This is a genomic window from Kitasatospora sp. NPDC058063 (assembly GCF_042885395.1).
In the GTDB taxonomy this organism is placed as follows: Bacteria; Actinomycetota; Actinomycetes; order Streptomycetales; family Streptomycetaceae; genus Kitasatospora; species Kitasatospora lactacystinica.
Genome location: NZ_JBHVSD010000017.1, coordinates 115,343 through 170,463 on the forward strand (window position 1 = coordinate 115,343; position 55,121 = coordinate 170,463).

General features: G+C 71.9%; 52 protein-coding genes, 1 tRNA gene, 6 pseudogenes and 1 other annotated feature (2 of these 60 running past the window's edge). Of the genes and pseudogenes, 19 read left to right on the forward strand and 40 right to left on the reverse strand.

The genetic code is table 11. From position 1 onward, the window contains the following. The 11 genes in view from ACFVUY_RS27260 to ACFVUY_RS27310 are tightly spaced (at most 44 nt apart) and all read right to left on the reverse strand, a layout consistent with a single transcriptional unit that may run on beyond the window. On the reverse strand, positions 1–463 hold the 5' portion of the coding sequence (locus ACFVUY_RS27260) for an NTP transferase domain-containing protein (RefSeq protein ID WP_387734159.1). It extends 326 nt beyond the left edge of the window; the window shows 463 of its 789 coding nt (coding positions 1–463); it begins with the start codon at positions 461–463; the stop codon falls past the left edge of the window. After that, a complete protein-coding gene (locus tag ACFVUY_RS27265) occupies positions 451–1,062 on the reverse strand; it encodes a gamma-glutamyl-gamma-aminobutyrate hydrolase family protein (protein ID WP_387734162.1) in 612 nt (203 codons plus the stop codon). The genes ACFVUY_RS27260 and ACFVUY_RS27265 overlap by 13 nt, the downstream gene beginning before the upstream one ends. Then, positions 1,059–3,347 carry a PEP-utilizing enzyme gene (locus tag ACFVUY_RS27270; protein ID WP_387734165.1) on the reverse strand — a complete coding sequence of 763 codons (2,289 nt, stop codon included), beginning with the start codon at positions 3,345–3,347 and terminating at the stop codon, positions 1,059–1,061. Before ACFVUY_RS27270 ends, ACFVUY_RS27265 begins: the two co-directional genes overlap by 4 nt. Then, positions 3,344–4,114, reverse strand: coding sequence for a class I SAM-dependent methyltransferase (locus ACFVUY_RS27275; protein ID WP_387734168.1), 771 nt, complete (start codon positions 4,112–4,114; stop codon positions 3,344–3,346). Before ACFVUY_RS27275 ends, ACFVUY_RS27270 begins: the two co-directional genes overlap by 4 nt. Then, positions 4,111–4,632, reverse strand: a complete 522-nt coding sequence (locus ACFVUY_RS27280; protein WP_387734172.1) for an adenylyl-sulfate kinase — start codon at positions 4,630–4,632, stop codon at positions 4,111–4,113. Before ACFVUY_RS27280 ends, ACFVUY_RS27275 begins: the two co-directional genes overlap by 4 nt. Before the next feature lie 44 nt (positions 4,633–4,676). Continuing rightward, entirely contained in the window at positions 4,677–5,471 is a 795-nt protein-coding gene (locus tag ACFVUY_RS27285) for an ABC transporter permease (protein ID WP_387734175.1), read from the reverse strand. 7 nt (positions 5,472–5,478) lie between these two features. Then, the gene (locus tag ACFVUY_RS27290; RefSeq protein ID WP_387734178.1) at positions 5,479–6,252 is read right to left on the reverse strand and encodes an ABC transporter permease; all 774 of its coding nucleotides are present in this window, start codon (positions 6,250–6,252) and stop codon (positions 5,479–5,481) included. After that, positions 6,249–7,214 carry an ABC transporter ATP-binding protein gene (locus ACFVUY_RS27295; protein WP_387734180.1) on the reverse strand — a complete coding sequence of 322 codons (966 nt, stop codon included), beginning with the start codon at positions 7,212–7,214 and terminating at the stop codon, positions 6,249–6,251. Before ACFVUY_RS27295 ends, ACFVUY_RS27290 begins: the two co-directional genes overlap by 4 nt. Then, positions 7,211–8,233, reverse strand: a complete 1,023-nt coding sequence (locus tag ACFVUY_RS27300) for a hypothetical protein (protein ID WP_387734182.1) — start codon at positions 8,231–8,233, stop codon at positions 7,211–7,213. The genes ACFVUY_RS27295 and ACFVUY_RS27300 overlap by 4 nt, the downstream gene beginning before the upstream one ends. Continuing rightward, complete coding sequence (locus ACFVUY_RS27305) at positions 8,230–9,045, reverse strand: hypothetical protein (protein WP_387734185.1); 816 nt, start codon at positions 9,043–9,045, stop codon at positions 8,230–8,232. The genes ACFVUY_RS27300 and ACFVUY_RS27305 overlap by 4 nt, the downstream gene beginning before the upstream one ends. 1 nt (position 9,046) lies before the next feature. Next, complete coding sequence (locus ACFVUY_RS27310) at positions 9,047–10,264, reverse strand: M16 family metallopeptidase (RefSeq protein ID WP_387734188.1); 1,218 nt, start codon at positions 10,262–10,264, stop codon at positions 9,047–9,049. Between the two features lie 498 nt (positions 10,265–10,762). Here ACFVUY_RS27310 and ACFVUY_RS27315 point away from each other — a divergent pair. Beyond that, positions 10,763–11,887: pseudogene (locus tag ACFVUY_RS27315) on the forward strand (AMP-binding protein); the annotation flags it as partial. Between the two features lie 314 nt (positions 11,888–12,201). Here the strand turns inward: ACFVUY_RS27315 and ACFVUY_RS27320 are convergent. Continuing rightward, positions 12,202–12,489 (reverse strand): hypothetical protein, encoded by a 288-nt coding sequence (locus ACFVUY_RS27320; RefSeq protein ID WP_387734191.1) that lies wholly within the window; start codon positions 12,487–12,489, stop codon positions 12,202–12,204. Positions 12,490–12,497: 8 nt separating this feature from the next. Here ACFVUY_RS27320 and ACFVUY_RS27325 point away from each other — a divergent pair, with 8 nt between their 5' ends. Together ACFVUY_RS27325 and ACFVUY_RS27330 are read left to right on the forward strand one after the other, a co-directional pair. Then, entirely contained in the window at positions 12,498–14,363 is a 1,866-nt protein-coding gene (locus ACFVUY_RS27325; protein ID WP_387734316.1) for a beta-ketoacyl synthase N-terminal-like domain-containing protein, read from the forward strand. 126 nt (positions 14,364–14,489) lie between these two features. Next, positions 14,490–15,269: a phosphopantetheine-binding protein gene (locus ACFVUY_RS27330; RefSeq protein ID WP_387734194.1), complete on the forward strand. Its 780-nt coding sequence runs from the start codon at positions 14,490–14,492 to the stop codon at positions 15,267–15,269. Here the strand turns inward: ACFVUY_RS27330 and ACFVUY_RS27335 are convergent. The 6 genes from ACFVUY_RS27335 to ACFVUY_RS27360 all read right to left on the reverse strand — a co-directional run bounded on the left by ACFVUY_RS27335 (position 15,224) and on the right by ACFVUY_RS27360 (position 20,905). After that, positions 15,224–15,595, reverse strand: a complete 372-nt coding sequence (locus ACFVUY_RS27335; RefSeq protein WP_387734197.1) for a tyrosine-type recombinase/integrase — start codon at positions 15,593–15,595, stop codon at positions 15,224–15,226. The genes ACFVUY_RS27330 and ACFVUY_RS27335 overlap by 46 nt on opposite strands. 163 nt (positions 15,596–15,758) lie before the next feature. Next, positions 15,759–16,643, reverse strand: a complete 885-nt coding sequence (locus ACFVUY_RS27340) for a MurR/RpiR family transcriptional regulator (protein WP_387734200.1) — start codon at positions 16,641–16,643, stop codon at positions 15,759–15,761. Between the two features lie 304 nt (positions 16,644–16,947). Next, a complete protein-coding gene (locus ACFVUY_RS27345; protein WP_387734202.1) occupies positions 16,948–18,213 on the reverse strand; it encodes a M20 family metallopeptidase in 1,266 nt (421 codons plus the stop codon). Next, complete coding sequence (locus tag ACFVUY_RS27350; RefSeq protein ID WP_387734204.1) at positions 18,210–18,974, reverse strand: amino acid ABC transporter ATP-binding protein; 765 nt, start codon at positions 18,972–18,974, stop codon at positions 18,210–18,212. The genes ACFVUY_RS27345 and ACFVUY_RS27350 overlap by 4 nt, the downstream gene beginning before the upstream one ends. Before the next feature lie 4 nt (positions 18,975–18,978). Beyond that, the gene (locus ACFVUY_RS27355) at positions 18,979–19,941 is read right to left on the reverse strand and encodes an amino acid ABC transporter permease (protein ID WP_387734206.1); all 963 of its coding nucleotides are present in this window, start codon (positions 19,939–19,941) and stop codon (positions 18,979–18,981) included. 1 nt (position 19,942) lies between these two features. Continuing rightward, positions 19,943–20,905, reverse strand: coding sequence for an ABC transporter substrate-binding protein (locus ACFVUY_RS27360; RefSeq protein ID WP_387734209.1), 963 nt, complete (start codon positions 20,903–20,905; stop codon positions 19,943–19,945). Positions 20,906–21,307: 402 nt separating this feature from the next. Here ACFVUY_RS27360 and ACFVUY_RS27365 point away from each other — a divergent pair. Next, positions 21,308–22,444, forward strand: a pseudogene (locus tag ACFVUY_RS27365) (condensation domain-containing protein). A 100-nt stretch (positions 22,445–22,544) separates the two neighbouring features. On the opposite strand, the gene ACFVUY_RS27370 reads toward ACFVUY_RS27365, so the two are convergent. From ACFVUY_RS27370 to ACFVUY_RS27390, 5 genes are all read right to left on the reverse strand, one after another. Continuing rightward, positions 22,545–23,363 (reverse strand): nucleoside-diphosphate kinase, encoded by an 819-nt coding sequence (locus ACFVUY_RS27370; RefSeq protein ID WP_387734211.1) that lies wholly within the window; start codon positions 23,361–23,363, stop codon positions 22,545–22,547. Between the two features lie 29 nt (positions 23,364–23,392). After that, positions 23,393–24,586: a hypothetical protein gene (locus tag ACFVUY_RS27375; protein ID WP_387734214.1), complete on the reverse strand. Its 1,194-nt coding sequence runs from the start codon at positions 24,584–24,586 to the stop codon at positions 23,393–23,395. Continuing rightward, on the reverse strand, positions 24,583–24,864 hold the full coding sequence (locus tag ACFVUY_RS27380) for an IS3 family transposase (RefSeq protein WP_387734216.1): 282 nt from the start codon (positions 24,862–24,864) through the stop codon (positions 24,583–24,585). The genes ACFVUY_RS27375 and ACFVUY_RS27380 overlap by 4 nt, the downstream gene beginning before the upstream one ends. 63 nt (positions 24,865–24,927) lie before the next feature. Then, positions 24,928–25,042: a sequence feature (AL1L pseudoknot), on the reverse strand. Next, positions 24,999–25,193 (reverse strand): hypothetical protein, encoded by a 195-nt coding sequence (locus ACFVUY_RS27385; protein WP_387734219.1) that lies wholly within the window; start codon positions 25,191–25,193, stop codon positions 24,999–25,001. Its footprint overlaps the feature before it by 44 nt. Positions 25,194–25,978: 785 nt before the next feature. Further along, the gene (locus tag ACFVUY_RS27390; protein WP_387734221.1) at positions 25,979–26,392 is read right to left on the reverse strand and encodes a DUF1761 domain-containing protein; all 414 of its coding nucleotides are present in this window, start codon (positions 26,390–26,392) and stop codon (positions 25,979–25,981) included. A 157-nt stretch (positions 26,393–26,549) separates the two neighbouring features. Here ACFVUY_RS27390 and ACFVUY_RS27395 point away from each other — a divergent pair, with 157 nt between their 5' ends. The 3 genes and pseudogenes from ACFVUY_RS27395 (at position 26,550) to ACFVUY_RS27405 (ending at position 28,100) form a co-directional block, all read left to right on the forward strand. Then, the gene (locus tag ACFVUY_RS27395) at positions 26,550–27,548 is read left to right on the forward strand and encodes a helix-turn-helix transcriptional regulator (RefSeq protein WP_387734223.1); all 999 of its coding nucleotides are present in this window, start codon (positions 26,550–26,552) and stop codon (positions 27,546–27,548) included. Then, positions 27,536–27,704: pseudogene (locus ACFVUY_RS27400) on the forward strand (ISAzo13 family transposase); the annotation flags it as partial. The gene ACFVUY_RS27395 and the pseudogene ACFVUY_RS27400, both read left to right, overlap by 13 nt. A 39-nt stretch (positions 27,705–27,743) precedes the next feature. Continuing rightward, positions 27,744–28,100 (forward strand): hypothetical protein, encoded by a 357-nt coding sequence (locus tag ACFVUY_RS27405; RefSeq protein WP_387734332.1) that lies wholly within the window; start codon positions 27,744–27,746, stop codon positions 28,098–28,100. 106 nt (positions 28,101–28,206) lie between these two features. Here the strand turns inward: ACFVUY_RS27405 and ACFVUY_RS27410 are convergent. From ACFVUY_RS27410 to ACFVUY_RS27430, 5 genes and pseudogenes are all read right to left on the reverse strand, one after another. After that, positions 28,207–28,323, reverse strand: a pseudogene (locus ACFVUY_RS27410) (winged helix-turn-helix transcriptional regulator); the annotation flags it as partial. Between the two features lie 33 nt (positions 28,324–28,356). Continuing rightward, positions 28,357–29,340 carry an MsnO8 family LLM class oxidoreductase gene (locus tag ACFVUY_RS27415; protein WP_387734226.1) on the reverse strand — a complete coding sequence of 328 codons (984 nt, stop codon included), beginning with the start codon at positions 29,338–29,340 and terminating at the stop codon, positions 28,357–28,359. A gap of 337 nt (positions 29,341–29,677) precedes the next feature. Further along, positions 29,678–30,772, reverse strand: coding sequence for a winged helix DNA-binding domain-containing protein (locus tag ACFVUY_RS27420; protein ID WP_387734229.1), 1,095 nt, complete (start codon positions 30,770–30,772; stop codon positions 29,678–29,680). Positions 30,773–30,777: 5 nt separating this feature from the next. Further along, positions 30,778–31,809 (reverse strand): aldo/keto reductase, encoded by a 1,032-nt coding sequence (locus ACFVUY_RS27425; RefSeq protein WP_387734232.1) that lies wholly within the window; start codon positions 31,807–31,809, stop codon positions 30,778–30,780. Between the two features lie 96 nt (positions 31,810–31,905). Then, a complete protein-coding gene (locus tag ACFVUY_RS27430) occupies positions 31,906–32,196 on the reverse strand; it encodes a VOC family protein (RefSeq protein WP_387734234.1) in 291 nt (96 codons plus the stop codon). A gap of 136 nt (positions 32,197–32,332) precedes the next feature. On the opposite strand from ACFVUY_RS27430, the gene ACFVUY_RS27435 reads away from it, so the two are divergent. Next, on the forward strand, positions 32,333–33,343 hold the full coding sequence (locus tag ACFVUY_RS27435) for a helix-turn-helix transcriptional regulator (protein WP_387734236.1): 1,011 nt from the start codon (positions 32,333–32,335) through the stop codon (positions 33,341–33,343). Positions 33,344–33,419: 76 nt separating this feature from the next. Here the strand turns inward: ACFVUY_RS27435 and ACFVUY_RS27440 are convergent, their stop codons facing one another. Further along, positions 33,420–34,670 carry an FAD-dependent monooxygenase gene (locus ACFVUY_RS27440; RefSeq protein WP_387734238.1) on the reverse strand — a complete coding sequence of 417 codons (1,251 nt, stop codon included), beginning with the start codon at positions 34,668–34,670 and terminating at the stop codon, positions 33,420–33,422. On the opposite strand from ACFVUY_RS27440, the gene ACFVUY_RS27445 reads away from it, so the two are divergent. Continuing rightward, the gene (locus ACFVUY_RS27445; RefSeq protein ID WP_387734240.1) at positions 34,669–35,382 is read left to right on the forward strand and encodes a TetR/AcrR family transcriptional regulator C-terminal domain-containing protein; all 714 of its coding nucleotides are present in this window, start codon (positions 34,669–34,671) and stop codon (positions 35,380–35,382) included. The genes ACFVUY_RS27440 and ACFVUY_RS27445 overlap by 2 nt on opposite strands. A gap of 1 nt (position 35,383) precedes the next feature. Here the strand turns inward: ACFVUY_RS27445 and ACFVUY_RS27450 are convergent. Together ACFVUY_RS27450 and ACFVUY_RS27455 are read right to left on the reverse strand one after the other, a co-directional pair. Next, positions 35,384–35,962 (reverse strand): annotated as a pseudogene (locus ACFVUY_RS27450) (FAD-dependent oxidoreductase); the annotation flags it as partial. 104 nt (positions 35,963–36,066) lie between these two features. Next, positions 36,067–37,023 (reverse strand): LysR family transcriptional regulator, encoded by a 957-nt coding sequence (locus tag ACFVUY_RS27455; protein ID WP_387734242.1) that lies wholly within the window; start codon positions 37,021–37,023, stop codon positions 36,067–36,069. A gap of 126 nt (positions 37,024–37,149) precedes the next feature. On the opposite strand from ACFVUY_RS27455, the gene ACFVUY_RS27460 reads away from it, so the two are divergent. The 3 genes from ACFVUY_RS27460 to ACFVUY_RS27470 all read left to right on the forward strand — a co-directional run bounded on the left by ACFVUY_RS27460 (position 37,150) and on the right by ACFVUY_RS27470 (position 40,309). Next, on the forward strand, positions 37,150–38,358 hold the full coding sequence (locus ACFVUY_RS27460; protein ID WP_387734244.1) for a YbfB/YjiJ family MFS transporter: 1,209 nt from the start codon (positions 37,150–37,152) through the stop codon (positions 38,356–38,358). Between the two features lie 488 nt (positions 38,359–38,846). After that, positions 38,847–39,695: an oxidoreductase gene (locus ACFVUY_RS27465; RefSeq protein WP_387734247.1), complete on the forward strand. Its 849-nt coding sequence runs from the start codon at positions 38,847–38,849 to the stop codon at positions 39,693–39,695. After that, entirely contained in the window at positions 39,692–40,309 is a 618-nt protein-coding gene (locus tag ACFVUY_RS27470) for a TetR/AcrR family transcriptional regulator (protein ID WP_387734249.1), read from the forward strand. Before ACFVUY_RS27465 ends, ACFVUY_RS27470 begins: the two co-directional genes overlap by 4 nt. Before the next feature lie 29 nt (positions 40,310–40,338). On the opposite strand, the gene ACFVUY_RS27475 is transcribed toward ACFVUY_RS27470, so the two are convergent. Then, a complete protein-coding gene (locus ACFVUY_RS27475) occupies positions 40,339–40,725 on the reverse strand; it encodes a winged helix-turn-helix transcriptional regulator (RefSeq protein ID WP_387734251.1) in 387 nt (128 codons plus the stop codon). Positions 40,726–40,860: 135 nt separating this feature from the next. Between ACFVUY_RS27475 and ACFVUY_RS27480 the strand changes: the two genes are divergently transcribed. Next, positions 40,861–41,271: a RidA family protein gene (locus ACFVUY_RS27480; RefSeq protein WP_387734254.1), complete on the forward strand. Its 411-nt coding sequence runs from the start codon at positions 40,861–40,863 to the stop codon at positions 41,269–41,271. Positions 41,272–41,380: 109 nt separating this feature from the next. Here the strand turns inward: ACFVUY_RS27480 and ACFVUY_RS27485 are convergent, their stop codons facing one another. Beyond that, positions 41,381–42,109, reverse strand: coding sequence for a TetR/AcrR family transcriptional regulator (locus tag ACFVUY_RS27485; protein ID WP_387734257.1), 729 nt, complete (start codon positions 42,107–42,109; stop codon positions 41,381–41,383). Positions 42,110–42,238: 129 nt separating this feature from the next. Here ACFVUY_RS27485 and ACFVUY_RS27490 point away from each other — a divergent pair, with 129 nt between their 5' ends. Beyond that, complete coding sequence (locus tag ACFVUY_RS27490) at positions 42,239–43,276, forward strand: amidohydrolase family protein (RefSeq protein ID WP_387734260.1); 1,038 nt, start codon at positions 42,239–42,241, stop codon at positions 43,274–43,276. Between the two features lie 18 nt (positions 43,277–43,294). On the opposite strand, the gene ACFVUY_RS27495 is transcribed toward ACFVUY_RS27490, so the two are convergent. Beyond that, complete coding sequence (locus tag ACFVUY_RS27495; RefSeq protein WP_387734262.1) at positions 43,295–44,191, reverse strand: DUF2255 family protein; 897 nt, start codon at positions 44,189–44,191, stop codon at positions 43,295–43,297. A 626-nt stretch (positions 44,192–44,817) separates the two neighbouring features. Next, positions 44,818–45,732, reverse strand: coding sequence for an alpha/beta hydrolase family protein (locus ACFVUY_RS27500; protein WP_387734264.1), 915 nt, complete (start codon positions 45,730–45,732; stop codon positions 44,818–44,820). A gap of 99 nt (positions 45,733–45,831) precedes the next feature. On the opposite strand from ACFVUY_RS27500, the gene ACFVUY_RS27505 reads away from it, so the two are divergent. Both ACFVUY_RS27505 and ACFVUY_RS27510 read left to right on the forward strand, forming a co-directional pair. Further along, positions 45,832–46,422 carry a TetR/AcrR family transcriptional regulator gene (locus ACFVUY_RS27505; protein ID WP_387734266.1) on the forward strand — a complete coding sequence of 197 codons (591 nt, stop codon included), beginning with the start codon at positions 45,832–45,834 and terminating at the stop codon, positions 46,420–46,422. After that, positions 46,401–46,493 (forward strand): annotated as a pseudogene (locus ACFVUY_RS27510) (IS5/IS1182 family transposase); the annotation flags it as partial. The gene ACFVUY_RS27505 and the pseudogene ACFVUY_RS27510, both read left to right, overlap by 22 nt. 546 nt (positions 46,494–47,039) lie before the next feature. Here ACFVUY_RS27510 and ACFVUY_RS27515 read toward each other — a convergent pair. Next, the gene (locus ACFVUY_RS27515; RefSeq protein ID WP_387734267.1) at positions 47,040–48,068 is read right to left on the reverse strand and encodes a zinc-binding dehydrogenase; all 1,029 of its coding nucleotides are present in this window, start codon (positions 48,066–48,068) and stop codon (positions 47,040–47,042) included. A 61-nt stretch (positions 48,069–48,129) separates the two neighbouring features. Here ACFVUY_RS27515 and ACFVUY_RS27520 point away from each other — a divergent pair, with 61 nt between their 5' ends. The 3 genes from ACFVUY_RS27520 to ACFVUY_RS27530 all read left to right on the forward strand — a co-directional run bounded on the left by ACFVUY_RS27520 (position 48,130) and on the right by ACFVUY_RS27530 (position 51,901). Further along, a complete protein-coding gene (locus ACFVUY_RS27520) occupies positions 48,130–48,438 on the forward strand; it encodes an ArsR/SmtB family transcription factor (protein ID WP_387734271.1) in 309 nt (102 codons plus the stop codon). Positions 48,439–49,232: 794 nt separating this feature from the next. Beyond that, the gene (locus ACFVUY_RS27525) at positions 49,233–50,378 is read left to right on the forward strand and encodes a hypothetical protein (RefSeq protein ID WP_387734273.1); all 1,146 of its coding nucleotides are present in this window, start codon (positions 49,233–49,235) and stop codon (positions 50,376–50,378) included. Between the two features lie 272 nt (positions 50,379–50,650). Beyond that, positions 50,651–51,901: a tyrosine-type recombinase/integrase gene (locus ACFVUY_RS27530; RefSeq protein WP_387734276.1), complete on the forward strand. Its 1,251-nt coding sequence runs from the start codon at positions 50,651–50,653 to the stop codon at positions 51,899–51,901. A gap of 341 nt (positions 51,902–52,242) precedes the next feature. Here the strand turns inward: ACFVUY_RS27530 and ACFVUY_RS27535 are convergent. The 4 genes from ACFVUY_RS27535 to ACFVUY_RS27550 all read right to left on the reverse strand — a co-directional run. Continuing rightward, positions 52,243–52,319: transfer RNA gene (locus ACFVUY_RS27535), tRNA-Pro, on the reverse strand. Between the two features lie 136 nt (positions 52,320–52,455). Beyond that, complete coding sequence (locus tag ACFVUY_RS27540) at positions 52,456–53,865, reverse strand: MFS transporter (protein WP_387734278.1); 1,410 nt, start codon at positions 53,863–53,865, stop codon at positions 52,456–52,458. A 158-nt stretch (positions 53,866–54,023) separates the two neighbouring features. Then, entirely contained in the window at positions 54,024–54,815 is a 792-nt protein-coding gene (locus tag ACFVUY_RS27545; RefSeq protein WP_387734280.1) for a DUF1684 domain-containing protein, read from the reverse strand. Between the two features lie 194 nt (positions 54,816–55,009). Then, positions 55,010–55,121 carry the 3' portion of an acyl-CoA thioesterase gene (locus tag ACFVUY_RS27550; protein ID WP_387693596.1) on the reverse strand. It continues 758 nt past the right edge of the window, so the window shows 112 of its 870 coding nt (coding positions 759–870); its start codon lies beyond the right edge, outside the window; its stop codon occupies positions 55,010–55,012.

Consider the following 55,121-nt stretch of genomic DNA (forward strand, 5'->3'; position numbering starts at 1 on the left):
GGCCGGCCGGGTCGACGGCGAAGGTCTCCGCGTCGGCGAGCGGGTCGGCGAAGCGGCGCTCCCACAGCGCGCGCCAGTTGCGGTCGTAGCTGACCGCCAGCGGCGCCTCGGTGGCGGCCAGGTCGGCCGCGGTGGCGGCCGAGTACACGATGTCGCCGTAGCTGACCAGGGTGGGCCCCTCGGTCAGCCAGTCCTCGGCCACCGCCAGGGTCTCCACCATGGTGGTCTCGGCCCACCGCGGGTTGACCAGCAGGCTGAAGCCCAGTCGGGCGGCCGGGCCGGTGAAAGCCTGGTGGCACCAGCCGGTCACCACCACGATCCGCTCGGCGCCGGCCGCCCGCAGCGCGCCGACCTGGCGCTCCAGCAGGCTTCGCCCGCCCACCTCCACCAGGCACTTGGGGCGGTCCGAGGTGTACGGGCCCAGTCGGGATCCGCGCCCGGCGGCCAGGATCACCGCGCGCACAGCGCGCCTGCGAACAGCGAGCGGAACAGGTCGACGTCGGCCTGCTGTGGCTGCTCGTCGCGCTCGGGGTGCCACATGATCCCCTGCACATTGCCGCCCTTGAGCCGGACCGCCTCCACCACCGGGCCGCGCCGGCCGGTGACCTCCAGGGGCTCGGGGACCCGGTCGGCGGCCCAGCGGTGGAAGCAGCCGACCGTACGGACGGACCCGTCGAAGACGACCTCGTGGCGAACCGCCACGTGCCCGTCCACCGGGTGCAGCCCGGCACCGTAGTAGTCGGCGATCAGCTGCATGCCACGGCAGACCCCCAGGACCGGGCGCCCGTCCCGCAGCGCCCACTCCAGCAGCCGGCGCTCGGTCTCGTCGCGCTCGCGCACCCCGCCGCCGTAGCGGGCGAGGTCCTCGCCGCCGGAGAGCACCAGGCCGCCGAGCGCGAGCGCGTCGGCCGTCTCGACGGCCAGCGCGGGGTCGTTGGGCAGCGGCACCGCGGCCAGCCCGCAGCGGGCCAGGAAGGCGGGCCAGCGCACGTCGAGCGCGGTGCGCCGCTCCGCGGTCCCGGCGGCCGTCATCATCCGCTGGGTGATGCCGACGCCGATCACGGCAGCTCCCGGACCAGTCGGTTGGCGCAGTCGACCTCCAGGGCCGCCGCGCGCCGCCACCGGGCGAACCGTCCTTCACCCACCCCGGTCACCGTGGGGATGCCCAACTCCTGGGCCCGGATGGCCATGTGCGAGTTGGTGCCGCCGTAGGCGGTGACGAGCCCGGTGATGCCGCGGGCGAACAGCCAGTCGTAGCCGGGGTCGGCGCTGGCCACGAAGGCGATGGCGCCCTCCGGCCGGTCGCCGCGTTCGATGTCGGCGACCGGGCCGCGGACCCGTAGCTGGGTGACGAAGTTCGGTACCAGGGAGGGAAGTTCGAAGCTCAGCGCGTCGCCGGGCGAGGTCAGCAGCGGGGGCAGCAGCACCGAGCGGGTGGCGGTGTGCGCGGCGCGGCCGGCCGCGGCCGCCCGGGCGAGCGTCGCCGCGTCCAGGTCGGGGCGGCAGAGCACCTCGATGTCGACGTAGGAGACGTCCTCCGTGCCGTGTCCGTGCCGACGGCCCATCTCCCCGGCGGCCACCAGGATGTCGCTGAGCACCCGGGTGAACTCGAACTTGGCCTGCTCGCGGGCCCTGATGGAGGTACGGATGAAGTCCAGCAGCTGCTCCGGTCCGTGCCGGAACCCGGCCTCCTCCAGGAGGGCACCGATTCTGGCCCGGCGGCCGGCGGTGAGCCGGAACGGCGCGGTCCGCGGGCTGTCGGCGGTGTCGCGGGCCCAGTCGAAGTAGCGCTCCGGGTCCTCGTCGTAGCGGGGCGAGAGGATGTCGTAGGTGCCGGGGCGCAGGTGGCCGTAGCGGGCCAGGAAGGCCACCCGGTCGAGGGTGCGGAAGTCGCGGGTGATCGTCCCGGCCACCGTGCCCAGGCCGCCCAGCAGCCGCGCGCGGTCCTCGGTCGACAGCGCTCCGCGGGCGACCAGGCCGTCCAGCAGCTGCACCCCTACGAACCCGGCGCGGGCCAGGCCCGCGAAGGGCAACGCGCCGTACTCGACGCAGGCGTGCAGCAGCCCGGGCAGGTCGGCGTCCGGGATGCGCGGCAGCCGGGCCAGGCGCTCGACGTCGGTGCGCCACTGGCCGTCGGGGGCGACCATGTCGTTGGTCAGGTCGGTCAGTTCCCGGGCCAGCAGCTCGCACTCGGCGGCACTGAAGCCGTGCTCGGCGAGGCGGGCGAGCCGCTCGGACAGCTCGAATCCGTTGCAGGACAGCACGATGTCGAACTCGACCTTGTCGTGCAGGTGCGGGTGGGCCGCGAGCTGGTCCAGGTAGTGGTCGACGAGCCGGCCGGCCAGCGGGTCTGGGACGGCAGCCGGCACGAAGGAGGTGAAGCTGGCCCGCACGTCGACGTACGGGATGCCGGCGAAGTCGGTGAGCAGCTCGGTCGCCGCCAGGTCCCGGTAGCCGTAGGCGGTGCGGGCCCGGGCCCAGGTGCGGTCGGTGATCAGCCGGCGGTAGAGCGACAGGGCCAGCGGGCGCGGGCGCAGCCCGATGATCTCCGCGGGGTTCCAGTCCGGCATCACCCCGAACAGCGGTCGGGTGCCCAGCACCTGGGGCGACCGCCGGGCCCGCTCCCGCCACCGGGGGGCGACCCGGTCCAGCACGCTCCGGTGCTCGGCGAGCGCGAGCTCGCTCGGCTGCACCACCAACGGACGGGCCTGGAAGAGCACCACGTCTCCGACCGCGGTGACCGCGAACTCGACCTCCACCCTGTCGTGGCCGGTGAGCACGACCACCTCGTCCAGCAGGTCCAGCACCCCGTCCAGGGCGGCCACCGGCGGACGCGCCGAGCGTTCGCCGGCCACCCCGTACCAGGTCCGCACGCCCTCGCCATGGCCGCTGGTCACCGCGTCGGTGCCGGCCCGGTCGGCCCAGCTGATCACCCGGTAGGGCGCGCCGCTGCTCGGGTCGCAGGAGCAGGCCACTCCGCTGACCACCGGATCCAGCAGCTCGGGCTGGAGCAGGACCTGGTCTCCGTCGGCAGCCGGCCCGTAGGAGGCGATGACCTCCTCGATCGCCGCGCGCACCGCGTGCGGGCCGCGGACGCCAAGCACGGTGTGGAAGCGGCCCGCCTGGGAGCCGGCCAGGGTGTCCTCGCACAGCGCGCTGCTGCGCACCACCAGCGGGCCGGCCGCCCAGGGGCGGGCCGCCAATCGGTCCAGCAGCGCCTGCGGCTCGGCCCGCCACTGGGCCACCGTCCAACGCAGCTGCGGCAGCACCCGGGCGCTGCGCAACAGCGGGCCGAGCGCCCGGAGAGTGTCCGCCTTGGTGCCGAAGCGGACCATCGTCGCGGTCACGGCCGCGCTGCCGCGGGCAGCAGCTGCGCCACCCAGCCGCGGGTGGTGTACGGCACCTCCAGGACCGGGCCGGCGCTTGCCCGGACCAGATCGCCGATCTCCGCCACGATCCGCTCGAAGCGGTCCCCGGCCTGCCGGGCCAGGGTGGCGTGCGAGTGCCAGGCCGCGCACCAGGTCTCGGTGTCCACCCGGTGCAGCACGGTGCCGGTGATGGTCTGCACCGGCCCGAACAGGCCGGATCCGGCGATGGTCGCGCTCTGGTCGGCTCGCCGCGCGCCGTAGGAGTACTCGGGCAGATGACGGTGGATCACCTCCTCGATGCCCGCCTGCAGCGGGTCGGTGAGGTCGCGGTGGTTCCACAGGCAGGCGAACCAGGCGTCCTCGGCCAGGATCCGGGCGGTCTCCGGCAGGGTCAGCGCCGGGTCGGCGACGTTGAAGGAGGAGCCGAAGGTGGCCAGGCGGTAGCGCCCGTCTGCCCGCCCGGTCCGCTCGGCGGTGCCGTCGAACCAGTGGACCCCGGCCCGCTCCGCGGTCCGCCGGGAGCCGACCGCGCGCATCTCGTCGTTGGGCTCCACCGCGTCCACCAGCAGGCCGCGGTCGAGCAGCGGGAGGGTGAGGTGTCCGGAGCCGGCGCCGATGTCGCAGGCCAGGTCGCCGGGGCGGGCGTCGGCCAGCTCCAGCACGGTGTCCACGGCGCCGGCCGCGTAGTCGGGACGGTCGGCGTAGCTGTGCGCCAGTCTGGTGTAGTCCCACGTCACCTCGGTCACGGCAGTTCCCTTCGTTGCAGAGCGTGCAGAATGCGTTCGGCGGCCGAATCCACCGTGGTGCCAGCGGAGTTGTCGATGACCAGGTCCGGTGCGGTGGGGAACTCCGCGGCCAGGTCCACGCCGGTCACCTGTACGGCGCGGCCCGCCGGGCTGTACAGGCCCTTGGAGTTGCGCGCCGCCAGCTCCTCCTCCGGGACCCGGAGCAGGACTTCGAGGTAGCCGGGCAGGTGGCTTCGGTTCCACTGCTGGACGTCGTGAAACAGCGAGATGGTGGCGCAGAGCACCAGGTGGCCCTGGTGGGCGAAGTCCAGCGCGAACCGGCCGTAGCTGGCCGCGAGCGCGCGGCGCTCGGCCGCCGAGTAGCCGGTCGGGGCGGGCAGCGCGGCACGTATCCGGTCCCCGTCCAACAGCACCGGACGGGTGCCCTCGGCCGTCAGCAGCTCGGCCAGCCTGGTGGCGACGGTGGTCTTGCCGGCGCCGGACAGACCGGTCAACCAGACGACGCGGCCGTCTGTCATGGAAACTCCCTTCCGGGCGGAGGTGTCGCGGGGTTCGGGCAGGGTCAGGCGAAGTGGATGGTCCCGGCGCGCCGCCCGCGGGTCTCCTGGCCCTGGAAGACCAGGTAGGCGGCCGCGAACCAGCCCAGCGCGATCACCGCGGCCAGGGCGGCCTGGCCAAGGACGGTGCCGGTGTCGCCGGGGCCGGCCAGTTCGCGGATGGCGGCCAGCGAGTGGGTCAGCGGCAGGCAGCCGGCGGCGTCCTGCACCCAGTGCGGCCAGAAGCCGACCGGGACCTGCACCCCGCAGACCGCCATCATCAACAGGTAGGCGGTGTTGGAGACGATGTTGCGGATGCCCGGCGCGTTGAGCACCAGACCGGCCAGGAAGAGGCCGAAGCAGTAGGTGCCCAGCGCGGTGAGCAGGACCAGCAGCACCACGGCGGGCACCCGAGCGGCCTGCCAGTGCACGCCGAAGGCCGGGCCGAGGGTGAACAGCGCGACCAGCGAGGTGCCGGCTCCGCTCAACGGCCACTGGAGGCTGCGTCCGAAGAAGACCCAGACCAGCCGGGCGGGCGCGGCCGACAGCAGCGGCAGGGTGCCCAGGAAGCGCTCCCAGATCGAGGAGGCGATGACCATCATCGACTCCATGGCACAGGTCATCACCGCGTTGCCCACCACCAGGTAGGGCAGTTGGTCCGGCCGGTCGAGCAGCCTGCCGACCAGGACGAAGAAGGTGGTCTGGGCGAGCATCCGGCCCAGCCAACCGAAGGTCCAGGTCTTCCAGGTGTAGATGGCCTTGAGGTCCGCGAAGGCGTTGGCGGCACTGTGCTTGACGACGTGCAGGGGTTGGATTCGCATGATGTCCTCAGGTCTCGCTCAACGTGCCCAGCCGGCGCACCCGCAGCAGCACCCGGTGCAGCAGCAGGGAGCCGATCGCGAAGCCGGCCGCGCCCAGCACGGTCAGCACCAGCAGCCGGCCCAGCGGGGCGGCCGGCGGCGCGCTCAGCAGGCTGTCCCGCAGCAGGTCACCGGCCCAGGACAGGAAGACCAGGTCGGAGGCCGGACGCAGCCAGTCGGGCAGGAAGGCGACCGGCACCATCACGCCGCCGAGCAGGTAGAGCGGATAGGTCAGGGTGTTCTGGATGGTGCGCGCAGTGGGCACCAGGACGAACAGCGAGGAGAGGATGCTCGCGGTGCCGGCGGCCGCCAGGCCGGCCAGCACCACCGCGGCCACGAACAGCAGCAGGTGCTCTGGGACGATCCAGTGACCGAAGCCGAGCCCGGCCACCAGCCAGGCCTCCAGGTAGGCCACCAGCCCCACCATGGTGACCGCCGCCAGCCGTCCGATCACCAGCACCGACAGCGGCGCGGGCGAGGCCACCAGCCCCTCCAGGGTGCCCAGGATCCGCTCCTCGGTGATGATCTGCCCGGCGAGGTCCAGGGACATCGCCCACAGCGCCATCAGAGTGGGGGCCACCACGCCGTAGGCCGCCAGGTCACCGCGGCCGCTGTACTCGGTGATGGCCAGCAGCACCAGTGTGTACAGCGGGGCGTTGACGCACACCTGCGCGGTGTCCGGAGAGCGCCAGATCTGGCGCAGCTGGAAACCGAAGCCCACCGCGAGCAGTCGCGCACTCATCGGCTCACCGACATTCCCCGCCCGCCCATCAGGTGCAGGTAGACCTCTTCCAACCCGGGCCTGTCGGTGCGGATCCGGGTGACTCCGGCGGCCACCAGCGCGGTGAGCACCGCGGTGGTGGCGGCCTGCTCCCGAGTCTCAATCCGCAGCGCCCCCTCGTCAGTGACGATGGTGGTCACCACGCCGTCCAGCAGCGGCAGTTGCTCGTGGAGGTGGCCGGGGACGGCGAACGCGTCGATCCGGTCGTACCGGGAGACCAGCGAACCGACCGACTCGGGCGTGTCGGTGACCAGCAGCCGCCCCCGGTCGATCATGCTGACCCGGTCGCAGACCGCAGTGGCCTCGGCCATGTCGTGGGTGGTGAGCAGGATGGTGCGGCCGTCCTCGCGCAGCTGGTGGACCAGCTCGCGGAAGTCGTGCGCCGCCACCGGGTCCATGCCGGCGGTCGGCTCGTCGAGGATCAGCACCGGCGAGTCGGCGATCAGGCCGCGGGTCAGGTGCAAGCGCTGCTTCATACCGCGGGAGAAGGTGTCGACCCGCTCCCCGGCCCGGTCGGCCAGGCCGCAGCGCTCCAGCAGCCCATCCACCCGGGTGCGCAGCCGCGCCCCGTGCAGACCGTACAACGCGGCCCAAAAGGCCAGATTCTGATAGGCCGTCAGGCGACCGTAGAGTCCCTTGTCCCCGCCGAATACGACGCCCACCGCGTGCTTGACCGCCGCCGACTCGGCCACCACGTCGTGGCCGCACACCCGGGCGGTCCCGGAGGTGGGCAGCAGCACGGTGGACAGGATCCGGCACAGCGTCGTCTTGCCGGCGCCGTTGGGGCCGAGCAGGCCGTGCACCTCACCGACCTCGACGGTCAGGTCCAGCCGGTCCAGAGCGTGGACCTGTCGGGCGCCGGCCCCCTTGCCGACCCGGTAGGAGCGGGTCAGCCCGCACAGTTCGACGCCGGCGACGCTCATCGCGCACCGTCCCAGGCGTGCAGCGCGGCCAGGGCGAAGTCGTACTGCTCCCGGCCGACCGTCTCCCGGTCGGTGAGCAAATAGTCCGCCACCGGGGTGAGCAGCAGGTCGCCCTGCTCGAAGCGGACGATCCGGACGGTGTCCCAGTCGGTGCGCGGCTCGGTGCGGCGCAGCAGCAGGCCGTGCCGGGGCACGATCACCGGCTCGGGGCCGGCCAGTTCACGGCGGGCCAGCTCGACGGCGACCGCCTCCGCCAGGGCCGTCCGCACCTCGGCCAGCGAGCCGAGTCCGACGTACGCGTCGGCGAAGTCCAGCAGCTGGACGGCCTCCGGCGCGAGCCGGTACTCCGCCACGACCGCCGCGGTGGCCGCCGGGTCGAAGTCCAGGCCGGACAGCACCTGCACGTCCACCACGTCGCGGGCCCGGAAGGAGCGCTGCAGCCCCTCCTCTGCCAGCGCGATCAGGCACTCCACGTGCCGCGGCGCGCTCAGTACCGGGCGCACCGGCACCGCCGCCAGGTCGCCGACGAGCGCGGCGGTGCACAGTTCGACCTTGTACCAGGGGTCGGACAGCGGGTCCTCAGCCGGCCAGAACATGGTGACCATCGTGTGCCGGGGCTCCCCGAACACGGTGACGTCGATGTTCTCCACCGGGAATTCGGCGGCCAGTTCGAGCACCGTCCGCCACAGGCGGGCCTCGGTCGGCGCGATCAGGTCCAGGTCCCCCTGCGGGCGCAGCAGGTCCTTCGGGTAGTAGGAGGCGAGGTGCAGCCCCTTGATCGGTTCGACCCCGGTGGACCCGCGCAACCGGTCGGCCAGTTCGGCGTACCACTCGGCACGGGCCTCGGCCCGGCGCAGCTCGGCCCGGGACGGTTCGCCCATCCTGACCCCCTCGCGGGCGAGCGCGGAGAGCACCAGGTAGGGCAGTTGGTAGTGGATGCCGCGGGCGCGGAAGAGAAGCTCACCAGGCCCGGCCTCCGGGTCCACGTCGAGCAGCCGGTACAGCAGGTCGGTCGTCACGGCCGCCGCCTCCAGAAGGTGTGGTCGATGGTCCAGCCCCGGTCGAGCAGGGTGGTCAGTACGGACGGGCGGTAGCCAGGTGCGGCCGTCTCCTCGGGGTGCTGCACCTGGCCGAGCAGCGGGTCGCCAGTGCTCCGCGCGAACGCCGTGGCCGCGGCCAGCAGCGCGGTCTGCGCCGGGCCGCGCAGCTCGGGCGGTTCCACCAGGACGTCGCAGAGCTCGACGTGGCGGCGTCCTGTGACCTCGTCGAGCTGGTCCGGACAGAGCGTCAGGTGGCCGATCGGCAGGCCGCCGGCCAACGCCAGGTACGAGCGGCGCCCCGGGTGGGCCAGCACCTCGCCGGCCAGCTCGTCCAGAACCCGCGGGTCGGTGCTACGGCCACGGTCGGTGGCAGCGTCGGCGATCGCCCAGGCCAGCCAGCCGCGCACCAGGTCGTCGGCCTCCGGGCCGGCTTGGGCGACCTCGATGCCGCCGGGCGCGGGGGCCAGGTCGACGGCCGCGTCGGTAGGGCGGATGTAGGTCTGGTGCCGGACCCAAGGCGCGGGCAGGGTCAGCTCGCCGGGGGCGCGCAGGACCAGCAGGTCGGCGTCGGCGTGCTCGGCCGCGGTGTGCGCGACCAGCCAGCCGAGCCGCGGGTCGCCGGTCAGCAGTGCCGAGTCGCAGTACTCCACCAGGCACTGACGCTCGCCGGTGGCCGGATCGGTGAAGGCACCCAGCACGTACGGGAGTCCGTCGTGGGTGTGGAGTAGGCCGTGCTCCCGGGCGGACTCCAGGTAGTCCGGGTCGACGGCGGGGGCGGCGTGGGTAGTCATCTCAGGCCTCCGGCCAGACCACGGCAACCAGCTCGGCCGACACCGCGGCGGCGGCCCGTCGGACGTCCTCGGCGGTCACGGCGTCCAGGGCGGCCAGCTCGTCCTGCGCCGACCAGGCGAGGGTGCCGGCCGCGGTCTGCTGCGCGATCATCCGGACGAATTCCAGCGGCTCCTCGCAGGAGACGATCAGTCCCATCCGGGCCTGTCGGCGCGCGGCCGCCAGGTCGTCCTCCGTCGGTCCGGTCGCGGCCAGTTCGGCCAGCACCTCGCGGACCGTCTCCAGCACTGCCGGGCCGCTGCCCTCGTCCACGCCGACCAGCACCCGCCAGGCTCCGGTCTCCCGGTAGCAGCGGTTCCAGGACTGGAACATGTAAGCCAGTCCGCGGTCGTTGCGCAGCCGCCGGTAGAGCAGCGAGGAGGCGGCGCCGCCCATCAACTGGCCCAGTAGGTCGTAGGCATGCCGGGCGGGGTCCTCTGTCGGCACCGACCGGGCGCCGATCGCGGCCCAGGCGTACTGGGCGGGCCACCGGGGTGCCCCACGGTACGCCTCGACGGGCGCCGGCGACTGGGCCGGACGGGGCACGGCGCCGGCCGCCGCGGGCAGCCGGGGCTCGTGGCCCGGCACCCGCACCGCGTGGGCCGCCAGTCGCTCGGGCACCCGCGGGCCGACCACGAAGAGGGTCATCGGGGACGCCAGGAAGACGGAGCGATGGCCTTCCTCGACGGCGGGCAGCTCGAACGCCTCCAGGGCGCCGCGCTCGCCGCCCACGGGCAGGCCGAGCGGGTGGCCGGCGAACAGGCGGGCCAGGAAGCGGTCCTGGACCACGTCCGCGTGGTCGGCTTCGACCGCCGCCAACTCGCTGAGCACCACGCCGCGTTCGGCCCACAGGCCGTCGACCGTCCAGTGCGGGGTCAGCACCGCGTGCAGCAGGTCCCCGGCGATCTCGTCGGCGTCGTCCGCGTGCACCCGGGCGTAGAAGAGCATCAGCTCCATGCCGGTCTCGGCGTTGGCGTGTCCGCCCAGCCGCTCGACCCGCTCGGTGAACGAAGCAGCGCCGTCCACCGATGCCGACATCAGCGCGTGCTCCAGCAGGTGGGCGAGTCCACCCAGCCCCGACGGGTCGTGCCGGGCGCCGTAGCCGACTGCCAGGCACAGGCTCGTGGTGGTCAACCGCTCGTCGACGACGGCGAGCACGGGCGGCATGCTTCGGACATTCATTCGTGTTCCCGTCATCGGTGAGCGGCGCACCGGGGCCGCTTTCCGCGAACGGAATGTCGCGGTGAACGGCCCCGGTCACCGTCTATCTACTACTTACGTCACTTCTTGCCCGACGCCTTCTCCAGACGCGGACGCATACCGACCTTGTGGTTGCGCATCTCCATTCACCTCCATTCCGCTTTCCGGCCGGTCGGTTTCTGTCCCGTTCCGGCGATGACGCAATTCAAGGCCAGCCGCACAGGCGGGTCAACCCTCCGAAGCATCCGCCCCGGGAAATCCGTAGAGCGCCCCGGAAAAATTGGAAAACTGCCCCGAATTTCTCGTACTGGCAGCTCCGGCACGGCTCGGAAATACTCGGAGCGAGTATCCGGCCGAAATTCGGCCGACCAATTGGAACGGAGGGGATCCGTGTTCACGAAAGTCCTGGCACCGGCCCTGAGCAAGAGGCCGCTCCCGCAGCCGACCGAGCACGACGCGGGCGACGCTGTCACCGCCCTCATGCGGGCCGTGCGAAACGCTCCCGGGGCGGGCGTGGTCACCGTGGACCACGGCGGGCGGGCCACCGCCCTGCGCTATCCCGAGCTCGCGGACCGGGCCCGCCGCATCCTGACCGGGCTGCGCGCCGCCGGGGTCCGGCCCGGCGAGCCGGTGATCCTGCAGGGCCTGACGGCGGCCGAGTTCTTCCCCGCATTCTGGGCCTGTCTGCTGGGCGGGCTGCAGCCGGCGGCGATCACCGGGGAGGCGACCGGCCCGGTGCTGGAGCGACTGCGGCAGACCTGGCAGCGCCTCGGGCAGCCGCCGGTGCTGACCGACGCGGCCGGTGCCCGGACGCTGGCCGCGCAGGGGTGGCCGACCGGCCGGGTACACACCGCGGCGGCGCTCGCCGCCCAGCCGCCCGCGACCGACCTCCACCAGCCCGACCTGGACGAGGTGGCGTTGCTGATGCTCTCCTCCGGCAGCACCGGGGCCCCCAAGGCGGCGGAGCTCACCCACCGGGCACTGGCCGAGTTCGCCTACGGCGCCAGCCGCACCCTGGACCTGCGCCCGGGCGACACCACGCTGAACTGGCTGCCGGTCGACCACAGCGGGGCGTTCCTGCTGCACCACCTCCTGCCGGTCTTCGTGGGCTGCACCAACGTCCACGCCCCCACCGACCTGATCCTCGGCGAGCCGTTGCGCTGGCTCGACATGCTGGCCGAGCACCGGGCCAGCCACAGCTGGGCCCCGATGTTCGGCTACCGCTTGGTCACCCGGGCGCTGGCCGAGCGCCCCGGCGGCTCCTGGGACCTGCGCGCGGTGCGCTCGCTGGTCTGCGGCGGCGAGCAGATCCCGCCCGCCGCGGTCGGCGAATTCCTGGCCGCCACCGCCCCGTTCGGGGTGTCGGGCAACGCCTTCCGGCCGGCCTGGGGCATGGCCGAGACGGTCACCGGGATCACCTTCGGGCGGATCGGCGCGGACGGCGCCGGCACCCTGCTGGTCCGCCGGGACAGCATGGCCGGTGAGCTGGTGCTGCTGCCCGGCCGTCCGGACGGCCTGGGGGATCCCGAGCTGCTCCCCCTGGTGTCGGTCGGCCCGCCCGAGCCCGGCGCCGAGCTGCGGATCGTCGACGACTACGGCGCCGGGCTGCCGGAGCGGCGGATCGGCCGCCTCCAGGTCCGCTCGGCCCGGGTCTGCGCCGGCTACCGCAACGACCCGGAGGCCTCCGCCCGGGCCCATATGCCCGACGGCTGGCTGGAGACCGGCGATCTCGGCTTCCTGACCGGCGGCGAGCTGGTGATCACCGGCCGGGCCAAGGACATGCTGATCCTCAACGGACAGAACCACTCGTGCCAGGAGATCGAGCAGGCCGCCACCACCGTGGCCGGGGTCACCGCCGGCCGGCTCGCCGCCTGCGGCCTGCCCAACCCGGCGACCGGCAGCGAGGACCTGGTCCTGCTCTACGCCACCGACGAGACCGGGGCCACCGACGGGACCGGGTCCGCCGCCGCACGCACCGCCGCCGGGGTGCGCGCGGCGCTGTTCGAGCGGCTGTGGCTGACACCGGCCCGGGTCCTGGCGGTGCCCACCGCGCGGTTCCCGGTCACCGGCAGCGGCAAGGTCCGCCGGACCGAGCTGCGCGAGGCGCTGCTGGCCGGGGAGTTCGACCCGGCCGAGGCCTGCACGTCGGAGCCGGCAGGGTCGGCGGGGTCGGCGGACCCGACCGGCCCGGCGGGCCGACCCGGCACCGCTGGTCCTGGCCGCCGTCGCCGAGGTGCTGGGCCGCCCGGTGGACCCGCTCACGCCCTTCTACGAACTCGGCCTGACCACGGTCACGCTGGCCCGGGTGCGCACGCTCCTGGAGCGCACGCTGGGTGCGCCGGTCCCCGCGTCCGCCCTCTACGAGCACCCGACGGCCGCCGCGCTCGCCACCCACCTGGCCGGAGAGGGGGCCACCCACCTATCCGGGGACGCGGGCGCGCCGACCGCCGAGCCGGCCGTGCCCGACCAGCGGATCGCCGTCATCGGGATGGCCGCCCACTTCCCCGGCGCCGAGGACCTGGACGCCTTCTGGGCCAATCTGCGGGCCGGCCGGGACAGCACGCGCCGCTTCTCCGCCGCGGAACTAGACCGGGCCGGAGTGCCGCGCGCCCGTCATCAGGACCCGGCCTTCCGCTCGGCAGCCGGCGTGCTGACCGGCCTGGACGAGGCGGCCCCGGAGTTCTTCGGGATCAGTCCCATGGAAGCCGAACTCACCGCTCCAGCCAACCTGTTGTTCCTGGAGACCTGTTACCGGGCGCTGGAGCACGGCGGCCACGCCGGCCCCGAACGGGACGGCCGGATCGGCGTCTACGCGGGCTCGGGCATGCAGCTCTACGGCCACCAGGACGGTCCCGCGCCCCGCCAGGGCGACTTCCTGGCCGCCAAGGTCGCCTACCGCCTGGGCCTGACCGGCCCGGCGGTCAACGTGCAGACCGCCTGCTCCACCTCACTGGTGGCCGTGCACCTGGCCGTCCAGGCCCTGCTGACCGGCGACGCGGACCTCGCCTTGGCCGGCGCCGCCGCCGTGCGCACCCCGCAGGAGGCGGGCTACCTGCACTTCCCCGGCTCGATCCTGTCCGAGCAGGGCCGCTGCCGCCCGTTCGACGCGGCCGCGGACGGCACCGTGGGCGGCAACGGGGTCGCGGCCGTCCTGCTCAAGCGGCTGGACCGCGCGCTGGCCGACGGCGACACCGTGCACGCCATCATCCTGGGCAGCGCGGTCAACAACGACGGCCGCGGCAAGGCCGGTTTCGCCGCGCCGAGCGCGGCCGGGCAAGCCGAGGTGGTCCGCCAGGCGCTGCGGCGCGCCGCGGTGGCGCCGGACACGATCTCCTACCTGGAGGCCCACGGCACCGGCACCCCGGTCGGCGACCCGATCGAACTGCGCGCCCTGGCCCAGGTGTTCGGGACGGAGCGGCGGGAAAGCGTTCCGCTCGCCGTCGGCTCGGTCAAGGGCAACGTCGGCCACCTGGACACCTGCGCCGGGATGGCCGGCCTGCTGAAGACCGTCCTGATGCTCAAGCACGGCACGCTGGTGCCGACCGCCAACCTGGCCGTCCCCAGCCCCGAACTCGGCCTGGCCGACGGCCCGTTCCACTTCCCCGACGGCACCACGGCCTGGCCCGCCGGCCCCGGCCCGCGCCGCGCTGGCGTCAGCGCCCTGGGCGTCGGCGGCACCAACGCCCACGTGGTGCTGGAGGAACCGCCCGCGCCAACCACGGACCCGCAGGCCGCCCGTACGGTGGCCCTGCCGGTCTCGGCCGGCGACCCCGACGCGCTGCGGGAGCTGTGCGACGCGCTCGCCGACCGGCTGACCGCCGACCCGGCCGTCCGCCCGGTCGACGCGGCCGCCACGCTGGCGCTGGGCCGCCCGCGGCTGCCCTTCCGGCGGACGGTGACCGGCCGGACCGCCGAAGACCTGGCCGCCGCCCTGCGCGGCCGCGTCGGCGAGGAGCAGGCCAGCGAACCGCCCACGCCGGCCTTCGTCGCTGACCGGACCGCTGGACCAGGAGGCGCTGCGGACCGGGCGAGGTGCAGCGGCAGTTGGCCGCGCTGGACGGCGTGCTGGACGCGGCCGTAGTGGCCGTGCCGGACGCCCGCGACGAGCACCACCTGGTCGGCTACCTGGTGCTCGCCGACCGGGCGGCGCTCGACCCGGTGGTCCGGCGAGCGGCTGCCCGGCTACCTGCTGCCCCAGCGCTGGACGATGCTGGAGGAGTTGCCGATCAGCGCCAACGGCAAGCTGGACCGCCGGCGCCTGCCCGCGCCGCAGGAGCGCTCAGCCGCGGCGGACCGGCCGCTCGGCCCGGTGGAGGAGGCCGTCCACGCGCTCTGGTGCGAGGTGCTGGAACTCCCCGAGGTCGGGGCCACCCGCTCGTTCTTCGACCTCGGGGGCCACTCGCTGATCGCCGTCCGGCTGCTCAACGAGGTCCGGGAGCGGCTGGAGCTCCAGCTGCCGCTGGCCACCTTCTTCCGGACGCCGACCATCCGCGGCCTGGCGCGGGGAGCCACCCCGGTCGGCCGGGCCGTCCACGGTTCCGGACCGGACCCGGCAACGGCCTTCGAGCCGACGGCAGTTGAGGCATTGAGGGTCGAGGCGGCACCGGTCCCCGAGCAGGCGGCGGTGGAAACGGCACCGGCCACCTCCGCGCAACGACGGCTGTGGCGCCGCCACCGGGAACACGGCGTGCCGGCCGTGCACAACATGTGCCTGCGGGTCGACCTGACCGGACGGCCGATGGGGGTCAAGGGGTCGCAGGTTCAAATCCTGTCGTCCCGACAGGAATGTCGGAGCCCCGCTGACTGGACGGAAGTCCAGGCCAGCGGGGCTTTTGCCGTTTCTGCGGCAGGCTCAGCGAACGAGCCGCAGGTGGCGACCGGGGGAGTCCGGCGGGGCCACTTCGGGACCAGGGGCCCTGCGGGGGCCGCTCAGATGCGCACTCAGCGCCTCGCCTGCCAGCTCGATTGCGCGCCTATCCGGGTGTAGTGGTGGCGCTGGGTCGTTGTCAGCGATCCGTGCCCCGCGATCTTCCGCAGGACGTGCAAGGGCACGCCGGCGTCCGCCATCCACGTCAGCCCGGTGCGGCGGAGGTCGTGGCGGCGCAAGTGTTCGTACCCCAGCTCCACCACCACCTCGTCCCAGTGGGTCGCGTCCCGCAGGACCGCGGTCGTGATCCGGCCGTTCCTGGGCCCGCTGAACAGCCGGGCCATCGGGTCGGGACCGATCACGTCGAGCCGCCGGGCGACCAGATCCCGGATCTCCGGGATCAGCGGCACCGTCCGCCGGCGCTTGCCCTTGGTGCCCTTGCCCACCAGGCCGCCGGGCGCGATGGTGGTCTGCCGGTACAGGTCTCGACGTGGCGGACGGCGCGGCGCTTGCCGGCTTTGCGCGCGACATCGTCGCCCCGCTCCTCGCGGGCCGACGGCGGCCTGACGGCGGGCCGAGCGGGACGGCAGCGGCTCGCCCGACGAGCCGTCAGGTGAGCCCGAGGCGGCGGGAGGTCTCCTCCCCCTCCTGCAGGCGGCCGTGGGCCTTGTCCCCGAGCTCGGCGATGATTCCGGCGATCACGGTCTCCACCACGGCGACGGTGGGCGTGAGGCTGTCGTAGGGCGAGGGGGCGCCGACCTGGCTGGAGAGCACCACCTCGGCCTGGGTGCTGACGGGCGACAGCCAGGTGTCCGTGAAGAGTATGACCCGCCCGCCGGCCTCGCGGACCAGCTCGGCGATGGTCACCTTGTCGTCCTCGTACCGGCGGTAGTCGAAGACGACGAGCACGTCCCGCCGACCGAGGGAGGACAGCAGCGCGGCGCGTTCGACGGGCCGGTCCGGCAGCACCCGCACTTCGTCGCGCAGCTGCATCAGGTGCAGGGCGAGGTAGTGGGCGCACAGGTGGCTGAAGCGGCCTCCGACGAGGGTGAGCCGGCGCTTGGGGTCGGTCAGCAGCTGCACCGCCCGCTCCAGGTCGTGGGGTGTGACCTCGGCCAGGGTGCGGCCGACGGCTGCGGTGAAGACCTCCCGGCTGTGGGCGAGCAGGCCCGCCGGTCCGGTCCGGTCGGTGGTGCCGTCCTCGGCGCGGCTGCCGTAGCCGCCCGCGGTGTAGAGGGTGATCGGGGACGCCTGGCGCTCGTCCAGTTCGGCGCGCAGGGCGGCCTGGAAGTCGGGGAAGCCGCGGTAGCCGAGCCGGTTGACGAAGCGGATGACCGTGGGTGCGCTGACTTCGGCGCGTTCGGCCAGGGTGGCGACGGTCTCGAATCCGGCGGACGGCCAGTGGGCGAGCAGGACCCGGCCGACCTTGCGCTCGGCGGGGCTGCATTCGCCGAGTCGCTGGCGAATGTCCTCGGCGAGGGTGACGGGGGTCATGGCGGGGTCCTTTTCCGGTCTGCAGCTCGGTACGGTCGGGCTCGGAGTGGTCGGGCTCGGAGCGGTCCGGCTGGGAGGGGCGGGCAGGGGACGGGTCGCATCGTACGGAAACGGGACCGGTGTGGGCGGACGGGCGCGGCGGCGATCACTGCAGCCTAGTGCCCTGTCCGCCGACCCGTGCCGTGGCGCGACGCCCTGGGCTTCGATGCGCGCCGGGATGCGCGTGCCCTCCCGGGCCGTAGCGGGCCGGGGAGGGCGAGCAGCCGCTGCGGGGGTGTGAGCGGGCTGAGGTGGCGTGCCTCGGTCACGTCCGCCGCAGGCGGATCACAAGTGCGGCGAGCAGGGCGATCCGGCCGGGCACGCTGTCCACGTCGAGCCACTCCTCGGGTGAGTGGTCGGCGCCGCCGACGGGGCCCAGGCCGTCCAGGGTGGGGACGCCCAGGCCGGAGATGAGGTTGGCGTCGCCGACGCCGCCCGTGGAGGCGCCGTCGATCTCGATGCCGAGGCCGGCGGCGACCTCTTGGGCGGTGGCCAGTACGGCCTGCGCTGCCGGGGTGTTCTCCATCGGCGGGCAGAAGTCGAGTTGGTCGACGCGGGCGGTGGTGCCCGCTACGGCGGTCCGGGCGGCGGTCTCACGGACCGCGCCGAGCGCGGTGTGCAGGCCCGCGACAGTGGTGGCGCGGACTTCGACGAGCAGCTCGGCCTGCGGGCAGACGATGTTGATCCGGCTGCCTGCCCGGACGATGCCGACGTTGAGGGTGACGCCGGGCCAGCGGCCGTTGAGGCCCTGCAGGGCGATCACGAGGTGCGCCGCGGCGAGGGCGGCGTTGGCGCCGCGTTCCGGTTCGATTCCGGCGTGCGCGGCCCGGCCGGTGACCGTGACCCGCACGTCGGCGAAGCCCTTGCGTTCGACGACCAGATCACCGTTCTCACGGGCGCACTCCAGGGCGAGGGCGAAGTCGGCGCCAGCCGCGATCCGCTCGGTCTCCGCCCTGCTCGCCGGGGATCCGATCTCCTCGTCCGGGGTGGCCAGCACGACCAGTTCGGCGAAGTCGGTGAAGCCGTGCCGGACCAGCAGGTCGGCGGCGACGACGCCGGCGAGCAGGCCGCCCTTGTCGTCGCTCACGCCGGGACCGTGGGCGCGCGCGCCCACGGTACGGAAGGGACGCTCGGCGGCGGCGCCGTCCTCGAAGACGGTGTCCATGTGTCCGGCGAGGACGATCCGCGCCCCGCCGTCGGAGGCGGGCAGCGTCCCGGCGAGCCGCCCGACGAGGAGGTCGCCGCAGGCGCGGCCGTCGGTCGGCGCGAGGATGATGCGTTCGGTGGTGAACCCGATGTCGGTGAGGCGTCGGTCCAGCCAGTCGGCGACCCGGTTCACGCCCTCGGGGCTGTAGGAGCCGGAGTCGACGGCCACGAGCTCGGCGAGGTCGGCGAGGTAGCGGGGCAGCTCGCCCTCGGCAGCGGCCAGGAGCATGCTTGCGGCACCGTCAGCGGCGCGGTCGGCGGTGCCCTCGGCGCGGTCGGCAGCGCGGTCGGCGACGGCGGGCTCCTGGCCCGCGGCGGCGCTCACAGGACCTTGGACAGGAACGCCTTGGTGCGCTCCTGCTCCGGGTCGACCAGCACGGTGCGCGGATCGCCCGCCTCGATGACGACACCGTTGTCCATGAAGACCGCGGTGTCGCCGACCTCACGGGCGAAGCCGATCTCGTGGGTGACGACGACCATGGTCATCCCGTCGGCGGCCAGGTCGCGCATGACGTCGAGGACGTCGCCGACCAGTTCGGGGTCGAGGGCCGAGGTGGGCTCGTCGAAGAGCATGAGCTTGGGCTTCATGGCGAGCGCGCGGGCGATGGCGACGCGCTGCTGCTGGCCGCCGGACAGCTGGGCCGGGTAGTGGTCGCCCCGGTCGCCGAGGCCCACCCGGTCGAGCAGCCGCTGTGCGTCCGCCCGGGCGTCGGTCCGGTTGACCCCGGCGACCCGGACGGGCGCCTCGGTGATGTTCTCCAGGGCGGTCAGGTGCGGGAAGAGGTTGAACCGTTGGAAGACCATGCCGATCTCGCGGCGGCGCTCGGCGACCTCCGTCTCGCGGAGCTCGTGCAGCCGGTTGCCGGACTGGCGGTAGCCGACCAGGTCGCCGTCGACGGTGAGGCGTCCGCCGTCGACCTTCTCCAGGTGGTTGATGCAACGCAGGAAGGTCGACTTGCCGGAGCCGGAGGGCCCGAGGAGGCAGCAGACCTGGCCGCGTTCGACGGTGAGGTCGATGCCCTTGAGGACTTCGAGCCTGCCGTAGTGCTTGCGCACGCCCTCGGCGTGCACCATGGGCTGGGCCATGGGTTCAGCCCTTCCGGTCGCGGGTGATCGGGAGCAGGCCGCCGGCGCCGACGAACAGGCGGCGCAGCGGGGACGCCTGGGCGTCGCGGGCGGTGCCGCGGCCGTACCGGCGCTCGAGCCAGGTCTGCGGGACCGACAGGACGGTGGTCAGCGCGAGGTACCAGAGGGCGGCGACCACGAGCATCGGGATGACCTGGTAGTTCTGGGCGTAGACGTCCTGGATGTTGGACATCAGGTCGTGGGCGGCGATCACCGAGACGTAGGCGGTGGTCTTGAGCATGTTGATGGTCTCGTTGCCCATCGGGGGGACGATGACCTTCATGGCCTGCGGCAGGACGATGCGGCGCATCGCCAGGGCGGGCTTCATGCCGAGGGAGTGGGCGGCCTCGGTCTGTCCGGGGTCGACGGACTGGATGCCGGCGCGGACGATCTCGGCGGCGTAGGCGGCCTCGTTGAGGCCGAGGGCGAGCAGCGCCGCGATCGACGGCGTGAGCAGGCTGTTAGTGTCGAACTGCACGAAGGTGATCGTCGTGAACGGGATGCCGATCATGACGTGCTTGTAGAGGGCGGCCGCGTACGCCCAGAAGATGATCTGGACGAGCAGCGGGGTTCCGCGGAACAGCCAGACGAACAGCGAGGACAGGCCGTACAGCACCGGATTGGCCGACAGGCGCATGACGGCGACGAGGGTGCCGAGCGCGAGGCCGACGGCCATGGCGGCCACGGTCAACCACAGGGTGGTGACCAGTCCGTCGAAGATGAGGTCGGCGAACAGGTAGTGGCCGACGACGTCCCAGTGCAGGTTGGGGTTCTTGGCGAGCGAGCCGATCAGGCCGACCAGGGAGAGCAGTGCGAGGAGGGCGGCGATCCAGCGCCCCCAGTGCCGTACCGGGACTGCTGTCAGCTCGCCGACCGGCACCGGGGCGTCCGTGCGGATGTCGGACGCGGGACGGGAGAGGGCGGTCATGTCAGTCCACTGCTCCGTTCCTGGTGGCCTGCTTCACGGCGAGGGACTCGGCACCGTACTTGCCGAAGATCTTGGCCACGGTGCCGTCGTCGATGAGCTGCTGGAGCGCCTTCTGGACGGCGTCGGTCAGCTGGGTCAGGTTCTTGGAGATCGCGATGCCATTCGGGGAGGCGTTGTAGCCGGCGAGTGCGGCTGGGTCGTCGACGACCTCGAAGGCGGTGCCGCCGTCGGCGTTCTTGGCGGTCCAGCCGGCGGCCGGCTTGGTCAGGACGTCAGCGACGGCCTTGCCGGAGCGCAGGGCGAGCTGGGCGTCGGAGTCCTTCGGGAAGGTCAGCAACTGCACGGGGTTCTTGCCGGCGGTCCGGCAGACGTCCTGGTGCTTCTCGAGGAGCTTCTGCTGGTTGGCGCCGCTCTGCACGGCGACCGGGTGGCCGCACAGGTCGTCGAGGGTCGCGATTTTCTGCGGGTTGCCCTTGGAGACCATGATGCCGGTGCCGGAAGCGGAGTAGTCGACGAGGTCGACGATCTGCTCGCGTTCCTTGCTGTCGGTGATGGCAGTCATCGCCGCGTCGTACTTGCCGGCCTGGACGGCGGGCACGATGCCGTCGAACTTCTGGGCCTGGAAGTCGAAGACCACTCCGAGCTTCGCGCCGATCGCCTGGCCGAGGTCGTAGTCGAGGCCCGTCATCTCCTTGCTGCCCTCGGCGACGTACATCTCGAACGGCGGGTAGGGGATGTCGGTGGCGACGCGGACCTTTCCCGCCTTCTTGATCGCGTCGGGGAGCGCGTCGTGGAGGGCGGCGTCACGGGTGATCGGCACGCCGGCCACGGTGACGGGGCCGCCGGCGGCGGGGGCGGCCCCGTCGCCGGCGGTGCCGCTGCTGCCGCACGCGGCGAGCGAAAGCGTGCCGCATAGCGCGAGGGAGGACAGGAGAGCTGCTCTGCGGGAGACGGGCCGGTTCACGTCGCAACCTTTCGGAACAAGTGGCGGCGCCCGTGGGGGTCGCGCCGCATGGCGAGGACGTTACATCCATGACCTATTGATCGCTAGATGTAACAACAGATACAATGTGATAACGGTGACAGAGTGAGACTTTGTGCCAGGCTGGGCGTTACAAACCCAGAATTCTTTGGTCAGTCCGTAACGTCTGATTCAGGCGCTGGTGGCGCGCCGCCGCTCACGCGCCGAACGTGATCTGCCGCGCCAGGTCGTTCAGGCAGGGGTGGCTGGCACGAGGCCCGAGGGGGCTGATCGGCGCTGCCATGGCGAGCGAGGCAGCTCGCCCTCCAGCGCTCTCTCGCTCGCCGCCTCTCACGTGCTTCTCACGGACTGGGTGTCATGGGGTGACATCGGGCGCTGGCCGCGCTGCGGACCCGTCTCGTCGAGCACCCGGACGGACTTCGGCAGGAGGTGCTGCCGCCGTTCGCGGTGGAACTGCCGGTCGACGAGGTGCCAGTGGTCGAGGCGGCGGACGCCGAGGCGGCGCTGCGGGGCTGGTGCGAACGGCTGGCCGGCGAGCCGTTCGACCTGGCGCAGGCCCCGTTGTTCCGGCTCCGGCTGGCCCGGAGCGGTGCCGAGCGCTGGACGCTCTTCCTGGCGGTCCACCACGTCATCGGTGACGGTTGGTCTCTGCGGGTGCTCTGACAGGAGGTCTCGGACCGCTACCGCGCCCGGGTGGCCGGCGAGCCCGGCCCGGTGGGCACGCCCGCCGCGCAGTTCCCCCACCACGCCCGGCGGGAGGCCCAGGCGGTGGGCGGACCCGAGTGGCGCGAGCTGGAGCGGTTCTGGCGCACCGAGCTGGCCGGCGCCCCGCTGGCGCCCCGGCTGCCGTACGACCGTCCGCGCCCCGAGCGGCTGTCCGGGCGCGGCGCGGTGCACCGGTTCGCCCTGGGCGCCGAGGAGACCGGGCGGCTGCGCGATCTGGCCGCGGCCACCGATACCACGCTGACGGCGGTGCTCGCCGCGGCCGGTGCCCGCTGGCTCTGCGAGCTGTGCGACGAACCGGAGGCGGTGCTGGCAGTCTCCAGCGCCAAGCGCCCGCTGCCGGAGCACGAGCGGCTGATCGGCTACCTGGGCGAGGCCGTCCCGGTACGGATCGCCGCCGGCCCGGCACGGGAGTTCACCGACGTGGTCCGGCACGCCGGCGAGCGACTGTACGCGGCTCTGGAACACGAGGCGCTGCCGCTCGCCGAGACGTACGCGCTGGCGGCGCCGGGGCGGTCGGCGCTGCGCACCCCGCCGGTGATGTTCACGGTGGTCACCGGTGAGGCGACCGAGCCGCGGCTGACCGGGCTGACCGCACGGCTCACCCCGGTGTTGGTCCCCGGCGCGGCGCGGACCGAGCTCTACCTGGTGCTCGTGCCGGGCGAGCGGGAACTGGAGGTGGCGATCGAGTACTCCAGTGACCTGTTCGACCCGGCCGCGGTGGCCGGCTTCGCCGAGCGGCTGGCCGGGCTGCTGGGCACGGTGACCACCGACCCGGCGCCGGCCCAGCGGGGCTGACCCGAACGCACAAAGGCCCGAACGCGAGGCTGGAGCCGCCCTCGGTGACGAGGGCGGCTCCAGCCTTACTCCGCTCTTCTCTTCCCGGCGCGGGCCGGGGTCAGCCGACGCCGACCGGCCGCAGCGCCGGCGGCTCGACCCGCACGGTCATGCCGAGGCCGGCCAGTTCCCGCGCCAGCCCCGCCACCTCCGGCTCTCCGCCGGCGAACACCGCGGCCCCGCCGTCCAGGTCGACCTTGAGCACCGCCTCCAGCGCGAGCTCGGCCGACCAGCCCGGATGCGCCTGGAGGAGCGCCGAGACCGCGTAGTCCAGGGAGTTCCGGTCGTCGGAGACCAGCCAGGTGCTCCACTGCTCCGGCGCCACCGGGTATCCGCGCAGCCCGGCCCAGCCCCGGTCCCGGACGCCGGCCCACACCGCACGGCCCAGCTGCTCCAGATCGGCCCCCGCCAGCCTGCCGGAGATGCCCGGCACCAGCTCCACGGCCGGGGCGGGCGGGGTGTCGCCGACCGCCCGGGACCACCTGGCCGGGACGCCCAGCTCCGTCTCCAGCCAGGCCAGCTGGCGCGCCGCCTCGGCCGAATCGGCCGCGGCGTGCAGGCAGTTGGCCAGGTTGCCGACCGCGAACTCGGACCGAATCGCCCGCCGAACCGCCTTCCCGTCGGCCAGCGCCCGCTCACCGGACAGCACCATGAAGCGCACCGGCCCACTGGTCAGGTAGCTGAGCAGCAGGACCCGGGTGAGCGGGTAGCACGCCTCGTCGAACGAGGGGAACAGCACGCGGGCCTGATCGCGGGTCAGAGTGACGTCGTGGACGCACCAACCGGTCAGCCCGGCCGCCGCGATCTCCGATTCCACTGCGGCGAGCACTTCGGGCCGGCCCATCGCGTCGGGCTTGACCATCAGCAGGGTGTACGTCATCGGCGAGTTTCTCCTCGAAGTCGACGGGGTCACACCGGCACCGCCGTCCCCGCTGCGGCGGGGACGGCGGTGGCCCGGTCGAGCAGCCGGCGGGCCGCGGAGACGGCCTCGTCGACATCGGTCACGTCGGCGAGCACCCGCCCGCCGCGCTCGATCAGCCGCACCCGGCCCCGGGACGGCTCCAGCCGGGCGGCGGCCCCGACGTAGTCGGCGAACCGGTGCCGCAACGCGACCGGCCGGTTTTGCCGGTCGTCCAGTGCGGTGCGGACGCCGTCTGCACCAAGCCGGGTATACAACGCCTCGGCGGCGGCCACGGACTCGCTGTCCGTGGGTACCACCACCAAGTCGAACGGGCGCAGGTGGGCGGGCAGGGCGAAGCCCAGCGCGTCGCGGTGCCGGTCGAACACGGCGTACAGCACCCGATTGGTGCACAGCGCATAGGTGGTGACCGCCGCCCCGTTCAGGGTGTTGGCGGCAGTCCGGTAGTTCACCACCGGAGGCATGTCGGCCGCGTAGTGGTAGCCGACTGCCAGACTCAGGGCCTTGGAACGCCCGGTGAGCGACTCGGCGTCGTCCACCGTGGTGCTGCCCTCGGCGCACGCGTAGAACTGCTCGATGTGCACCGGGTCCTGCTTCCAGCGGTCGAACACCGCCACCCCGAAATCGGCCAGCGCGTCACTCACGACCCCGGCCAGCGCGGCCAGACTGCGGCCGACCTGCCCGGGGCCGCGCTCCAGCGTCAGACCGCCGAACACCCGGAACTGATGGCAGCGCAGGATCGACCTGGTGTTCCGCATCTGCCGAAAGATGTCCGTCAAGTAGCTGACCCGAACCGGTAGTTCACGATGCGAGAGGACGGTCGAGCCGAGCGCTCCGGTCAGCAGCATCTCCGGACTGGTCAACAGGTGGTACCCGTCCAGCATGTCGGACAGGAACAGCACCTTGCTGTGGAACTGCTCGCCGACCGGCTCACCGGCGGTCAGGTCCGCGTCCTTCATGATCGAGGGTAGCTGGACCCGGGAGAACCCGGCCCGGTTCGCCGCCGCGATCAGTTCGGTCTCGATCCGGCTCAGCACCTCGATGCCGATCGGCGTGTACGTGGGGATGCCGGGATAGCCATTGTGGGCCAGCAGGCCACGGCTGACCAGCTGCGAGGTGCGCTGATGCGCGAAACCGGGCGGGGCTTCGAGACCGGCCTTGTACAGCTGCGTGGAGAATTTCACCGGACTCCCCTGGTCTCTGAGTTTGCGAACTGGATTCGGTCGGCAACCCGCGCTGCCATCCGGTCGTGGGCGTAGGCCGGCCGGTCGGGCCTGTCGGGACCGTCCGCTTCGGCCCGCAGGCCCGGCGCCCCGCTGGCCCCGGCGAGTCCGGCCTGCCGCATCAGGCGCTCGACGGTGCAGCGCGCGATGTCGATTCCCTGGCCGCGCAGTTGATCCCAGACCCGGCGGGCCCCGAAGGTGCCTTCGCTCTGCTCGTAGACCCGCAGGATCTGCACCATCAGCTCACCGTCACGCCGAGCCCGGGCGGACGCCGGACGGGAACGGGCCGCGTAATAGGTCGACGGGGGGACTTGCAGGATGCGGCAAATCCGCTCGACCCCGTGCGACTCCTTGTGTAACTCGATGAATCGGATCAGCGTCCGCATCGCGGGTCGAGCTCCCGCGTGAAGAAATGCGAGGCCGCGCGGAGAATCTCGTTCTCGTGCTGCAGCTCGCGGATCCGGCGCTGCATCGCGGCCATATCGCCGCTGTCCTGATCCCTCGCCAGTTGGCTGGCTGAGTGATTCAATTTCGTGCGGTTCACCAACTGCTCCCTGGGGTTGGTCATGTGGGATCGGTCACCAGAAGTCGGCTGACGGGCAGGACGACTCCGCGCGCCCCTCGGCGGACGGCACGAGGTCCCGCGGGCACAGCGCAACTGCTCGGCCCGGCGCAGGCGACGGGCCTTGGCGAATCGGCGCGGGAGTGACGCCCACTGCGATCAGCGCGACGGCCACCGAGCCGGGTTCGGCGACCGCCGACGTGGTCCCGGCGGCCACCGCACCCACGGGCACTCCCAACACCACCGCCGTAGTCACGGTGACGAGCAACGTCCGAACGAGTTCAGCACGCGTGCCGGTCCCACTGCTCCGGTCGTCTCCTGCGGGCGCTGCCGCCTCGTAGGACCTCTTGCGTGACAACGAGACTGCCAGCGCGGGTAGGTGCCGTCCACGAACGGAAGGGTGCATCAAGCTGCACCGCACCAACATCCACGCGCCACCGCCGGGCTCGATGTGACTGCCGCGGCCCGGCCCTGACCTGGTCCTAGTCGCCGAGTCCATCTCGTGATGTGGCATGCACTCCCGACGAGACACCTTTCAGCGGGCGGTGTACTCAGCGGCCACGTCGAGGATCCACGTAACACCGAACTGGTCGGTCAGCATCCCGAAGGCCGGTGCCCACTGCGGGGCCGGAAGTCCTCGACAACAGTCGCGCCCACGGACAGCTTCTTCCACAGCTCGCCGGCTTCATCCGCTCTCTCCGCGGGAGGACATGAAGAACGGTTCGCGGGTGAGCGTCGGGCAGTTCCCGAGGCGGTGTCCGAGTCGGCCGTCGCCGATCTCCTCCGTACTGTCAGAAGGCCAGCAGGATGGCGCTGACGATCAGACTGCCGATGAGGTTGTAGCTGCCGGAGATCGCCGCGTAGAACAGCGGTCGGGGGAAGTTTGGGTTGATGGCGATGTTGACGGTGTTGGCGGTGAGGTAGCCGAAGCCGACGATGAAACCGAACAGCATCGCGTTGCCCAGGGTGTCGATTTTTAGCGCAGCCATCAGGACCGCGCTGGTGAGTGTGATGACCAGAGCAGTCAGCGCCGGTCCGGCGAAGAACAGCGGCGATCCTTCCGGCTTGGCCTGAGGATCACGGCCCAGCGACCGGTTGTACGCCCTGGGGAACACCACTGCGAACCAGACACCGCCGAACAGGGTAAACGCAAGGAATCCGATCAGGATCCCGACCCAATTCAGGTCGCCAAGAACATCGAACATACCGCTGACTCCATACATGAGGGGGCGAGAGGGCCCCTGGGAAGGAGGGCCCAGCACCGGCGAAATCCCTGCCCGTTCATGGGCCGGCCGGTTCGAGAACGACGCTCTCAAAGGTAGGTGCCAGGTTGTGGCACCTACTCCGGGCAGAATCGACTGCATGCCGAAAACCTCTGCCCGCCTGCTGGCTCTGCTGTCACTGCTACAGACACGCCGCGACTGGCCCGGCACGCTGCTGGCCGACCGTCTCGGCATCAGCCTGCGCACCGTGCGCCGTGATGTCGACCGCCTCCGCGGCCTCGGCTACTCGGTCGACGCAGTAAAGGGACCCGACGGCGGCTACCGACTCAGCACCGGCACCGAACTGCCACCGCTGCTGTTCGATAACGAACAAGCCCTCGCGCTCGCCGTCGCCCTGCAGATCACCGCGAGCCGGCCGGACGACACCCTCGCTGAACCTGCCGCGCGGGCGCTGAGCACCATCAGCCACGTCATGCCCGCTCGGCTGCGCCACCGCATCAACGCCTTGCAGGTCACCGCGGTCGAACCTCCTGACACCCGGCCGCCCGCCACGGTCGACAGCAATACGCTATTCACGATCAGCGCCGCCGTCCACGCCCGCGAGATCCTGCGTTTCGACTACACCAGCGACAGCGACCAGATGACCGCAAAGCCGCCGCGCCGCGTCGAGCCACACGGCGTCATCACCTGGGACGGGCGCTGGTACCTCATCGGCTTCGACCTCGACCTGCAGGACTGGCATACCTTCCGCGCCGACCGGATCACCCCGCGTCCCCCCACCGGACCCCGATTCACCCGCCGCGAAGTTCCCGGCGGCGATGTCGCCACATACGCCACCAGCGTTTTCCGCGGCTCCACCGACCACTCCGGGAACTGGCCGTGCCAGGGCACCGTCATTCTCGATCTGGACGCCGACACAGCGGCGCTCTACACCCGCGAGGGCCTCGTCGAGGAACTTGAGAATGGTCGCTGCCGCCTCACCCTCGGATCATGGTCCTGGCCCAGCCTCGCCTCGGCTCTTGCCAAGTACGACGCCGAGATCGAAGTCGTCGGTCCCCCGGAACTCGCCGACGCCTTCACTCAGCTCGGCAACCGATTCCTACGCACTGCAGCAGGGTTCACTGAACACGAGACCTGATCGCCCAACTCTTCGGTCAACGGCGGCACCATCACCAGGGCCGTTCACCAGATCCAGCCCCTCCTCGCTGACCACGGATACACCGTTCGACCCTCGCCAGCCAGGTTCCGCACACCAGCCGAGGCCACCTTGTCCGGCGTCACTGCCGTCCCGACCCTGGACGTGCGCGGTGCGCGGTCTGGCACGATCGACGAGATGCTCAGCATGACGTACGGGCTCCTCGGCATGACCGTGATCATCGGCGTGCTCGGTGTCGTCAACACCCTTGCCACGTCGGTCTTCAAGCGGCGCCGGGAGATCGGCCTGCTTCGCGCGTTCAGCCTCGGCGCCAGGGGTGTCATGCGAAATGGTGTGCCTGGAATCGGTGTTGGTCTCGCTGTTCGGCACCGACTCGGGTATCGCCACCAGAGTCTTCCTGGCCTGGACTTGCGGCAAAGTCTCGCCAGATCTTCGCTCCCGACGTACGAGACGGAGCTGCCCTGGGCTCGGCTCGGCCTCTATCTGCTGCTCGCTCTGGTGGTCGGAGTCCTGGCAGCGGTCTGGCCCCGCTGAGGGAGGCTCGCAGCCTTCGCCTCCACACGGCAATCGTGTCCGCAATCGGTCTGATCCGTAAAGCGTCGAAGTGGCGGCGTGCGACGTTGATGTGGCCGAGGTGGCGGTGGGTCCAGTCGCACAGCCCGTCGATTGTGACCCGCAGGGCTCGACCCGGCTCGGTGAGGGTGTCATCAACCCACAGCGGCACGACTGGGTACACCGTCTGTTCGACCAGGAGCATGCGCAGGGACGGGGTGAGTGGCTCCTCCACTCTCTATTCGACGGCTTTCGCGGCCAGCTCGTAGCAGCGGATCCGTGCGTCGGCGTCGTACACGGAGGCGTAGAGCATCAGTTCGTCCGCGCCGGTCTGCTGCACGATCTCCGTGAACCGGCGTCGTACCGTCTCCACCGAGCCGCGCGCCTGCGCCGCGCCGATCGCCTCCACAGTGCCGCGCACCTCCTCCGGGATCTCGTACACGGCTGCCTCTTCCGGGGAGAGCAGCGCCGCCGAAGACAGCTCGGCCCTCGCGACGTCGGTCGGGCGCGCCAGGCGGGCGGCCTCCTCGTCCGTGTCGGCTATGAGCGTCTCGACCGCGACCATCACGTAGGGCTGGTCCGTCCATCGCGACGATGTGAACAGTTCTCGGTAGCGCTCCGCTGTAGCGACGCTCTGGTCCGGCCGGATGTGGTGCGCCAACGCGATCGGCAGTCCCAGGCGGGCCGCCAGCTCCGCGCTGGCCGGGCTGGACGCCAGCAGCCACGGGCGGGCGCCTCCCGCGTCCGGTTGCCAGCCGGCCAGCAACTGCACTCCGCTTTCGCCGGAAAGGTGGCGCAAGATCGCCGCCACGTCTTCGGCGTACTCCTCGACCGTGGTCGGCTCGCCACCCCGACGCAATGCCCGCACGATCGACTGGTCGAACGTACCCGGCCCGCGGCCGATGCCCATGTCTATGCGGTCCGGATGCAGCGTCGCCAGGGTGCCGAACTGCTCCGCGACCGCCAGCGGCGCGTGGTTGGGCGCCAGGACGCCACCGGAGCCGAGCCGGATACGCCGTGTCAGCGCCGCGAAGTGCGCCATCAGAACCGCCGGTACCACGCTCGCCGACAGTCCGGTTCCGTGGTGTTCGGCGAACCAGACCCGCCGGTAGCCGAGTTCGTCCAACCGGAGCACGGTTCGGCTGGTCGCGTCGAGCGAATCGGCGGCTGTCCGGTTCGACTCCGCGATCACAAGATCCAGCGCGGATAGTGGGATGGTCATGATCGAAATCTCCCTGGGGCGAGCTGCGAAATGAAGGTGCGGGCGAGCCGCTGGACACTGTCTGCAACAGCAATCTTGAAGTCCGGCTGACGGCGAACGAGTCACGCTGGAGGACGACCGTGTTCGCCCTTGCCCAGTCGAGCGCCTCACGGAGGAGGGCTCTCGAACCGGCGAGCACCTGTACAGCCGCTACTTCTGCTGCTGCGACGGCCTCATCGTCAGTGTCGAACTGCGGATTCGTGACTGTCACGGGGGTGTCACGGAAGTCTCGCAACTGGTCAGTGATGAGGATCATGCAGCGTCCAACTGCGTCGCCCTGCGTGCAGGGTGCCGCGGTTCAGGTGGGTTCGGCGATGTGGATCGTGTCGATGCCCTGGTCCAGGAAGGTGGCCAGGTTCTGGCCCTCCGCCTCCAGTTCCCGTTCCTCGGTCCGGGTGAGGCTGCGCAGGGGGCTGATCGTGAGGCGGCGGTCGCCGGTGGTCCAGGTGGCGGCGACGCGGCCGTCGACGAGGACGGCGCGTTGTCCGGCGACGGAGAGGCCGAGGTACGGGTCGTCGATGATGCGGCTGCGGTCCTGGTAGCCGAGGATCGCGTTGTCGAAGGCGGGCAGGAAGCGGACGGGTGCGGGGGTGTCGGGGTGCGGGCGGGGCGCGTCGGGCAGGTCGAGGAGCAGACGGCCGCGTTCGTCGCGGTGGGTGACGAGGTCGCCGCGAAGGGCCTTGACTGCGGCGGGCAGTCCGGTCAGGCCGCTCCACGCGCGGATGTCCGCGGTGCTGGCGGGGCCGTAGGCGGCCAGATAGCGCAGGACGAGCCGCTGCCCGACCGGATCGTCCGGGTCCGCGGGCAGCTCGGCGACGGGCTGGCGCAGCCAGGTCGACAGGGGCAGGTTGTGGACGCCCGCGGTGCTCTTCCACAGTCCCCTGGGGGGCAGTTGGGCCATGGGAACGAGCGCGGCGACGAGAAGTTCGCCCAGCACCCGGCCGGGCGGCGTGGGCCAGCGGTCGCGGAGTGCCCCGACGAGTTCACCCATGGCGCGCGGCTGGTCGTCGGCCATCACGGCCCGGCCCGCTGCGCTCAGTTCGTCCAGGTCGATTCCGTCGAGTTCACTGCGGTAGGTGGACAGGACGCGCTGGCGCAGCATGGCGTCGTGGCGGGCGCGCCAGGTGAGCGCGTCTGTGGCGGTGACGAGGTGGACGGTGCGGCGCATGAGGTGGGTGCGCACGACCCGGCGGCCGCTGACCAGGTCGTCCAGGTCAGCAGGGGTGAATGCCCTGACGCGCGACCACAGGCCGGTGAACGGTTCCTGCGGGGCCTGGGCTTGCAGTCCGGCCAGGTGGGACACGGCGTCGAGGGCGGTGCGGTCCTCGCGTTCGAGGAGGTACTGGCGGGCGAGGGTGGCCCGGTTGAGGTCGCGCTGGGTCAGGACGTTCATGGGTGTCAGGCTGCCGCGCGCTCGGAGCCGGGGCGACGGCGCCGGCCGGTGTCGGTGAGGGAGGGGGGCTGGTAGGCCACGTCGAGCGGGCCGATGTCGGTGCCCGGCGGGACGATGTCGTCGATCCGGTCCAGGACGGCGTCGTCGAGCACGGTTGCGGCGCCTGCCAGCAGGTCTTCGAGCTGGTCGAGGGTGCGGGGGCCGATGATGGCCGAGGTGACGTCGGGGTGGGCGGTGGCGAAGGCCATGGCCAGGTGGGTGAGCGGCAGGCCGGCCTGTTCGGCGAGGGGGATCAGCTGCTCGACGGCGTCGAGCTTGCGGGGGTCGGTCAGGTGCCCGGGGACCCAGTGCATGCGGGCGTTGCCGCTCGGGGCGTCGTTCTTGCGGTAGCGACCGGTGAGCAGGCCCATGGCCAGCGGGCTCCACACGAGTACGCCCATGCCGAAGCGACGGGCGACGGGGAGGATCTCACGCTCGATCGCCCGGTTGAGGATGGAGTAGGTGGGCTGCTCGGTGCGCAGCCGGTGCAGGCCCCGGCGTTCGCTGACCCAGTGGGCCTGCACGATGTCGCTCGCGGGGAGGTTGGAGGAGCCGATGGCGCGGACCTTGCCGGATCGGACCAGATCGGTGAGGGCGGACAGTGTCTCCTCGATGTCGGTGTGGGGGTCGGGGTGGTGGATCTGGTAGAGGTCGATGTAGTCGGTGTTCAGGCGGCGCAGTGAGCCCTCGACCGCCTTCATGATCCAGCGGCGTGAGCTGCCGCGGTGGAGGGGGCTCTCGCCCATGGGGCCGTTGAACTTGGTCGCCAGGACCACGTCCTCGCGGCGGCCCTTGAGGGCGCGGCCGAGGATCTGCTCGGTCTCGCTGTATCCGTAGACGTCGGCCGTGTCGATGAAGTTGATGCCGGCGTCCAGGGCCCTGTGCACGATGCGGGTGCATGCGTCGTGGTCCGGGTTGCCGTTCGGGCCGAACATCATGGTGCCCAGGCAGTAGGTGCTGACTTTGATGCCGGTCCGGCCGAGTTGACGCGCGCGCATGACGGGGTCCGCTTCCGTGGGGCCGACTGCCGTCGGCGGGCTGATGGCGAGGACGAGCGGGGCGGGCAACGCTGCGGTTGCCCGCCCCGGAGTGGGTCAGCCGTTGTAGGGGGCGGTGACGTCCAGGACCCAGGTCACGCCGAAGAACGGGTTGATGCCCTGCTCGTACGGCATCGCCGAGGGCACGTCGTAGGCCATGACGTGGAAGCCGTTGTCGTTGGCGACCTGGCCCCACATCACCCAGTCCGCCTCGTTCTCGTTCTGGACGTTGCCGGCGTCCTTGTAGGTCACCGCGACGGTGTGCCCGCCGAAGACGGACTGGTAGAAGTCCAGCGCCTCGCGGGCCGAGCCCCGGAAGTTCAGGTGCGTGGTGGTGGTGACGGACATGGTCTGCTCCTACCTTGCGATGCGCCGGGTGGGGCGCATGTGGATGACGGGCGAGATGACCCTCTCTGGGATCCGTGAGGGAGCATGGCACCCGTACAGGACAGGTTGTGTCCTGTATTTGCCGCATGATGGAGGCATGCAGAAGACGTCCTCGCGGCTGCTGGCCCTGCTCTCCCTGCTCCAGGTGCGACCGGAGTGGAGCGGCGACGACCTGGCCGAGCGGCTGGAGGTCACCGTGCGCACCGTGCGCCGGGACATCGACCGTCTTCGCGCGCTGGGCTACCCGGTCGCCACGGACAAGGGCCCGGGCGGCGGATACCGTCTGCGTCCCGGATCGCAGATGCCACCGCTGCTCTTCGACGACGAGCAGGTCGTCGCCCTGGCCGTCGCGCTGCAGAGCACCGCCCACCCCGCGATCGCGGAGGACGCAGACCGGGCGCTCGCGACGATCCGCAACCTCCTCCCTCCGCGCCTGCGCCAGCGCGTGGACGCGCTCCACGTCACCACCGTGCGCCCACCCGGCCCCGGCACCCCACCGGCCGCCCCGGCCCCGGATCTGCTCACCACCGTGAGCACCGCGATCCAGCGCCGCGAGGTCCTGCGCCTGGACTACACCCCGTACCAGGAGGCCGCACCACAGCGACGCAGTGTCGAGCCCCATCACCTCGTGGCCTGGCGCACCCACTGGTACCTGCTGGCCTGGGACACCGACCGCGACGACTGGCGCACCTTCCGCACCGACCGCATCACCCCGCGCACGCCGACCGGTCCGCGCTTCACCGCACGTCAGGTGCCCGGCGGGGACGTCTCCACGTTCGTCACCGGCAACTTCCGGGGCTCCGACGGAACCGGGCCCGCCTGGCCCTGCCAGGGCGAGGCCGTCCTGGACCTGCCCGCCTCGGAAGTCGCACCCCACACCCCCGACGGCATCGTGGAACCGCTCGGACCCGCACGATGCCGCGTGATCACAGGCTCCTGGTCCTGGACCGCCCTCGCCGCCGCCCTCGGCCGCTTCGACGCGAACCTCCACGTCATCGGCCCGCCGGCCCTCAACGAAGCCTGCGCCACCCTCGCCCGCCGCTACGCCGCCGCCACGACCACCACGACCGCGGGCAGCGGCGAGAGTCAGGAGTCGACAGGGCGCTGACCACCCTGCGGGCCGGCGCCTTCGTTCCTGCCGTGCTTCTCGCGACGGTTATCGGTCCCCGATTGGCCGGCCGCTTTCAGACGGCGCTGATCGGCACCGGGTCATCGGGGAGCCGCCAGCTGCCGCCGCGGTCCTCCTTCGAGAAGCGCGCGACGAGGTCGGGAACGTGCAGGAAGCAGGCCAGTGCGGTGGCGGTCTGGAAGGCGTCGATCGCACGCTGTGTGACCGGCATGCACAGGCGCAGGAGACGCGGATTGACGCCACCCTGGATCTCGTCGACGAAGGGCCGCAGCACGCGGTCGTAGTTCGCCAGTGCGGTCGGCAGGTCGCCCGGGTTCCGGTTGATCTCGCCGGCCAGGACGTGGGCGCCCACCAGGCCGCCGGAGATGCCCATACCGCTGTACGGGGAGGCGCAGTGGGCGGCGTCGCCGGCGAGGACCACGCGTCCCTTGGACCAGGTGTCGGTTCGGACCTGGACGACCTCCTGGGAGTAGAAGAAGGGGCTGGTCCGCATGCCGTCGATGAAGCGCTCGGTCTGCCATCCCGCGTCGCGGAACCTGCTCGCCCAGAACTCCCGCTGGCGCGCGACGGGTTCCCGGTGGATCGCCGTTGCCTCCTCGGACTCCTCCCGCATCACGAAGTACACCTGGGTCTCGGTCGGGTTGTGGCTGCGGCGCATGATCTGACGGCCGCCCGGGACCATGCAGGTGTCCCGGATGTTGCTGTCGGACGCGATGCGCGGGACGAACCAGTAGGCCATGTGGATACCGAGCCGCCGGTACGGGTCGGAGCCCGCCGGGAGGAGCGCCCGGCGGATGCGCGATCCCTGCCCGTCCGCGCCGACCAGGAGGTCGAACTCGCCGGTGGACCCGTCGGAGAAGTGCGCGACGACCTTCTGTTCGTCCTGCTCGAAGCCGTCCACGCTCAGGCCGAAGACGTACTCGGTGCCGTCCTTCGACGCGTCGTGCAGGATGCGTACCAGGTCACCACGCATGATCTCGTACTCGGACGTGAGGCTCTGCCGGCCGCGGCCGGAGGTGTTGGCCATGATCGTCGCCCTGGCCCTGCCGCGCGCGTCGACGAAGGCCACACCCGCCTCGTCCACGAGCCTGGCGCGGACGGCGTCCAGGAGCCCCATCCGTTCGACGGCCTCGATGCCCTGCCCCCGCAGGTCGACCTGCGCCCCGGTGGCCCGCAGGGCCGGGAAGCGTTCGACAACGGTCACCTTGTGGCCGCCTCGCGTGAGCCAGAAGGCCAGCGCCTGGCCTGCGATCCCGCCGCCGGCGACAAGGACCCGCAGGGGGCGCGCTCCCGAAGTGTCAGGCATGCTCATCACTCCCAAAAATCTATCGGTGAATGGTTCCTTTTCAGAGTCGGCTATCACTGATAGATTTGTCAATGTGACCAAGGTGAACCGTGAGCTCGTCGTCTCCGAAGCGCTGGACCTGCTCGACGAGGTCGGGCTGGATACGGTCAGTACGCGGCGGTTGGCGAAGCGGCTCGGCGTCGAACAACCCTCGCTCTACTGGTACTTCCGCACCAAGAAGGACCTCCTCGCCGCGATGGCGGAGGCGGCGATGGCACCGCATGCGACCGCTCCGCTTCCGATGCCCGGCGACGACTGGCGCGACTGGTTCCCGGACAACATGCGAAGCTTCCGTCGCACCCTGCTGATGCGCCGGGACGGCGCACGCCTCCACGCAGGCAGCACCCCCGTCAACGACCTCGACCGGATCCGCCACAAGACGGACTTCCTGGTCGCCTCCGGAGTGTCTGAGCAGGACGCGCAGATGGCGATGCTGGCCGCCGGCCGTTTCACGGTCGGCAGCGTCCTGGAGGAACAGGCGGACGCCGACTCCGGCGACGGCTCCGGCGCCCCGGCGGACCTGCCCGTGATCGACCACGAGTTGGCCTTTGAGGCCGGCCTGACCCTCATCCTGGACGGTCTGGTGCACCGCACCGCCATGCGGGCCGCCTCCTTGTCGTCAGACGAGGGTCCGACGACAGGGATCGTCGAAGGCGAGGCGTCAGGCAGGTGACTCAGCCTGGGATGAGTGCATCCCACTGATCCCGGGTCGGGCCGTCGTGGGTCGGCGAGAAGTCCGGGCGGGCGGCCAGCCAGTCAGTGACGGCTCGGTCCACCTCGTCCGTGCTGTAGGCGTCGTCCACCGATTTCAGCAGGTGGCGAACCTGGGCACGGGCCCGCATGACGACGGGATCGTCAAAGGCGCAAGCGGCCAGGGCGGCAGCCCGCCGGTCCGAGGACGGTGAACTCTCGGTGAGGCGTTGCTCGTTGCCGCGGTCGGCCGTCACCTGCGCGTCGAACCACGGGCGGAGGTCCTGGACCGTCTTCTGGTCCAGGTGGGTGGCGAGATGCTGGGCGGCACGCAGGCCGAGGGCCACGCCGGACGGCCGTCTGCGGTTCGGGGCCAGGTCGAGCCAGGCGGCGGTAGCAGGGAAGCGGCGGGCGACGGCCTCGAACACGGCGGGGTCGAGCAGCGCGCTGCGGGTCGGATCAGCCATGGAGAGCACCAGGCTCACCGCGAAGGTGTCGTTGCCGGAGGGAAATACGCCGGCGAGCGCGAACGGCGCGGCACGAGACCTCCGTGCGTGGTATGGAGCCTAGCCACCTCCACCACACCGGCGGTCTTCGCCATGATCAAGCCCGACCACCGTCAACAATGCTCGTGATCAATACACCTAGGCCGTGTGTCGGCAACGGCTCAAAACGGCCTGGTTCCAGTTGTTCCTCCGGACATGGCGGACGCCCCTTCGGCTTCAGCTATGTCTGGCCCGCATCGCTGCAAGTCGCGGCAGCGTCGCAACGGAGCGGAGCCCTTTCCCTCCTCCGGCCGGTAGGCGAGGCGGACCGGGCTGGGCGGAGCGCCGGCCAGCGACATGAACCGCAGTTCGGGATGGTGGATGCGGCGTTCGGCGGTGTCGGGGACGATGCCGATACCTCGTCCCGCGGCCACGGATTCGAGCCACTCATCGAAGTTCGCGGTCTCCACGTACCGGCGCGGGCCGTCACCGTCCGGCCAGCACCACGGGCCGGTGGTGCCATTGGCGGTGTTGACGACCAAAGTCCACTCGTGGGCGTCCGACCAGTGCAGTGCGTCGGGCACCGCCCGCCCGGGATCGCCGCCCTCCTCGCCGCGGGCACGGACGGCGACGCGCCGCTCGTCGTAGAGGTGCACGGTGCGCACTGCGGTGCCGACCGGCCGGCTGCCGCGGATCAGAGCCACGTCGATTCTCTGGTAGCCGAGGGCGTCCAGCGGATCGTCGCAGCGCACCAGCTCGACCCGCCCGCCGGTCTCCCGCTCGAAGCGGGCGATGGCGCGCTGCGCCCATGGATCAGGCAGCAGCCAGCTGAACCCGAGCCGCAGTGTCACCTCCTGGCGGGCGGCGGCCAGCGCCGCGTCGAACGCGGCCAGGGTCCGCTCCACGGGGGCGAGGAACACGGCGCCGGTGTCGGTGAGGGCGACGTGCCGGGACGAGCGCTCCAGTAGTCGCACCCCCAGGGCCGCCTCCAGCTGGGCGACGGTGCGGCTCAGGGCCGGCTGCGTGATGAGGAGCTCCTCGGCCGCCCGGGTGAACGAGCGTCGCCGGGCCACCGCGGCGAAAGCCCGCAGGTGCCGCAGCTCGATACCGGACGCGCTCCCTGCGCCGGGCGCGGTCATCGCCGCCTCGCACTATGCCTGGGTGACATGGATGCAGCGTAACCGGCATTTCCGTCCGCTGTTCCCGCGGCCTAGCGTCGATCGCGTAGCCCTCTTGCGGGCGAAGACCGCGAAAGAGAAGTGATCATGAAACAGGTGTTTGCGCAGTCCGCCCACCTCCGCAACGGCCCACAGGACGCTTCCCCGTGGCCGACCGTGCTGAGCGGCGCGGCCGCCCTGGCCGCCGCGATGGGCGTGGGCCGGTTCGCGTACACGCCGATCATGCCGCTGATGCATGCGCAGGCCGGGATGTCGGACGGCCTGGGGGCCGCACTGGCCACCGCCAACTACGCCGGCTACCTGGCCGGCGCCCTGCTCGGCATCGCCGCCCCCACGCTGCTGCGCTCGACGGCCGCCCTGCGTACCGGACTCCTTGCGCTGGCGGCGTCCCTCGCGCTGATGCCGCTGACCCACGAAGGCGGCGTCTGGTGGGCGCTGCGGCTGGTCGCAGGCGCGGCCAGCGCCCTCGTCTTCATGATCGCGACCAGCGCCATGCTGGCCGGACTCGCCGCGCATGCCGAGCACATGGCCGGCTGGGCCTTCGGCGGGGTCGGCGCGGGCATCGCCCTGTCCGGACTGACCGTGGTGGCGGTGCAGCAGGCCGGCTCCTGGCAGGCAGCCTGGCTCGCCTGCGCCGCACTCACCGTGCTGCTGACCATCGCCGCCTGGCACCTGGTGCCGCAGCAGAAGGAGATCGCCGTCTCCGCCGCCACGGCCACGGCCGAACGGCCGCGTACCCGACGCTGGTTCACCACCCTGCTGGCCAGCTACCTCTTGGAGGGCATCGGCTACATCATCGCCGGGACCTTCCTGGTCGCCGCTCTCCAGCAGGGTGCCCCCGGCTGGATCGGCAGCGGCGCCTGGATCGTGGTCGGCCTGGCCGCGCTGCCCTCGTGCGCCCTGTGGATGCGCCTGGCCCGGCGCATGTCCCGCCCCGCCCTGCTGACGATCTCCCTGTCTCTGCAGGCCATCGGCATCGCCCTGCCCGCCCTGGCCAGCGGCAGCGCTGCCGCGCTTGCCGCCGCCGTTCTGTTCGGCGCCACCTTCATGGGCGTGAGCACCATGTCCCTAGCGATCGGTACCCATCTGCGGATCCCGCACGCCATCGCCCTGCTCACCACCGGCTACAGCCTCGGCCAGATCCTCGGCCCCCTGCTGGCCGCACCGCTCCTACACAACGGCTACCACGACGCGCTCCTGCTGGGCGCCGCCCTGGTGCTCGCCGCCGCCCTGGCCGCGGCCGCCTGCTGCATCCGCTTCCCCCACCACCTCCCCCACCACACCGACGCCACCTGAACCTGACGCGTCACGTCATGCCCGGTGGCCTGCCCCTCCTCGGCACCGGCCTGCCCCTGTGGGCCGCCCCGATGGCCGACGGCTCCCCTGACCTCGTCACGGCCGCGGCCCGCGCCGGAGGACTTCACCCGGCACGTCACCCTTGATGCCGACGATTTCGAGCACCCTGCCGACTGCGCCCGCGAGGACTTGGGCGCCGCGGTCGCCCCATGCCTCGCACGATCGGGCCCGGGCCGGATCGACGGCGGTGTTGTGCGGCGCCCGGTGGTCTGCCCGGCCAGGTCGCCGGGCGGCACCGGCGCGTCGTAGGCCCAGTGGTTTCCACGGCGATCGGCTCTGCGGCCGCGGAGGGTCCGGGTCGGACGGCGGCGACGAGGCCGGTCCCAGTCTCCCAAAAATCTACGCACCGATAGTAAAAATCGACGTAGTGTAGATTTCTAACCGAGGAGGCGGTCGACCTCTTCGGAACACCCCTTTCTGGAGGAGCGATGGAGCAGCGCAACTGGCTCATCACCGGCGTCAGCACGGGTCTGGGGCGGGCTTTCGCCCGGGCCGCCCTGGACGCCGGGCACACCGTGGTCGGCACCGTTCGCTCGGCGGGCGACCTGCGGGCTTTCGAGGAGTCGGAGCCTGGGCGCGCCCACGGCCGCATCCTGGACGTGACCGACGACCGCGCGGTGTTCGACACGGTCGCGGAGGTGGAGCGGAACGTCGGCCCGCTGGACGTCATCGTCGCCAACGCCGGCTACGGGTTGGAGGGCACCTTCGAGGAGACCCCGCTGGCCGAGGTACGACGGCAGTTCGAGGTCAACGTGTTCGGGGCGATGGCCACGCTGCAGGCCGCGCTTCCCCACCTGCGCAGGCGCCGCCGCGGCCACCTGATGGCCGTCACCTCGATGGGCGGCCTGATGGCCGTGCCCGGCATGTCTGCCTACTGCGCCAGCAAGTTCGCCCTGGAGGGCGCTCTGGAGGCACTGGGCAAGGAGGTCGCCCAGTTCGGGATCCACGTCACGGCGATCGAGCCCGGCTCCTTCCGCACCGACTGGGCCGGACGGTCCATGACCCGCGCCGAACGGAGCGTCGAGGACTACGACGACCTGTTCGCACCCATCCGCAAGGCCCGGCAGCGGGCCAGCGGGAACCAGCTGGGCGACCCGGTCAGGGCCGCCGAGGCCGTCGTGCACATCACGACCGTCGAGCAGCCGCCGGCCCACCTCCTGCTCGGCTCGGACGCGCTGCGGCTGGTCGGCGCCGCACGCCGGGCCGTGGACGCGGACATCCGGAGCTGGGAAGCGCTCTCCCTCACCACCGACTTCCCCAGCGGGGCGCAGCTGTGACGCCCGACCACGCCGCGGCCAGGGGCCGGAGGGCCGGCGAACGCAAGGGCGACGCGCGGGAGCGGGCCATTCTCGACACCTGCGAGGCCCTGCTGGCCGAGAAGGGCTACGAGGCCATGACCGTGGGCGACATCGCCGAGGGTGCCGGCATCACCCGGGGCGCGCTGTACTTCTACTTCGGCTCCAAACAGGAGGTGGTGACGGCTCTGGTGGCCCGGACGGTGGAGCACCTGTGGGAGCGGTCCCGGGCCACCGCGCAGGCAGAGGACCCGCGCCTGGCCGTCGCGGCAGCCATGCGGCGCACGGTGGAACTGTGGGACGAGCACGGCCTGGTGATGCGCACGGCGATCGACCTTTCGCTGACCGTCCCCGCGATCGGGGAGCTGTGGAGCCGCACAGCCGACCTGTTCACGGCGGCCATCACCGCCGTCCTGGAACGCGCCGGCATCCGGGCCGGCGCCGGGGCGCAGGACGCCCCGGCGATGGCGCGCGCCCTGTGCTGGATGATCGAGCGGACCTTCTACCACGCCTCGCAGCAGTCCCCTCGGGAACTGCGGGTGGCATCGGCGACCTGCGAGCACATCTGGCTGACCAGCGCCGGACTGGCCGGCTGACCACGCACCGCAGGGCGGGGTAGGGGTGCTCAACGGAGGCGGAGGCCACCCTCCTCCTGGTCGTCGAAGGCGCGGCGGGCGGACTCGATGGCGGGCAGGTGCGCGTCGGCCCAGGCCAGCAGGACGTCCACCGGGTGGCGCAGGGTCTTGCCGAGCGGGGTGATCCGGTAGGTGACCGCCACCGGGCGGGTGGCGGTCACTTCGCGTTCGATCACGCCGTTGCGTTCCAGCCGGCGCAGGGTCGCCGTCAGGGACTTCTGCGTGACGGCGGGGATCGCCCGGCGCAACTCGTTGAAACGGCACGGGTGTTCGCACAGCCGGTCGAGTACGGCGAGTGACCACTTGTCCAGTACCTGGTCGAGCAGTTCACGGTGCGGGGCGTCGATGCGCAGCCCGGCGGGGTCGGTGGTATCCACGGCGAAACCTGGTCTCGTTGAAGTTCCTTCAGGCTACTAAGTAGCTTCTGGATACCGGATCGAGGCGTCAAGAGGGACGCCCCGTCGGCGCCTCCCCGCCGCCCGGCCGACCGTCCGTGAACAGGAGAAGCCACCGTGACCGTCCGGCACTTCACTCCCGAGGGCATGATGCAGCCCGCCCCGTACCACCACGTCGCCGTCGGCACCGGCACCCGGCACGTCCACGTCAGCGGGCAGGTCGCCCGCCGGGCCGACGGCACGCCGGTGGCGCCCGGCGACCTGGCCGGGCAGGTCACCCAGGCGCTGCGCAACACCGCTGTCGGCCTGGCCGGCGCCGGGGCCTCGTTCGCCGACGTGCTCCGGCTGACGTTCTACGTGACTCGCTGGGAGCCCGAGCTGATCGGCGAGTTCATGGCCGGGGTGGAGGCCGTCGCCGAGGAGGTCGGGCTGCCGCTGCCGATGCCTCCGGCCTCGCTCATCGGCGTGGAGTCCCTCTTCGAGCCGGATGTTCTGGTGGAGGTCGAGGCGACCGCGTTGCTCGACTGAACACGCGGTCCGCGCACGCACCCGACGGGCCCGGGGCCGCGAAGCTCGCCGACCACCGGGCCCGTCGACGCCGCGCGGCATCGCGGCCCGGCCCGACCGGCCGGGGGAACTATGCGGACAACCGCTGGAGCCATTCCGCCAGGAGCTGTTGCTCGGCGTCACTGAGGGCGCTCTGGCCGGGCAGTGCCGCACGCAGGGCGCGGGCGGCGCCGGCCGGCCCCGCCTCCCGTACGGCGGGCTTCCGGGTGGTGACGGTGGTGATCATCGATTCGCGCAGTGCCATGAGGAGTGCGGGGTCCCGCTCGGGCTCGGGTACGGACAGCCAGGTCAGGACGGCGCCGCTGGCGCTGGCGTGCACGATCTGGGCGGCGAGGCGCTCGTCGACGCGCAGGAGACCTGCGGCGGCGATGCGGCGGATCCGCTCCCCGACATGCTCGAAGCCGATCCTGATCGCCGTGGTGGACCGGGCGGGTTCGCCGTACATCAGGCTGTACAGCGCGGGGTTGGCGGTGCCGAACTCGACCACGGCGTCCCAGCCGTCGCACAGTTCCTTCACCGGATCGTGCGGGGTGGGCTCGATCTGCTGCTTGGCGGCCAGGAATCGGGTGAGGCCGTACTCGGCCACCGCGTCCAGCAGTCCCTCCTTGTCGCCGAACAGCCGGTACAGGGCGGGTGGTTGCAGCCCTGCGGCGTCGGCGACCGCCCGGGTGGTGACCGCGTCGCGGCCGCCGCGCTCCAGCAGGTCGATCGCGGCATCGACGACTCGGCGGCGCGTCTGCTCGCGTGCGGCGGCTCCAGGCTCCGCGGCGAGCCGCGTACGGGTCGGTTCAACAGGCATGGATCAACGGTAACGCCGCCGGGAGCACGGCGTTAATATCGCCGATACCGGAATGGTGTTGACGTCGATAATATCGCTGATATCTTCATTGGCGTTCCACTGGAAACATCAGCTACGAGGAGAACCGTCATGTCCAATCGTCTGCGGATCGTCGGAGTGGAGGAGACCGTCGTCGTACCGGCCGTCCACGAGGCGTACCGGCGGGCCGGATCGCCACAGGTCTTCTCGCGCGGCTTCGGGGACAGCCCGATCGCGAAGAACCTGCGCGAGACCGGCGAGCGGCGACTGGCACACATGGACGACCAAGGCATCGACGTCGCGGTGCTGTCCCTGTCGTCCCCGGGCGTGCAGGACCTGCCGGAAGCCGACGCCGTCGCGGTGGCCCGCGACGCCAACGACCAACTCGCCGAGATCGTCGCCTCCCGGCCCGACCGCTTCCAGGCGTTCGCCGCGATACCCACCCAGTCACCGGCCGCGGCCGCGGCCGAACTGGAGCGCGCGGTGGTCGAGCTGGGCTTCCCCGGAGCGATGCTGTACGGACGGACCGGGGACAAGCCGGCCGACCACCCCGACAACGACGAGCTGTACGCCACCGCCGAGCGGCTGGCGGTGCCGCTGCACTTCCACCCGCAGACACCGCCCCGGCCCGTCGTCGACGCCTACTACTCCGACCTCCCGGACCCCATGGGGCCCCTGCTGGCCGGAGCCGGACTCGGCTGGTACTACGACCTCGGCGTCCAGTATCTGCGCATGATCTTCTCGGGGGTCTTCGACCGGTTCCCTGGCCTTCAGGTGATCGCCGGACACTGGGGCGAAGTCGTGCTGTTCTACGTCGACCACACCGGCTTCTTCGCCGAGGCCGGCGGCCTGCGGCAGCCCCTGGCGGACTACTTCAAGCAGAACTTCTGGGTCGCCGGCAGCGGAACCAACAGCCCCCGGTACCTGCGCTGGACCGCCGAGGTGATGGGCACCGACCGGATGCTGTACTCCACCGACTACCCCTTCACCTACGGCTTCCGCCCCGGCGACTTCCCCTACGTCGACACCAGCAACGGCGCCGCCCGTTCCTTCCTGGAGAACTCCCCCTTCACCGACGAGCAGAAGGCCGACATCGGCCACCGCAACTGGGAGCGCCTCACCGCCCGTGCCAAGCGCCCGTCTTCCTGAACCGCCGACGGACGGCAGTCAGGGGGCAAGCGGACGGATGCGGGCGATCTGATGTCGGGAGTTCTTGAGCAGGTCCTCGGAGAAGTACGGATCCGTGGAGTACTTGGCGCGAAACGCCTGGTCGGCCCGGTCCTTCCTCGCCTCGTCGTCGACCGCCGAGAACTCCACCCGCAGTTCCCTGTCCGCGACGGCGCCCGCACCGCGCCCGTTCGTCACGGCGGAGTGGAACCACCGCGAGTTCGGCGTCGCCGCCCTGACGTAGACGTCGCCGCCGAGGGCCACCGCCCACACCCAAATGAGCCGGCCGGATGTCCGGTCGGCGTCCCGATCCGGCGCAACGTGGAAGTCCTCGCCCTGCTGGACGCGGCGCAGCTGTGCGTCCGCCCATCGAGGAATGTCAGCCCGCTTCTCGTGGACCGTTGCGGAGGCGGCGCGTTCGCGGGCCGGCCGTGCCGTCGCCGTGCTCCACGCCCGGTCGTCAACGCCCAGTTGGGTGCGCAGGAACGCTGCGGTGGTCTCCAGGACCAGGAGTGCGCGGGTGAGGTTCTCATCCGTCGTCTCCGCGGAGTCGTAGCCGGATATTCCTCCGAGGCTGTGCTCACCACCGTGGACGTCGAGAAGGAACTTGGGCCTGGGCAACAGGTGAGAGGCATCGGTCTGCCACGCGGCCCCGACGACGTTCAGGTGGTGGGCATGGCCCTGGTCCCCTGCCACGACCAGGGTCGGAGGTGCCATGGTGGTGAAGTCGGTGTCGTTGAGGACGGGGTAGTGGCGGGCGGCATGGGGATGGAGGACGGCACCTCCGCGTACCGGCGCGGCTATCACCACTCCGGCGCTCACCCGCTCGTCACGCGCGTTCACCCGGCGCCCCGTGGCGGGGTCGCGCGGCTGGGCGCCCAGCGCCATGCTCGCCATGTGGCCGCCCATCGAATGGCCTACGACGGGCGATCCTGCCTGCGTCCGTGCGGGCCGCCACGTCCGGGACGACCTCGTCGAGAACATCCAGGTGGTCCGGCACCGACGGCACGTCGCGTGCGCGGGAGCGCCAGTACAAGGGAGCTTCGGGGCTGTCGGCATGCCGCAGGCCGAGGGTGGCCGAGTCCAGGTGGGTGGGCTGAAGGACCGCGAGCCCGCTGGCCGCGAGGCAGTCGGCGAGCGAGGCGTGGCCGTGGAGCGACGAGACGTACTGGGACGGACCGTGCCCGTGCGACAGGACGACGACGGGCAGCGCCCGGTCCGTCATCGGCGCGGTCAGTCGTACCTGTAGCTCCTCCGGTCGGTCGCGGGAGGGGAAACGACCAGTGCGACCGAGACAAGCGGTCCGGACAGGTCGTCGCCCGCGCGGGCGGGGATGGCGATGTGGTCGGTCATGGAACCTCCAGGGGCGGCGAAACCTGAGGGGCGGTGCTCCGGAACTCAGGAGCAGCGGCTGACCAGGGCGTGGCTCACGGTGGACGTCCGGTCCTGGCCGCCGGACTTCGGTGCATCGCCGGTGCCGTACGGCGCGCGACGGGCCGGGAAGGGGTGGTACCGGGCCGGGGTCAGTCCTTGTGCCGGAAGGACGCCTTCTCGTCGGCTTCGGTGTCGGCGCGGAAGCGGGACCACGCATCGGGGTCGAGGTCGAGGGCGTCGAGGAGGTACGCGGCGACGGCGTCGGCAACGAGGGCGACCCGGTCGGCGTCCGTGTCGGTGGTCTCGCTCACGGCCTCCCCGGCGATGCCACCCAGGGTGTGCTCTCCGCCGGGGACCACGAGGAGGCGCTTGGGCGCGGGGCTGAGGTCGAAGGCGTCGAGGAACCAGTCCGGTCCGCGCGTGGACATCTTCGACTGGTCCTTGTCGCCCGCGATGACGAGCGCCGGCGTGGTCATGGTGGAGTAGTCCGGCCGCATGAAGGGCAGGTGCTCGACGGCGAACGGTGTGAGCGAGTCGCCCGTGCCGGTCGCCGCGATGAGCACGCCCGCCGTCGCTCCGCCGTGGGAGAGGTCCTCGCCCGGGACGCCCTGGGCGTCGAACACCCGGGCGCCCAGCAGGGCGCCGACGGTCTGGGCGCCCCAGGAGTGCCCGACGAGGGCGACACGGCTCTGGTCGGCGCGGTCGATCAGGTCGCCCGCCTCGGCCAGGACGGCGTCGAGGTGGTCCAGCACGGCGTGGAGGTCGTCGACGCGCACGCGCCAGATGGTGCCGAACCGCGGATCGTCGAACCCTATGGCGTTGCGGCGCGAGTCCAGGTGGGTCGGCTGCACGACGACGAAGCCGGCGGCGGCCCAGCGGTCGACCAGCGGCTCGTAGCCGTCCATCGACCACGCGTTGCCGTGGGAGAACACGATGACCGGAAGGCCGCGGCCCTCGGCCGGTGCGGTCACCTTGACCTGCAGGGGCACCGCCCGCTCACCGGCGGGAACGGTGATGGGCTTGACCGCGACGGTCTTCGTCCGGGATTGCGCGGGAGTGAGCATGTGCGGACTCTCTGTCGGGAGGACGCGTGCCGCATACTTGGCGGAACGATGTTCCGCTCACATTAGCGGAACAATGTTCCGCGAACCAGAGGTGAGACCTTGTCCCCATCGGCCGACTCCAGAGCGGCAGGCGCACAGCGCACCCGCCAGTCCCTGCTCGCGGCCGCGGCGCAGGTGTTCGTCGAGCAGGGCGTTCAGGCGCCCATCCGCGACATCGCCGGCCGGGCCGGCGTGGGCCTGGGCACCGTGTACCGCCACTTCCCCTCCCGGGCGGAGCTGGTCGTCGCGGTCTACCGGCACCAGGTGGACGAGTGCGCGCAGCTCGCCGCCGACCTCGCGGGGTCGCCGAGGCCGGGCGAGGCCCTGGAGCGGTGGATGGAAGCGTTCGTGGAGTTCCTGGTCACGAAGCACGGACTGGGGGCGGCGCTCCAGTCCGAGGACCCCGGCCTGCAGAGCCTGCACTCCCTGATGCTCGACACGCTGGTCCCGGCCTGCGCCTCGCTCCTCGACGCCGCCGCGGCCCGGGGCGAACTCGACCCGGACGTCACCGCGTACACGCTGATGCGCGCGGTCGGCAACCTGTGCATCCTGGGCCCGGGATACGACCGCGAGCATGCGCGGGCCATGGTCTCCCGCCTCCTCGCCGGCTGCCGGACCACCATGCCCCCGGACGGTCCCGTGGCGGCCTGACGACGAGAATCCACCCCGCCCCGAACAGCCGCCGCCGACCGCTCGTCTTCATCCTCACGCCTGGCCAGGCGGCCAGCCGGGCCGTTCCGGAGCGCGCACGAGCGGCTGCTGCGGTGGACGGTCGACGGCACGTGGCAGCGGATCTTCGCCAGCTCTCCCCGGTCAGGCGCGGACGACATCGGATGGACCACCTCGGCGGGACTCCACCGTGCGCCGGGGCCGACAGCACGCCGCCACCGTCCGCAAGGGGTGACGGCGGCCGCGGAGAGCCCGCCGACCAGGCGATCGAGCGCTCGCGCGGAGCCTGAGCACCAAGGTCCACCTGGCCAGTGACGTCCGGGCCCGCCCGCCGGCACTCCGGGCAGGCGGGCGCGTCGCCCACCTGCCCGACCGTCACGGCCGTGATCCGCGTTCCCCGCTCAGGCCCCGGGTGGCCGCGCACCCGGCTTCGACGCCGAGGCCCACAAGGAGCGGAACGCCGTCGAGCGGTGCATCGGTCACCTGAAGCAGCGGCACGGCCTGGCCATGCGCACCGACAGACTCACCACCGCCCACCGGCCGCACTCCACCGTGCCGCCATCCTCACCTGGACCCGCAGATAACCAAAGAACCAGGCTTCAGCCCTTCCGGGGCGAGGGCGCCGTCTGGTGCGGCAGCTCATCCTGGGGGTGCACGGCGATGGCGATCTTTCCGCGCGGACGCCTGCGGCCCTCGCCGGCCGAGCCGCCCTCCAACAGCGCGTGCGCCTGTGTGACGTCGGCCAGCGGCAGCACGGCTCCGATCACTGGCCGGAGTTCTCCCCGATCGACCAGCCGGGCGAGGGCCGCGAGCTTCTCCCGGCCGGGGCTGACGAAGACGAAGTGGTAGGTCGCGTTCACGCCCCACGCCGCGAGCAGGTTCTGGGGCTCGGGGATGTCCACGATGGACACCACGCGGCCGCGGTCGGCGAGGACCTCCGGACTGCGGGTGAGGGTGTCCCCGCCCACGGTGTCCAGCACGACGTCCACCCCGCCCAGCGCGCGGACCTGCGGCACATAATCGCCAGCCGAGAAGTCGATCGCGGTGTCGGCTCCCAGCCCGGCGACGAACTCGTGGTCCCTGGCCCGCGCGGTGGTGACCACCTCGGCCCCCAGCGCCCTGGCGACCTGGACGGCGACCGAGCCGACCCCGCCCGCTCCGCCGTGCACCAGGACCCGCTCCCCGGCCCGCAACCCGGCGCGTTCGACCAGCGCCTCCCACACCGTCACGCCCACCAGCGCGAGGCCGGCGGCCTCGACGTGCGACAGGCTCGCAGGCTTGCGGGCGGCCAGGGCCTGGTCAACCACGTGGAACTCGGCGTAGGTTCCCGGCCCGGCGAACACCGGCGCCAGGTACCAGACCTCGTCGCCCGGCTGGAACTCGTCCGCCCCGGGGCCGGCCTCGACCACCACGCCGGACACGTCGTTGCCGATCACCGCGGGCAGCGCCACCTGGTCGCGATAGTCGCCGCGCCGGGTCTGCAGGTCGAGGGGGTTCACGGACGTAGCCATCACCCGCACCAACACCTGGCCGGGCCCCGGGACGGGCCTGGGCAACTCTCGGGCGGCGAAGGCGGTGTCCGCGCTGCCGAAGTGGACGAGTTCCATCACATGCATCGAAGTAGACATGCGACGACCGTAGATTGACATATTTCAAATTGTCAATGTGAACTTGGGCTACGATGGTCACGTGTTTTCGGAGGCGGAGTTGCTGGCTGTGTTCCGGGCCCTGTCCAACCCGGCCCGCCGGCAGATGCTGGTATGGCTCAAGGAGCCGATGAGCTTTCCCGGTCAGGAACTCGACGACATCGAGATCGGGGTCTGCGTGAGCGACATCCAGCAGCGCGCGGGTCTGAGCCAGCCGACCACCTCGCAGTACCTCACGATGCTGCGGCAAGCAGGGCTGGTGATCGCCACCCGGCGGGGGAAGTGGACCTACTACCGCCGCGACGAAGCGAACATCGCCCGCCTCGTGGAAACCCTGCACGACGTCTTCTAGATCCGACGACGTTCGGTCGGGACAGTCGGTCGGGGCCCGTCAAGGGTCGGCCGTGAACGCCGACCACACGGAGCCGGCCATGTTCGGCCTCAAAGGGCCTCGTGGAGCCCTTGGCTCTGAATGCCGCAGCAAGTCCCGGAAGGCGTTTGACGGCCAGCCAGGGGAGGGGTGTGCACCTGTGGCAGAGCTTATCCGCACGCTGCCGGGCGAAGGTCACCGTTACGCAGCCCAGCAAGCCCGATAGCCCGCCACGCTGGTGTTCTGGAGCGAAAGTTCACCCGTTCAGCGGTCGCCGATCCATCGGTCGGCCGACAACAGTGGGGGCGCGTAGCGGCGTTCAAGATCCCCCGAAGAGGCGTTCCCGCTGAACGAGGTCGTGATCGGCGCTCGTTCTGTCACCGTGTGGGCGGTGTCGGACCGAGCGCGCTCCAGCGGTGCGGCGCCGGAAGGTGTGCTGAGACGGCGCACGCAGCCCTCCTCGCCGAGATCACCGCTGCCACCGCAGCCGTCCGCCACAGCCCACTGGCTGCCGGCCGCCGGCCGCCGGCTATATCCACGCCTGCTACGAGGCGGGGCGCACGGCACAGTCCTGAGCCGGCAAGTACTCCCGGCGATAGCACTCCTCACCAACTCGGCTACGTTCGGAAGAACTTCGCGCTTCCCGCCGACTCGACGTGCCACCACCGAATGTCCCAGCCATCGGCGCGCTCCCGCGCTTCCGCATCCCGCCGGTCCGCCAAAATGGCCGCTGTCAGTGCCACACGGCACCTCAGCATCCCTGGAGGTACGGATTCGTGACCCGCTACAGCATCGACCCCGACCGGCACGAGCTCATCGCCACCTGGGGAACCGGCGAGGGCGACCTCGCCACCCGGGTCGCCTCCCTCCCCACCGAGGCCGAGACCTCCGTTCTCCTGGGCCTGGCCCGCGCACTCAGCCACCTCTCCGACGCCGCCTGGCGCACCTACACCCACCCCGCCAGCGCCGCCGGCTCCCTGGAGCCCAACACCGAGGGCTGGCGCCGCGAGCAGGAACGCGACACCTTCAGCGAGGTCGCCGAAGCCGTCGCCGCACCGAACCTGCCCCAGAACGGAATGCTGACCGTCTCCTACAGCCCCCTGCTCGAATCCGCCCACCAGGCCGGCCGCGCCCTGCACGCCATCGACGACCCCGACCTGACAAAAGCCGTCCTCGCCGAGACCATCACCGAACTCGCCGCCGTCGAGAGCGCCGAACTCGGCAACCTCACCGGCCGCTCCCAGCAGGCCGTCCTCCTCAGCCGCGAGGACGCCTCCCCCGTCCAGGTCGCCGCCGCCGACCACCTGCTGGAACAGAACCCCTTCGGCTCCACCGCCCTCTTCTCCGACGTCGACCCCACCGCCGCCGCCGTCGCGGCCGCCCACTGGCTCGCCGCCGCGGCCGAAGTCACCGCCGACGCCTCCGGCCACGAGACCACCGCCGTCCTCCTCGAAGCCGACAACATCGAAGCCCTCCCCCACCAGACCCCCACCCACGTCCTCGAACTCATCGACGCCGGCCACACCCCCCACGACGCAGTCACCGGCCTCGTCCGCCACGCCCTCCACATCGCCGACGGCCTCCTCCCCGACCCCGCCGGACTGCGCGAACAACTCGAAGACCTCGACGACTACACCTCCGACGACGAGGAAGCCGACCCGGAGGACACCGGCCTGCGCCTCACCCCCCTCGACCCCCACCGCCCCGCCCGCGACCTCCTCGAAGACCTCCTCGCCGGCATCCACGGCTGCTGGCTCCTCCACACCGAGTACGACGACCTCGACGACGAGGACGACCTCGGCACCGACGACGCCGAGGACCCGGACGACGAACAGGCCGAGAAGCACCAGGACCGCAGCCGCGAACGCTTCGCCCGCCTCGTCCGCGAGACCGCCTCACGCAACCACGACCGGCTCACCTGACCGCACTCGGTGACACCGTGTCACCAGGCGGCGAACTCGGGTGTCCGTGCCGCCTGTGCACGCACCCGACAACCGGGGAGCGTGCCGGTGAGCCCAAGCGGCAGCTTCCCGTACTCCCGGCATACCCAGGTGCGGGTCCTCACCCCGAGCCGCAGGTCAGAGCCCCAATTCCGCGTTGGTGATCGCATGGTGGTCGCAGGCGATCACCCAGGCGCTGCACCGGTAGCCTCCGCGAGCAGATCAAGGAACCACAGCCGCAGGAGGAACAAGAAGTGCGCAAGTCAGGACGGCCGGGCCGGGTCTACCGCCGCTGCGGATGCCGCGATGCCACGCGGCGCCAGCTCGGCGCAGCGTGCCCTCGCTTCACCGAGGAGGAGCACGGCACGTGGACGTTCGCCGTCGACATCCCTTCCCTCACCGGCCGCCGCCGCACCATACGCCGCGGCGGCTTCGAGGACGCGTTCGCCGCCGAGACAGCGCTGCGGCGCTTCCTCGAAGGCCGCCGGCTGGGCTTCGACGCCGACCCGCACGAGACGGTGGCCGCCTACCTCACCAAGTGGCTCAAGCGCATGGAGTTCCTGCTCAAACCCACCACCTACGCCCGCTACCGCACCTACGTGCTCTGCGAACTCATCCCCGTCTTCGGCAAACTGCGCCTGGAGGAACTCGCCCACGACCACATCGCCGCCTACGCCCACCAGCAACTCGACGCCGGCCGCGGACGCCAGGCCGTCTACCACTGCCTCGCCACGCTCTCCAGCGCCCTCGGCACGGCCGTGCGCACCCACCGCCTCCCCTACAACGCCGCCCAGCCCCTGCCCATGCGCAGGCCCCAAGCCGCCGAGCGCGTCCCCTGGACCGCGGAACAGGCCGTCGCCTTCCTCTCCCACTGCCGAGGCGTCGACCCCGCCTTCGCCGACCTCATCGAGGTCATCACCGGCACCGGCCTGCGCAAGGGCGAGGCCCTCGGCCTCCAGCGCCCGTGCGTGCGGCTGGACGACCGCGTCATGTACATCCGCCACACCCTCTCCGCGATCGACAACCACGAACTCGTCCTGACCGCGCCGAAGACCAAGAAGAGCCGCAATTGGGTGCCCCTGTCCGACCGCGTCGCCGCCGCCCTCGAACGCGCGATGGCCAGGAACACCTCCCCGAGCAACGACCACGTCTTCCAGGACACCGACGGCAAGCCCCTCCACCCGGCCGCGGTCCGCCGACGCTTCCACGAACTGCGCGAACAGGCCGGACTGCCGCACGTCACCATCCACGACCTGCGCCACCTCGCCGCCACCCTCGCCCTGGAGGGCAACGTCCCCATGGCCGTCATCTCCAAGACCCTGCGGCACTCCACACTCTCGACCACCGCGAACATCTACAGCCACCTGACCTGGGACGTCGCCATGGCCGCCGTCCACACCATCGAACAACGGCTCCGCCTCGCCGAAGCCCGCACCCTCCACGGCGACAACGCCCCTGCCGTCAACAACCCCCTACCGAGCCAGCTCTTCAGCCACGCAGCCTGACGACTGCACAGCCACCGCCGACACCGCCGACCAGCAACACACGACCACTCAGGCACACGGCTCATCACAAGAACTGACGCCGCGGGCCCCACAGGCATGCCCATGTCCGGAGAACCGAGCCCGTTTCGGCAATGGAGAGCGACCCGACCGCGCGGCGACTACGCTCAGCTACGTCGACCAAGCGAATAAAAGCCACATTACGACTGCACCAGAGCCCCCCGAGCAACCGGGCGCACCCTCTGAAATGACATAACCGAGCGTTCGCGACCACATTGCGATCACCAAAAGGAAAAGGCCGCCTCCATCTTTCGATGAAAACGACCTCCGACCTGCATAAACGCTGGTCGGGACGACAGGATTTGAACCTGCGACCCCTTGACCCCCAGTCAAGTGCGCTACCAAGCTGCGCCACGTCCCGTGGTCTCGGCGCCTGCAGCGGGGCCTGGGGGGCTCTGCTGTGGGCTTCTCGACCTTGCCTCCGGTTGTCCCGGCGACGTGGAAAACAATACAGCACGTCGGGGGGTGCTCGCTGCCAGGTTTGGGGGGTGGGTGGGTCAGGGGGTGGGGTGGCGGGCGTCGTAGGTGAGGAAGGCGGGGCGGCGGGCGGCGAGGAGGAGGACGGCGGCGACGCAGGCAAGGCCGCCGGTGATCACGGAGGTGGCGGGGTTGGTGAGGGCGGCGACGGTGCCGGACTCGAAGTCGCCGAGGCGGGGACCGCCGGCCACGACCACGATGAAGATGCCCTGGAGGCGGCCGCGCATCTCGTCCGGGGCCGCGACCTGCATCATCGTGTTGCGGAAGATCATGCTGACGGTGTCGGCGCAGCCGGCGACCGCGAGCAGCAGGAGGCCGAGCCAGAGGTTGTGGAGGGCGCCGAAGGCCGCGATGGCCAGGCCCCAGGCGGCGACGGCGGCGAGGATGGCGGCGCCCTGGCGGTGCACGCGGCCGACCCAGCCGGAGAAGAGCGCGCCGATCAGGGCGCCGACGGCCGGGGCGGAGACCAGCAGGCCGACGGTGCCGGCGTCGCCGCCGTAGAAGGTGACCGCGATGGCCGGGAAGAGGGCGCGCGGCATGCCGAAGACCATGGCGGCCAGGTCGGCGAGGAAGCTGGTTCGCAGGTTGGGCTGGTCGCGCAGGAAGCGGAGGCCGTCGAGGACGGAGGCGCGGCCCTTGCGCTCGCCGAGCGGCCGCATGGCGGGCAGGCGCCACATCGCGTAGAGGGTGCCGGTGAAGGCGACGGTGTCGACCAGGTAGGCGGCCTGGGCGCCGTAGGTGCCGATGAGGACGCCGCCGAGCATCGGGCCGACGGTGAGGCCGAGGTTCATGCTGACGGTGTTCAGGGCGTTCGCCGCCGGGAGTTGGTGGCTGGGCACCAGGCGGGGGATCATCGCGGACCGGGCGGGCGAGCTGATCGCGAAGAACCCGGCCTGGGCGGCGACGGCGGCGTACAGGACGACGACCAGCCCGAGGCCGGCCAGTGCCTGCGCGGCCAGGGCGGCGGAGACGACCGCCAGACCGGCCGAGCCGATCAGGCCCAGCCTGCGCCGGTCGACGGTGTCGGCGATCGCGCCGCCGTAGAGGCCGAAGGCAACCAGCGGGACGAGGGAGAAGATGCCGACCAGGCCGGTCGCGAAGGCGGAGCCGGTCAGTTCGTAGACCTGGACGGAGACGGCGACGGCCGTCATCTGCTGGCCTATGGAGGAGATGGCCTGCCCGGCCCAGACCCGGCGGTAGTCGGGGTGGTCGCGCAGCGGGCTGAGGTCGGCGAACGCCCGCCGGTACCAGGGTGAGCCGGCCGCCGGTCCCGGCCCGGGTCCGCCCCCCGGCCCGGGATCGGGTTCTGACTCGGCGGCGGAGTGCGAGGGGGTGGAGGGGGCCGGGGAGGGCGTGGACGCCGAGGGGGCCGAGCCGTGCGAGGTGGACGGGGCGGGCGACGAGGAGCAGGACGACGACGGGGACGGCATGGAATGTTGATTGTTCGACATAGTCCCCCATGCTCCGCTCCGCCCCCGGACGGTCTCCCACCGGGGCCCGCCCGAACCAGGGCCCGCCCGAGCCGGAAGACGCCCGAGCCGAGCCGCGGCCCGGGCCCGCCCCGCCCGGCCTCGCCCCGCCCGGGCCGTTACCGGCTCAGCACCTGCCTCTCCCCCGCCTCCACCGCGAAGTCCAGCCGGTTGCCCGGCGGCGGGAAGGGGCAGATGAAGTGGTCCGAGAAGGCGCACGGCGGCAGGTAGGCCCGGTTGAGGTCGAGGACGGTGCGGCCCTCGGCGTCGGGCGCCGGCAGGGTGATGAAGCGGAAGCGGTAGGTGTCGGTGCCGCTGGTCACGTCGGCGATCACGCCGCTGAGCCGCTCGCCCGACCCGCTGACGGTCAGGGTGCGGTGCTCGCCCGCCACGGTGAAGGCGATCTGCCCGGAGACGGCCAGCGGGCGTTCCCGGCCGTCGGCGTTCGGGACGACGACCGACCGCGCGTCGTCGTCCTCGAACGGGGTGAAGACGGCGGGTACGGCCCACTCGGGCGCGTACGGGTAGGCGGAAATGCCGGCGAACGCGACCCGGCGGGGTGCGGCCGGGTCGAAGACCCGCAGGGCCAGCTCGCCCTCACGCTCGATCGGGACGAGCAGCAGGGCGCCCAGGCTGGCGGTGTCGGCGGCCGGGTCGCTGTCCGGGCGGAGCAGCACCTCGCCGTCCACGGGTGCGCCGGCGCCGTCGACCGTGATGCCGTCGGAGGCCGCGGCTCGGACCCGCACGCCCTCGGCGTCGGCCCACCAGCGCCCGGGCAGGCCGGGGATCTCGGCCGGCTCGGGCTCCAGCCAGTGCGTGCCGGTGAGTGCGAGCTGGCCGTGCTCCGCGCTCACCGACGCCGCCCGGCCGTCGCTCCAGTGCTTCCAGTCCTCCGCGGCTGTCGCCGTCATCGGTCCACCCTCCCGGTCGGTTCGCGGACGGCCCGCCGTTCGGGCCGCCCCTCTCGGTCATCCACAACACCGTCCGATCGGACGGATCATTCCTGCCGGCCCGGAACCGCCGAAACCGCAACACGGCGGCAACGCGCCGACACGCGGCACAACACGGGGCACGGAACCGGCCGCACACATCGCCTACCGGTCACCTACCCGTCGCGGCGCTTCAGCGGACGGAACAGTCCCTCCTGCATCACGGAGACCACCAGCCGGCCGTGCCGGTCGAAGATCTGGCCGCGCGCGAGGCCGCGCGCGCCGTGC

Excerpts from the sequence above, each read along its gene's own strand:
- ACFVUY_RS27280 (WP_387734172.1), bottom strand. The coding sequence starts at position 4,632 with ATGACAGACGGCCGCGTCGTCTGGTTGACCGGTCTGTCCGGCGCCGGC.
- ACFVUY_RS27285 (WP_387734175.1), bottom strand. The coding sequence starts at position 5,471 with ATGCGAATCCAACCCCTGCACGTCGTCAAGCACAGTGCCGCCAACGCC.
- ACFVUY_RS27290 (WP_387734178.1), bottom strand. The coding sequence starts at position 6,252 with ATGAGTGCGCGACTGCTCGCGGTGGGCTTCGGTTTCCAGCTGCGCCAG.
- ACFVUY_RS27295 (WP_387734180.1), bottom strand. The coding sequence starts at position 7,214 with ATGAGCGTCGCCGGCGTCGAACTGTGCGGGCTGACCCGCTCCTACCGG.
- ACFVUY_RS27305 (WP_387734185.1), bottom strand. The coding sequence starts at position 9,045 with ATGACTACCCACGCCGCCCCCGCCGTCGACCCGGACTACCTGGAGTCC.
- ACFVUY_RS27310 (WP_387734188.1), bottom strand. The coding sequence starts at position 10,264 with ATGAATGTCCGAAGCATGCCGCCCGTGCTCGCCGTCGTCGACGAGCGG.
- ACFVUY_RS27330 (WP_387734194.1), top strand. The coding sequence starts at position 14,490 with ATGCTGGAGGAGTTGCCGATCAGCGCCAACGGCAAGCTGGACCGCCGG.
- ACFVUY_RS27340 (WP_387734200.1), bottom strand. The coding sequence starts at position 16,643 with ATGACCCCCGTCACCCTCGCCGAGGACATTCGCCAGCGACTCGGCGAA.
- ACFVUY_RS27350 (WP_387734204.1), bottom strand. The coding sequence starts at position 18,974 with ATGGCCCAGCCCATGGTGCACGCCGAGGGCGTGCGCAAGCACTACGGC.
- ACFVUY_RS27355 (WP_387734206.1), bottom strand. The coding sequence starts at position 19,941 with ATGACCGCCCTCTCCCGTCCCGCGTCCGACATCCGCACGGACGCCCCG.
- ACFVUY_RS27370 (WP_387734211.1), bottom strand. The coding sequence starts at position 23,363 with ATGACGTACACCCTGCTGATGGTCAAGCCCGACGCGATGGGCCGGCCC.
- ACFVUY_RS27380 (WP_387734216.1), bottom strand. The coding sequence starts at position 24,864 with ATGGTGCAGATCCTGCGGGTCTACGAGCAGAGCGAAGGCACCTTCGGG.
- ACFVUY_RS27385 (WP_387734219.1), bottom strand. The coding sequence starts at position 25,193 with ATGACCAACCCCAGGGAGCAGTTGGTGAACCGCACGAAATTGAATCAC.
- ACFVUY_RS27390 (WP_387734221.1), bottom strand. The coding sequence starts at position 26,392 with ATGTTCGATGTTCTTGGCGACCTGAATTGGGTCGGGATCCTGATCGGA.
- ACFVUY_RS27395 (WP_387734223.1), top strand. The coding sequence starts at position 26,550 with ATGCCGAAAACCTCTGCCCGCCTGCTGGCTCTGCTGTCACTGCTACAG.
- ACFVUY_RS27405 (WP_387734332.1), top strand. The coding sequence starts at position 27,744 with ATGCTCAGCATGACGTACGGGCTCCTCGGCATGACCGTGATCATCGGC.
- ACFVUY_RS27415 (WP_387734226.1), bottom strand. The coding sequence starts at position 29,340 with ATGACCATCCCACTATCCGCGCTGGATCTTGTGATCGCGGAGTCGAAC.
- ACFVUY_RS27420 (WP_387734229.1), bottom strand. The coding sequence starts at position 30,772 with ATGAACGTCCTGACCCAGCGCGACCTCAACCGGGCCACCCTCGCCCGC.
- ACFVUY_RS27425 (WP_387734232.1), bottom strand. The coding sequence starts at position 31,809 with ATGCGCGCGCGTCAACTCGGCCGGACCGGCATCAAAGTCAGCACCTAC.
- ACFVUY_RS27430 (WP_387734234.1), bottom strand. The coding sequence starts at position 32,196 with ATGTCCGTCACCACCACCACGCACCTGAACTTCCGGGGCTCGGCCCGC.
- ACFVUY_RS27435 (WP_387734236.1), top strand. The coding sequence starts at position 32,333 with ATGCAGAAGACGTCCTCGCGGCTGCTGGCCCTGCTCTCCCTGCTCCAG.
- ACFVUY_RS27445 (WP_387734240.1), top strand. The coding sequence starts at position 34,669 with ATGCTCATCACTCCCAAAAATCTATCGGTGAATGGTTCCTTTTCAGAG.
- ACFVUY_RS27440 (WP_387734238.1), bottom strand. The coding sequence starts at position 34,670 with ATGCCTGACACTTCGGGAGCGCGCCCCCTGCGGGTCCTTGTCGCCGGC.
- ACFVUY_RS27455 (WP_387734242.1), bottom strand. The coding sequence starts at position 37,023 with ATGACCGCGCCCGGCGCAGGGAGCGCGTCCGGTATCGAGCTGCGGCAC.
- ACFVUY_RS27460 (WP_387734244.1), top strand. The coding sequence starts at position 37,150 with ATGAAACAGGTGTTTGCGCAGTCCGCCCACCTCCGCAACGGCCCACAG.
- ACFVUY_RS27465 (WP_387734247.1), top strand. The coding sequence starts at position 38,847 with ATGGAGCAGCGCAACTGGCTCATCACCGGCGTCAGCACGGGTCTGGGG.
- ACFVUY_RS27485 (WP_387734257.1), bottom strand. The coding sequence starts at position 42,109 with ATGCCTGTTGAACCGACCCGTACGCGGCTCGCCGCGGAGCCTGGAGCC.
- ACFVUY_RS27490 (WP_387734260.1), top strand. The coding sequence starts at position 42,239 with ATGTCCAATCGTCTGCGGATCGTCGGAGTGGAGGAGACCGTCGTCGTA.
- ACFVUY_RS27495 (WP_387734262.1), bottom strand. The coding sequence starts at position 44,191 with ATGGCGAGCATGGCGCTGGGCGCCCAGCCGCGCGACCCCGCCACGGGG.
- ACFVUY_RS27500 (WP_387734264.1), bottom strand. The coding sequence starts at position 45,732 with ATGCTCACTCCCGCGCAATCCCGGACGAAGACCGTCGCGGTCAAGCCC.
- ACFVUY_RS27515 (WP_387734267.1), bottom strand. The coding sequence starts at position 48,068 with ATGTCTACTTCGATGCATGTGATGGAACTCGTCCACTTCGGCAGCGCG.
- ACFVUY_RS27540 (WP_387734278.1), bottom strand. The coding sequence starts at position 53,865 with ATGCCGTCCCCGTCGTCGTCCTGCTCCTCGTCGCCCGCCCCGTCCACC.
- ACFVUY_RS27545 (WP_387734280.1), bottom strand. The coding sequence starts at position 54,815 with ATGACGGCGACAGCCGCGGAGGACTGGAAGCACTGGAGCGACGGCCGG.